This window comes from Roseomonas fluvialis (assembly GCF_022846615.1).
Lineage (GTDB): Bacteria > Pseudomonadota > Alphaproteobacteria > Acetobacterales > Acetobacteraceae > Neoroseomonas > Neoroseomonas fluvialis.
In genome coordinates this window covers 1,617,231-1,671,643 of record NZ_AP025637.1, presented here as the reverse complement: position 1 = coordinate 1,671,643, position 54,413 = coordinate 1,617,231, and the positions used below count along the sequence as shown (strand labels likewise).

The 54,413-nt window shown below is 68.0% G+C and carries 62 protein-coding genes, 1 tRNA gene and 2 pseudogenes (2 of these 65 cut by a window edge); 24 read left to right on the top strand and 41 right to left on the bottom strand.

Features of this window, described 5'->3' with window-relative positions; translation table 11 throughout:
- From MWM08_RS08225 to MWM08_RS08200, 6 genes are all read right to left on the bottom strand, one after another.
- On the bottom strand, positions 1–613 hold the 5' portion of the coding sequence (locus MWM08_RS08225; protein ID WP_244458962.1) for an ABC transporter ATP-binding protein. It extends 344 nt beyond the left edge of the window; the window shows 613 of its 957 coding nt (coding positions 1–613); it begins with the start codon at positions 611–613; the stop codon falls past the left edge of the window.
- A gap of 47 nt (positions 614–660) precedes the next feature.
- Positions 661–2,229, bottom strand: coding sequence for an ABC transporter substrate-binding protein (locus MWM08_RS08220; protein WP_244458961.1), 1,569 nt, complete (start codon positions 2,227–2,229; stop codon positions 661–663).
- A 43-nt stretch (positions 2,230–2,272) separates the two neighbouring features.
- Entirely contained in the window at positions 2,273–3,103 is an 831-nt protein-coding gene (locus tag MWM08_RS08215; RefSeq protein WP_244458960.1) for an ABC transporter permease, read from the bottom strand.
- Positions 3,104–3,108: 5 nt separating this feature from the next.
- Positions 3,109–4,026, bottom strand: a complete 918-nt coding sequence (locus tag MWM08_RS08210; protein ID WP_244458959.1) for an ABC transporter permease — start codon at positions 4,024–4,026, stop codon at positions 3,109–3,111.
- A gap of 9 nt (positions 4,027–4,035) precedes the next feature.
- Positions 4,036–6,165 (bottom strand): acetate--CoA ligase family protein, encoded by a 2,130-nt coding sequence (locus MWM08_RS08205; protein ID WP_244458958.1) that lies wholly within the window; start codon positions 6,163–6,165, stop codon positions 4,036–4,038.
- A 72-nt stretch (positions 6,166–6,237) separates the two neighbouring features.
- On the bottom strand, positions 6,238–7,038 hold the full coding sequence (locus MWM08_RS08200) for an enoyl-CoA hydratase/isomerase family protein (RefSeq protein ID WP_244458957.1): 801 nt from the start codon (positions 7,036–7,038) through the stop codon (positions 6,238–6,240).
- 307 nt (positions 7,039–7,345) lie between these two features.
- On the opposite strand from MWM08_RS08200, the gene MWM08_RS08195 reads away from it, so the two are divergent.
- Entirely contained in the window at positions 7,346–8,173 is an 828-nt protein-coding gene (locus tag MWM08_RS08195; RefSeq protein WP_244458956.1) for a hypothetical protein, read from the top strand.
- Between the two features lie 248 nt (positions 8,174–8,421).
- Entirely contained in the window at positions 8,422–9,420 is a 999-nt protein-coding gene (locus tag MWM08_RS08190; protein WP_244458955.1) for a LysR family transcriptional regulator, read from the top strand.
- A 205-nt stretch (positions 9,421–9,625) separates the two neighbouring features.
- On the opposite strand, the gene MWM08_RS08185 is transcribed toward MWM08_RS08190, so the two are convergent.
- A complete protein-coding gene (locus MWM08_RS08185) occupies positions 9,626–10,339 on the bottom strand; it encodes a LysR family transcriptional regulator substrate-binding protein (RefSeq protein WP_255751396.1) in 714 nt (237 codons plus the stop codon).
- A gap of 302 nt (positions 10,340–10,641) precedes the next feature.
- On the opposite strand from MWM08_RS08185, the gene MWM08_RS08175 reads away from it, so the two are divergent.
- From MWM08_RS08175 to MWM08_RS08155, 5 genes are read left to right on the top strand one after another with little or no spacing between them, the layout of a single operon-like run.
- Positions 10,642–11,790 carry an ABC transporter ATP-binding protein gene (locus tag MWM08_RS08175; RefSeq protein WP_244458954.1) on the top strand — a complete coding sequence of 383 codons (1,149 nt, stop codon included), beginning with the start codon at positions 10,642–10,644 and terminating at the stop codon, positions 11,788–11,790.
- Between the two features lie 31 nt (positions 11,791–11,821).
- Positions 11,822–12,865, top strand: coding sequence for an extracellular solute-binding protein (locus MWM08_RS08170; protein WP_244458953.1), 1,044 nt, complete (start codon positions 11,822–11,824; stop codon positions 12,863–12,865).
- On the top strand, positions 12,862–13,710 hold the full coding sequence (locus MWM08_RS08165) for an ABC transporter permease (protein WP_244458952.1): 849 nt from the start codon (positions 12,862–12,864) through the stop codon (positions 13,708–13,710). The genes MWM08_RS08170 and MWM08_RS08165 overlap by 4 nt, the downstream gene beginning before the upstream one ends.
- 43 nt (positions 13,711–13,753) lie before the next feature.
- Positions 13,754–14,560, top strand: coding sequence for an ABC transporter permease (locus tag MWM08_RS08160; RefSeq protein WP_244458951.1), 807 nt, complete (start codon positions 13,754–13,756; stop codon positions 14,558–14,560).
- Positions 14,561–15,031 carry a nucleoside deaminase gene (locus tag MWM08_RS08155; RefSeq protein ID WP_244458950.1) on the top strand — a complete coding sequence of 157 codons (471 nt, stop codon included), beginning with the start codon at positions 14,561–14,563 and terminating at the stop codon, positions 15,029–15,031.
- On the opposite strand, the gene MWM08_RS26505 is transcribed toward MWM08_RS08155, so the two are convergent.
- The 8 genes and pseudogenes from MWM08_RS26505 to MWM08_RS08125 all read right to left on the bottom strand — a co-directional run bounded on the left by MWM08_RS26505 (position 14,950) and on the right by MWM08_RS08125 (position 17,911).
- Complete coding sequence (locus tag MWM08_RS26505) at positions 14,950–15,510, bottom strand: thermonuclease family protein (RefSeq protein ID WP_423816042.1); 561 nt, start codon at positions 15,508–15,510, stop codon at positions 14,950–14,952. The two genes, MWM08_RS08155 and MWM08_RS26505, sit on opposite strands and share 82 nt — an antisense overlap.
- A gap of 51 nt (positions 15,511–15,561) precedes the next feature.
- A pseudogene (locus MWM08_RS08150) lies at positions 15,562–15,789 on the bottom strand (integrase core domain-containing protein); the annotation flags it as partial.
- A gap of 113 nt (positions 15,790–15,902) precedes the next feature.
- The gene (locus MWM08_RS26300) at positions 15,903–16,028 is read right to left on the bottom strand and encodes a hypothetical protein (RefSeq protein ID WP_255751395.1); all 126 of its coding nucleotides are present in this window, start codon (positions 16,026–16,028) and stop codon (positions 15,903–15,905) included.
- Positions 16,025–16,784: pseudogene (locus MWM08_RS08145) on the bottom strand (SOS response-associated peptidase family protein). Before MWM08_RS08145 ends, MWM08_RS26300 begins: the two are co-directional and overlap by 4 nt.
- A 24-nt stretch (positions 16,785–16,808) precedes the next feature.
- Entirely contained in the window at positions 16,809–16,958 is a 150-nt protein-coding gene (locus tag MWM08_RS08140; protein WP_244458949.1) for a hypothetical protein, read from the bottom strand.
- Positions 16,959–17,284: 326 nt separating this feature from the next.
- Positions 17,285–17,360 (bottom strand) — tRNA-Glu (locus MWM08_RS08135).
- Between the two features lie 41 nt (positions 17,361–17,401).
- On the bottom strand, positions 17,402–17,602 hold the full coding sequence (locus MWM08_RS08130) for a DUF2256 domain-containing protein (protein WP_244458948.1): 201 nt from the start codon (positions 17,600–17,602) through the stop codon (positions 17,402–17,404).
- A gap of 6 nt (positions 17,603–17,608) precedes the next feature.
- Complete coding sequence (locus MWM08_RS08125) at positions 17,609–17,911, bottom strand: DUF6476 family protein (protein WP_244458947.1); 303 nt, start codon at positions 17,909–17,911, stop codon at positions 17,609–17,611.
- Here MWM08_RS08125 and MWM08_RS08120 point away from each other — a divergent pair.
- The 3 genes from MWM08_RS08120 to MWM08_RS08110 all read left to right on the top strand — a co-directional run bounded on the left by MWM08_RS08120 (position 17,898) and on the right by MWM08_RS08110 (position 20,584).
- Entirely contained in the window at positions 17,898–18,905 is a 1,008-nt protein-coding gene (locus MWM08_RS08120) for an RluA family pseudouridine synthase (protein WP_423816021.1), read from the top strand. The two genes, MWM08_RS08125 and MWM08_RS08120, sit on opposite strands and share 14 nt — an antisense overlap.
- A gap of 231 nt (positions 18,906–19,136) precedes the next feature.
- On the top strand, positions 19,137–20,018 hold the full coding sequence (gene rpoH, locus MWM08_RS08115; protein ID WP_244458946.1) for an RNA polymerase sigma factor RpoH: 882 nt from the start codon (positions 19,137–19,139) through the stop codon (positions 20,016–20,018).
- 209 nt (positions 20,019–20,227) lie between these two features.
- Entirely contained in the window at positions 20,228–20,584 is a 357-nt protein-coding gene (locus MWM08_RS08110; protein ID WP_244458945.1) for a hypothetical protein, read from the top strand.
- 63 nt (positions 20,585–20,647) lie between these two features.
- Here MWM08_RS08110 and MWM08_RS08105 read toward each other — a convergent pair whose 3' ends face one another.
- Positions 20,648–21,688 (bottom strand): amino acid ABC transporter substrate-binding protein, encoded by a 1,041-nt coding sequence (locus MWM08_RS08105; RefSeq protein ID WP_423816020.1) that lies wholly within the window; start codon positions 21,686–21,688, stop codon positions 20,648–20,650.
- Positions 21,689–21,790: 102 nt separating this feature from the next.
- A complete protein-coding gene (locus tag MWM08_RS08100) occupies positions 21,791–23,494 on the bottom strand; it encodes a GMC family oxidoreductase (RefSeq protein WP_244458943.1) in 1,704 nt (567 codons plus the stop codon).
- 297 nt (positions 23,495–23,791) lie between these two features.
- Here MWM08_RS08100 and MWM08_RS08095 point away from each other — a divergent pair, with 297 nt between their 5' ends.
- Together MWM08_RS08095 and MWM08_RS08090 are read left to right on the top strand one after the other, a co-directional pair.
- Positions 23,792–24,763, top strand: a complete 972-nt coding sequence (locus MWM08_RS08095; protein ID WP_244458942.1) for a Bug family tripartite tricarboxylate transporter substrate binding protein — start codon at positions 23,792–23,794, stop codon at positions 24,761–24,763.
- A 2-nt stretch (positions 24,764–24,765) separates the two neighbouring features.
- Positions 24,766–26,181, top strand: a complete 1,416-nt coding sequence (locus MWM08_RS08090) for an ABC transporter substrate-binding protein (RefSeq protein ID WP_244458941.1) — start codon at positions 24,766–24,768, stop codon at positions 26,179–26,181.
- 89 nt (positions 26,182–26,270) lie between these two features.
- Here MWM08_RS08090 and MWM08_RS08085 read toward each other — a convergent pair whose 3' ends face one another.
- From MWM08_RS08085 to MWM08_RS08060, 6 genes are all read right to left on the bottom strand, one after another.
- Positions 26,271–27,518, bottom strand: a complete 1,248-nt coding sequence (locus MWM08_RS08085; protein ID WP_244458940.1) for a M28 family peptidase — start codon at positions 27,516–27,518, stop codon at positions 26,271–26,273.
- Entirely contained in the window at positions 27,515–28,474 is a 960-nt protein-coding gene (locus tag MWM08_RS08080; RefSeq protein WP_244458939.1) for a tripartite tricarboxylate transporter substrate-binding protein, read from the bottom strand. The genes MWM08_RS08085 and MWM08_RS08080 overlap by 4 nt, the downstream gene beginning before the upstream one ends.
- A gap of 125 nt (positions 28,475–28,599) precedes the next feature.
- On the bottom strand, positions 28,600–29,880 hold the full coding sequence (locus MWM08_RS08075) for an ArgE/DapE family deacylase (RefSeq protein WP_244458938.1): 1,281 nt from the start codon (positions 29,878–29,880) through the stop codon (positions 28,600–28,602).
- 19 nt (positions 29,881–29,899) lie between these two features.
- Positions 29,900–31,468 carry an ABC transporter substrate-binding protein gene (locus tag MWM08_RS08070; protein WP_244458937.1) on the bottom strand — a complete coding sequence of 523 codons (1,569 nt, stop codon included), beginning with the start codon at positions 31,466–31,468 and terminating at the stop codon, positions 29,900–29,902.
- A gap of 82 nt (positions 31,469–31,550) precedes the next feature.
- Positions 31,551–33,125 carry an ABC transporter substrate-binding protein gene (locus MWM08_RS08065; RefSeq protein WP_244458936.1) on the bottom strand — a complete coding sequence of 525 codons (1,575 nt, stop codon included), beginning with the start codon at positions 33,123–33,125 and terminating at the stop codon, positions 31,551–31,553.
- A gap of 65 nt (positions 33,126–33,190) precedes the next feature.
- Positions 33,191–33,397 carry a hypothetical protein gene (locus MWM08_RS08060; RefSeq protein WP_244458935.1) on the bottom strand — a complete coding sequence of 69 codons (207 nt, stop codon included), beginning with the start codon at positions 33,395–33,397 and terminating at the stop codon, positions 33,191–33,193.
- Between the two features lie 154 nt (positions 33,398–33,551).
- Here MWM08_RS08060 and MWM08_RS08055 point away from each other — a divergent pair, with 154 nt between their 5' ends.
- The 4 genes from MWM08_RS08055 to MWM08_RS08040 all read left to right on the top strand — a co-directional run bounded on the left by MWM08_RS08055 (position 33,552) and on the right by MWM08_RS08040 (position 35,414).
- Entirely contained in the window at positions 33,552–34,025 is a 474-nt protein-coding gene (locus tag MWM08_RS08055; RefSeq protein WP_244458934.1) for a VOC family protein, read from the top strand.
- Between the two features lie 26 nt (positions 34,026–34,051).
- Complete coding sequence (locus MWM08_RS08050) at positions 34,052–34,402, top strand: DUF1428 domain-containing protein (RefSeq protein WP_244458933.1); 351 nt, start codon at positions 34,052–34,054, stop codon at positions 34,400–34,402.
- A gap of 12 nt (positions 34,403–34,414) precedes the next feature.
- The gene (locus MWM08_RS08045) at positions 34,415–34,828 is read left to right on the top strand and encodes a VOC family protein (protein ID WP_244458932.1); all 414 of its coding nucleotides are present in this window, start codon (positions 34,415–34,417) and stop codon (positions 34,826–34,828) included.
- A gap of 115 nt (positions 34,829–34,943) precedes the next feature.
- Positions 34,944–35,414 carry an SRPBCC family protein gene (locus MWM08_RS08040; protein WP_244458931.1) on the top strand — a complete coding sequence of 157 codons (471 nt, stop codon included), beginning with the start codon at positions 34,944–34,946 and terminating at the stop codon, positions 35,412–35,414.
- A 190-nt stretch (positions 35,415–35,604) separates the two neighbouring features.
- Here MWM08_RS08040 and MWM08_RS08035 read toward each other — a convergent pair whose 3' ends face one another.
- Positions 35,605–35,967, bottom strand: a complete 363-nt coding sequence (locus tag MWM08_RS08035; RefSeq protein WP_255751394.1) for an ArsC family reductase — start codon at positions 35,965–35,967, stop codon at positions 35,605–35,607.
- An 80-nt stretch (positions 35,968–36,047) separates the two neighbouring features.
- Here MWM08_RS08035 and MWM08_RS08030 point away from each other — a divergent pair, with 80 nt between their 5' ends.
- Positions 36,048–36,626, top strand: a complete 579-nt coding sequence (locus tag MWM08_RS08030; RefSeq protein ID WP_244458930.1) for a dihydrofolate reductase family protein — start codon at positions 36,048–36,050, stop codon at positions 36,624–36,626.
- A 28-nt stretch (positions 36,627–36,654) separates the two neighbouring features.
- Here MWM08_RS08030 and ybaK read toward each other — a convergent pair whose 3' ends face one another.
- From ybaK to MWM08_RS07965, 13 genes are all read right to left on the bottom strand, one after another.
- Complete coding sequence (gene ybaK / locus MWM08_RS08025; RefSeq protein WP_244458929.1) at positions 36,655–37,128, bottom strand: Cys-tRNA(Pro) deacylase; 474 nt, start codon at positions 37,126–37,128, stop codon at positions 36,655–36,657.
- 2 nt (positions 37,129–37,130) lie between these two features.
- On the bottom strand, positions 37,131–37,718 hold the full coding sequence (locus tag MWM08_RS08020) for a DNA-3-methyladenine glycosylase I (RefSeq protein WP_423816019.1): 588 nt from the start codon (positions 37,716–37,718) through the stop codon (positions 37,131–37,133).
- 131 nt (positions 37,719–37,849) lie between these two features.
- Positions 37,850–38,470 (bottom strand): SCO family protein, encoded by a 621-nt coding sequence (locus MWM08_RS08015; RefSeq protein ID WP_244458927.1) that lies wholly within the window; start codon positions 38,468–38,470, stop codon positions 37,850–37,852.
- Positions 38,471–38,477: 7 nt separating this feature from the next.
- A complete protein-coding gene (locus MWM08_RS08010) occupies positions 38,478–38,975 on the bottom strand; it encodes a copper chaperone PCu(A)C (protein ID WP_244458926.1) in 498 nt (165 codons plus the stop codon).
- 54 nt (positions 38,976–39,029) lie between these two features.
- Complete coding sequence (locus MWM08_RS08005; RefSeq protein ID WP_244458925.1) at positions 39,030–39,422, bottom strand: DUF2946 family protein; 393 nt, start codon at positions 39,420–39,422, stop codon at positions 39,030–39,032.
- Positions 39,419–39,745 carry a YnfA family protein gene (locus tag MWM08_RS08000; protein ID WP_244458924.1) on the bottom strand — a complete coding sequence of 109 codons (327 nt, stop codon included), beginning with the start codon at positions 39,743–39,745 and terminating at the stop codon, positions 39,419–39,421. The genes MWM08_RS08005 and MWM08_RS08000 overlap by 4 nt, the downstream gene beginning before the upstream one ends.
- Positions 39,742–40,239 (bottom strand): M23 family metallopeptidase, encoded by a 498-nt coding sequence (locus MWM08_RS07995; RefSeq protein WP_244458923.1) that lies wholly within the window; start codon positions 40,237–40,239, stop codon positions 39,742–39,744. The genes MWM08_RS08000 and MWM08_RS07995 overlap by 4 nt, the downstream gene beginning before the upstream one ends.
- Before the next feature lie 46 nt (positions 40,240–40,285).
- Positions 40,286–40,954, bottom strand: coding sequence for a thioredoxin domain-containing protein (locus MWM08_RS07990; RefSeq protein ID WP_244458922.1), 669 nt, complete (start codon positions 40,952–40,954; stop codon positions 40,286–40,288).
- 29 nt (positions 40,955–40,983) lie between these two features.
- On the bottom strand, positions 40,984–41,487 hold the full coding sequence (lspA, locus tag MWM08_RS07985; RefSeq protein ID WP_244458921.1) for a signal peptidase II: 504 nt from the start codon (positions 41,485–41,487) through the stop codon (positions 40,984–40,986).
- Entirely contained in the window at positions 41,484–42,206 is a 723-nt protein-coding gene (locus tag MWM08_RS07980; RefSeq protein ID WP_230165284.1) for a cytochrome c biogenesis CcdA family protein, read from the bottom strand. The genes lspA and MWM08_RS07980 overlap by 4 nt, the downstream gene beginning before the upstream one ends.
- Entirely contained in the window at positions 42,203–43,717 is a 1,515-nt protein-coding gene (lnt, locus tag MWM08_RS07975; protein WP_244458920.1) for an apolipoprotein N-acyltransferase, read from the bottom strand. Before lnt ends, MWM08_RS07980 begins: the two co-directional genes overlap by 4 nt.
- Positions 43,718–43,848: 131 nt before the next feature.
- Complete coding sequence (locus MWM08_RS07970; protein ID WP_244458919.1) at positions 43,849–44,316, bottom strand: copper chaperone PCu(A)C; 468 nt, start codon at positions 44,314–44,316, stop codon at positions 43,849–43,851.
- A gap of 52 nt (positions 44,317–44,368) precedes the next feature.
- On the bottom strand, positions 44,369–46,669 hold the full coding sequence (locus MWM08_RS07965) for a heavy metal translocating P-type ATPase (RefSeq protein ID WP_244458918.1): 2,301 nt from the start codon (positions 46,667–46,669) through the stop codon (positions 44,369–44,371).
- On the opposite strand from MWM08_RS07965, the gene MWM08_RS07960 reads away from it, so the two are divergent.
- On the top strand, positions 46,629–47,885 hold the full coding sequence (locus tag MWM08_RS07960; RefSeq protein WP_244458917.1) for a YncE family protein: 1,257 nt from the start codon (positions 46,629–46,631) through the stop codon (positions 47,883–47,885). The genes MWM08_RS07965 and MWM08_RS07960 overlap by 41 nt on opposite strands.
- Before the next feature lie 52 nt (positions 47,886–47,937).
- Here MWM08_RS07960 and MWM08_RS07955 read toward each other — a convergent pair whose 3' ends face one another.
- The 3 genes from MWM08_RS07955 to MWM08_RS07945 form a co-directional block, all read right to left on the bottom strand.
- Entirely contained in the window at positions 47,938–48,402 is a 465-nt protein-coding gene (locus MWM08_RS07955) for a DUF411 domain-containing protein (RefSeq protein WP_244458916.1), read from the bottom strand.
- A 127-nt stretch (positions 48,403–48,529) separates the two neighbouring features.
- Entirely contained in the window at positions 48,530–49,177 is a 648-nt protein-coding gene (locus MWM08_RS07950) for a transmembrane anchor protein (RefSeq protein ID WP_244458915.1), read from the bottom strand.
- A gap of 12 nt (positions 49,178–49,189) precedes the next feature.
- Positions 49,190–49,912, bottom strand: a complete 723-nt coding sequence (locus MWM08_RS07945; RefSeq protein WP_244458914.1) for a HupE/UreJ family protein — start codon at positions 49,910–49,912, stop codon at positions 49,190–49,192.
- 215 nt (positions 49,913–50,127) lie between these two features.
- On the opposite strand from MWM08_RS07945, the gene MWM08_RS07940 reads away from it, so the two are divergent.
- Genes MWM08_RS07940 through MWM08_RS07925 form a run of 4 tightly spaced genes read left to right on the top strand, consistent with a single transcriptional unit; the run spans position 50,128 to position 52,450 of the window.
- Complete coding sequence (locus MWM08_RS07940; protein WP_244458913.1) at positions 50,128–50,322, top strand: hypothetical protein; 195 nt, start codon at positions 50,128–50,130, stop codon at positions 50,320–50,322.
- 44 nt (positions 50,323–50,366) lie between these two features.
- Positions 50,367–50,645: a metal-sensing transcriptional repressor gene (locus tag MWM08_RS07935; RefSeq protein ID WP_137127578.1), complete on the top strand. Its 279-nt coding sequence runs from the start codon at positions 50,367–50,369 to the stop codon at positions 50,643–50,645.
- A gap of 25 nt (positions 50,646–50,670) precedes the next feature.
- Positions 50,671–51,996, top strand: a complete 1,326-nt coding sequence (locus MWM08_RS07930) for an MFS transporter (RefSeq protein WP_244458912.1) — start codon at positions 50,671–50,673, stop codon at positions 51,994–51,996.
- A gap of 16 nt (positions 51,997–52,012) precedes the next feature.
- Positions 52,013–52,450: a YqaA family protein gene (locus tag MWM08_RS07925; RefSeq protein WP_244458911.1), complete on the top strand. Its 438-nt coding sequence runs from the start codon at positions 52,013–52,015 to the stop codon at positions 52,448–52,450.
- A gap of 8 nt (positions 52,451–52,458) precedes the next feature.
- Here the strand turns inward: MWM08_RS07925 and MWM08_RS07920 are convergent, their stop codons facing one another.
- Positions 52,459–53,799, bottom strand: coding sequence for an Nramp family divalent metal transporter (locus tag MWM08_RS07920; protein WP_244458910.1), 1,341 nt, complete (start codon positions 53,797–53,799; stop codon positions 52,459–52,461).
- An 83-nt stretch (positions 53,800–53,882) separates the two neighbouring features.
- On the opposite strand from MWM08_RS07920, the gene mntR reads away from it, so the two are divergent.
- Both mntR and MWM08_RS07910 read left to right on the top strand, forming a co-directional pair.
- The gene (gene mntR / locus MWM08_RS07915; RefSeq protein WP_255751393.1) at positions 53,883–54,338 is read left to right on the top strand and encodes a manganese-binding transcriptional regulator MntR; all 456 of its coding nucleotides are present in this window, start codon (positions 53,883–53,885) and stop codon (positions 54,336–54,338) included.
- A protein-coding gene (locus MWM08_RS07910; RefSeq protein ID WP_244458908.1) for a MerR family transcriptional regulator crosses the window boundary here: on the top strand, positions 54,335–54,413 show its 5' end (the start). It continues 365 nt past the right edge of the window; the window shows 79 of its 444 coding nt (coding positions 1–79); the start codon lies at positions 54,335–54,337; its stop codon lies beyond the right edge, outside the window. Before mntR ends, MWM08_RS07910 begins: the two co-directional genes overlap by 4 nt.

The window sequence follows — 54,413 nt, the reverse complement described above, 5'->3', positions numbered from 1 at the left end:
TGATGATGACAATGGACATGCCCAGTTCGCCCCGTAGCCGAAGCAAAAGGTCCAAGATCTGCGCCTTGATTGTCGCGTCGAGCGCTGTCGTAGGCTCGTCGGCTATGAGGAGGCTAGGTTGCAGCGCCAGCGCGATCGCAATGAGAGCACGTTGCCGCATACCGCCGGAGAATTGATGCGGATAGTCCTGGGCCCGCTCCGCCGGCGCCGGAACGCCGGTGAGCTTGAGCAGGCGGACAGCCTCCTCCATGGCCTCTCGGCGCCGCATTCCTCGATGTACCATTAGCGTTTCTGCGATCTGGAAGCCCACCGTGGTGCATGGGTTTAAGCTAGAAAGCGCGTCCTGACAGACTAGGCCGGCTTCCTCACCTGCCATTCGACGTCGTTCGCGAGGCGGCATACGCCGGACATCCAGGTCCTTGATGCGGATCTCCCCGGACACGCTCGCCGACGCCGGAAGCAGCCCAGCAACGGCGAGTGCTACGGTGGACTTTCCTGAGCCGGATTCGCCGACCACAGCAAAAATCTCCCCGTGGGAGACATCGAGGTCGAGCCCGTCGACCGCTGTGACGCGGCCGCGCGCACCCTGAAATACGACGCGCAGGCCGCTCACTGACAGAATCGGCCCTCGGCCCATCTGAGCTGGGCGGGGGGTGTCCATCACGCGGCCGAATTGATGCCGGCCAAGTTGATGAACTCGCCTAGATCGGCGTTAAAGACATACCGCCGCGAGGCGCCGAACACCGACGCGCCCATCCAAATCGGCCCAAGCAGATAGTTGTCGTAAAGGATGCGCTGAGCCCGCTTCCACATCTCCTTCCGCTTCTCGGGATCCATCTCGCGCTCCGCCTCGAGCACCAATAAGTCATATGCAGGATTGTTCGTTCCCGACGTGCGACCGGTACTGAGCGTGAAGGAGGCCGTCTTGCTTGCATCCCCCTCACTGAAATCCCAGCCGATCATGAAGAAGGGGCCGGCGCTGCGCGTGGTCATCATGGAAATGAGCCGCCCCCACTCCATGGTTTGGGGCTGGACCTTGAATCCAACCGCCTCTAACTGGGCGTTGATCGCTTGGTAAATCTCGCGGTCCGCAACATACCTTCCATCGGATGTGAAGGTCCGAAGCTCGATCGGGGGTCGACTGGACAAAATCGATCGCGCAAGTGCCGGATCGTAGCGATAAGGTTGCAGCGTGCTGTCGATCTGGACGACATTCGGCGCCATCGGGACACCGAGAACCGTTCCGTTGTCGCCGAGTAATCCAGCGATGATGCCACGGATGTCGATCGCATGGTTGAAGGCACGGCGAACGTCGAGATCGTCAAATGGAGGCTGTCTAGAGTTTAGCAGGATGGTATGAACCAATCCGTCGCGTGTGCGCGCCACGTTGAGGTTCGGCATTCGGCCAATGCGATCGACCTCGTGGAGAGGAAGGCGCTGGATCAGATCCACTTCGCCACGGATCAACGCGTTCACTCGCGTCGAAGCCTCCGGAATGAAGGTGATGACGATGTTCGCGACGTCCGGCTTCGGTCCCCAGTAATCGTCGAAGCGTGTCAGCGCTACCGAGCGGCCCTTCAGCCAGCGCGTCATCCGGTATGGACCCGTCCCCATGGGGTTGTCATTGACGTCTTGCGCAGAGCGCGATTCCGAATAGACCTTCGAAAGTATATGGACACGGCCCGCGCCACCGAGCGGCTGCATACGCAGGAGGAACGTCGGATCGGGAGCGCTGGTGTGAACGCGAACGAGAAAGGGATCGACCACCTCCACGCGCTCAACATTTCCTAGGGCGATCGCGTGGGAGCCACCCTCCTTGGCTCGCTCAATCGAGAACTTCACGTCGTCGGCGGTGAAAGGTGTTCCATCGTGGAAGCGAACACCCTGGCGTAGCGTGAATTCCCATAGTTTCGAGTTCACCAGCCGATAACCAGTCGCCAACCTTGGCTGCATCTCGCCGGTTGCCAACACGCGCCAGAACAGCGTCTCGTAGATGCCGCCGAGTACTACGTGATCGGTGCCGTTGCCAGTCTTGTGCGGGTCGAGGCGATCAAGGCCGGCACTCAGCGCGAGGCGTAGAGCAGCGCCTGTGGATCTCCCTGCTGTTTGAGCCGAAGTTTGGCCAGCTAGCAACGCGGATAGAGCAGCAACGGTCACGACCCCGCGACGGGTGACGGGTGGCAGAGAGTTGCGCCCGGCGGCGTCGCTGACAGTATTCGGATCGGTCATAGGAGTTCTCCCTTTATCGTTTTCGGTTGCGAATTGAGTCTGGTCAGCGGCGCCTCTGCCGAGGGTCGGCTACGTCACGAAGATGCTCGCCCACCAGATTCACGCACAGTGCCAGGAGCACGATGGCGATGCCGGGGATCACGGTCATCCACCACGCCCCGTGCATGTAGTCTCGGCCCTCGCTGAGCATGCGCCCCCAAGTGGGGGTACGGGTCGGAACGCCGAGTCCTACGAAACTCAGACCGGCTTCGATTACAATCGCTGCGGCAATCTCGAATGTGCAGAGCACGATGATGCTTGGCATGATACCTGGCAGGACGTGGCGCCAGAGGATGCGCGTATGGCTGCCGCGCATGACCCTCACCGCCTCGATGTATTCCTGCTCTCGAATCTGGAGGGTTTCGGAATAGGACACACGCGCGAAGGGCACCCAGGTGCCGAGCGCAATCACCAGCACGACCAGTGATGTCGATGGCGTGAGGATGCCGACGATTGTGATTGCCAGAAGGAAGAATGGGAATGAGAGCTGTATATTCGTGAGAGTCAGCAGCGCAGTGGCGACACGACCGCCGCGGTAGCCCGCCAACCCGCCCAGTAGAACACCTACCGTCGCCGCAACAGCCGTCGCGCTGAAGGATACGAGCAACGCTGGCCGCGTGGCGACGAGCACCATCGATAGGATGTCGCGGCCCAGAGCGTCTGTGCCAAACCAGTGGACGCCGCCGGGTCCTTCGGTGCCAGGCGGTTTGAGCCTCATCGGGATCTGTTGATTGGCGGGGTCAAATGGAACGAGCCAATCGGCTCCCACCGCGGCCAATACGTAGAGCGCGAGGACAACAATCGCGAAGCCGACCATGAGCTTCTGGGTTCGCATGCCCATCAACGCTTCCGAAGCCGCGGATCGGCAGCACGCATAGCCACCTCTCCCACTACGGTGACGATCGCGAACATCACGGCGACATAAGCGACAATGCCTTGGATGACAGGATAGTCGCGGCGCTGCAGGGATCGGATCGCGAGCTGCCCGATGCCGGGCCAGGAGAACACGGTCTCGGTTAGCACGGCGCCGCCGAACAGCCCACCGATCTCAAGAGCGACAAGCGCTAGCACCGGGATGCACCCGTTGCGAAGCAGCACGCGCCAGATCACACGCCGTTCGGGCATACCTTTCGCACGCGACGCCAGAATGAACCCAGCAGGCAATACTTCGAGCATCGCCGAACGAGTCAGGCGCGCAAGACGGGGGAAATTGGCGATGGCAAGCGTCGCCGCTGGCAGGACGAGGTGTTCCCACCCTCCCATGCCGTAGGTCGGAAACCAATTCAGGCTCACCGCGAATATCTGCATCAGCAGCAGCGCCATCCAGAAGGCTGGCGTCGAGGCACCAAGAACGCTGACGAACTGGATCGCCCGGTCCAGTGCTCCGCCCTGGCGCACCGCCGCCATCACTCCCAGGGGAACACCCAGCGTGACGGCAACGATTAACGCCACCGCTCCGAGCATCAGCGTATTCGGCAAGTACATCAAGATAATACTGCTAACGGTATCTCCGTCGAAGTAAGATTCCCCGAAATCTCCTACTACTGCGCGCCGCAAATAGGTCAGATACTGCTCGTGGATTGGGGCGAGCAGTCCAAGTTCCTGGAGTAGAGCCTGACGCTCTTCCAGTGTCGCTCCCTCAGGCAGAAGCTGCGCAGTCGGGTCGCCGCTCAGCCTTACCAGAAGAAAGGTGACTGTCATGGCGACCAGCACCACAACCAGCCCCAAGGCGATCTGCCTGACAACCGCCTGGATCACGACGCCGCTCTATTGCGCTGCTATCGGCAGAGACACCGCCGTCTCTGGCATCTTCGATACGGCTGCATCGACTGGCGCGAGCCCCTCCGAGGTGAGCATGGTCGGATTGCATTCAATGCTCTCAATTCGCGCATTGGAAAGCAATGCCGCATTCAACTGGTTGAGCAGCGTGGCGATGCCTTCAGGCGGGACCGGAAGCTGTCCACGGACGGCGCCAAAATAGTCTCGTCCCTTCAGGCGACCCAACGCGCGAGTGACGGCCTCAGGGGTCGCCGGAAGCATGCAGACGGCGACGTCATCCAGCGCCTCCACCAGCACTCCGCCCAATCCGAGGAGACCCACAGTTCCGAGCGTCGCGTCGCGTCGAACACCAAAAAAGAACTCGCGCTGTCGACCCAGGTCCCGCGTCACCAGGTAGCCCGTGAGTGCCTGCGAACCAAGCTTTGCCTCGACCGATGTCTCGATAGCCTTGACGGCAGCACGGACTGACGACGCGTCTCCAATGCCGAGCACGACACCGCCAACATCGCTCTTATGGAGAACGCCAGGTAGGACCGCCTTGATCACCACTGGAAAGCCAATCGCCTCGGCAGCGGCAATAGCGTCCTCGACAGTCGTAGCGACAACAGTCTTTGGCACGGCCACGCCGTAGCTGGCGAGGAGGCGATAAACGTCGTCTTCCGTTGTCAGGCCCGCGTGGTCAGCGCCTGCCTTCGGCTCTGCTGGCACAGGCGGCGCGCTATCGGGGGCTCGGTCCAGGTTCGCGCCGTGCAGCCGCAGCGCCGCTACAGCCGTCGCCGCGATCGAAAGGTCATCGAAGCAGGGAACTCCCGAGGCGCGCAACGCCGTGAATGACTCATGGGTCCTGATCGCAAACGGTGTGTAGTAGATGATGGGCTTGCCAAGCTTGCGTTGCAGCTCTCCGGCCAGTGGTGCAGCGGTGGCATAGTCGTAAGGAGCGCCTGGCTGCAGGGGCCAGTTGCCGTAAAGTCCGAAGTTGACGGCTCCGTCGAAGCCGGTGTCACTCGTCATGACGAGCTCGGTCAGCCTAGTGAAGACGCTGGGATCGGCGTCGAACCCGCCCGTCATGTCCAGCGGATTGCCGACCGGCGCATATGGCGGCAGCCGCTTGCGAAGTTCTGCCTGGAGCCCGCTGGAGAAGGACGGAACCTGGAGTCCGACAGCCTCGATCTCGTCGGTGAACATGATCGAATGTCCACCACCGGAACCGACGATGGCCACGTTATCGCCGCGCATCGGCGGACATAGTAGGAGCGTCTGCGCCACAGGTAGAAGGTGTTCCAGATGCTTGACCTCGATGACGCCGGCTTCTCTCAGAAGCGCGCTGAAGATCCGCTCTGATGACGAGAGGGAGGCGGTGTGGGACAGCGTCGCGCGGCGGCCGGCGCTGGCTCGGCCGCCCTTGAGGATGACGATGGGCTTGCGGCGACTGACCCGCGCGCAGGTTTCCAGGAAGGCCGGTCCGCTGCCGGGCTGGAGCCCTTCGATATAGGCCGCGATGACACCTGTCTCAGGATCATCGCCCATATGCGCGATGTATTCGTGAACGCCGATGTCGGCCTGGTTGCCGAAACTGATGAACGTGGAGAAGCCGGCATCGAGGAGCGGCGACTGATCCCAAAGCGTGATGCCGACATTCCCGCTCTGCGAGATCAATCCGATTCCGCCACGCGCCACCTTGGCACGGCTGATGTTCAGCTGCTTCGGCAGGTTGAACATGCCCATGCAGTTCGGCCCGACGATTCGTGTGCCGAGCGCGTTGCACTGGCGGACGAGTTCCCGCTGCGCCGCCACCCCTTCGCCACCCATCTCTGCAAACCCGGCCGTGAACACGATGGCGACGCCAAGCCCTTGCGCCGCGACCTCTGGAAGAGTTTTCATCGTCGCCTCGGCGCCAAGCATGCTGAAGGCGAGATCGATGCCGCGCGGCAGGTCGGCCGGGTCGGCGTAGATGCGGCATCCCTCCATCTCGCCCTCCTCGGTGCCGAGAAGTGAGATCGTCCCGGGGAAACCGCCATCCTGCAGGTACTTCAGGAAGCGGTAGCCGGCCTTGTCGCGCCTGCGTGAGACGCCCAGTAGCGCAACGTGGCGGGGTTCGAACAACTGCTTCAGAGACATGTCCATGATCCGTTCGTCGTCAGCGCGTCTGGTCGTCGGCCAAGTTGCCGTCCGGGCGGCACCCCGGGATTCTCATGCCGGCTTGGGTTTGCCGAAGAAGCCCGGCTCCGATCCCCATCCCTCATAGTTCGAGCGATGGTAGCGGTAGAGGTTGCGCGAGTGCTGCACGGCATCGAAGCGCGAGAGGTCCATGCCCATCATCATCGCCTCCATCTCGACACGAACGGCTGTCGGCGGGTGGCGGATGATGCGCTGAGCGATCGCCTCGGCTTCAGCGAGCGTCCTATCCGTCGGCACCACCTTGTTCACCAGGTGAACGCGGTATGCTTCCTGGGCGTCGATGAAGTCGCCCGTTAGCGCCATCCATGCTGCCGCCGTCGGCGGCAATAGCCGGGCCATCCGCGTCGTGCCGCTGATGCCTGCGGCCCCGAAGTTGAGTTCTGGGATGCCGAACTGCGCGTTCTCGCCGGCGACGCGAATGTCGGTGTGCAGCAGCAGGTAGATCATGCCATGGCCAATGCACCATCCATTCACCGCACCGATGATCGGCTTGAAGCGACGATGGAGCGCGATATCGTTCTCCCAGCCGGGTCGGCCCGGGACTTCGCCTTCGTCCTGATGGACAAAGAGGTTGGCTTCCATCGCTTCCTGGCGCGTGCGCTTCGGCGTGTAGACGTTGGCTATGTCATCCCCAGCGGAGAACGCACGGTCATGCGCGCCACTCAGGATGCCGACGCGAGCGTCCTTGCGGACCTCGAAATCCTTGAGCGCATGATAGAAGTCCTTGTGCATCTGCGGCGTGATTGCATTGACCTTGCCATTGTCGATTACGAAGTAGGCAATGTTGTCCTTAACCGTGTAGCTCAGCCCCATCTTCGCTTCCTCTCGTCATCCGAGCGCCGGTGTCACCGCGCTATCGGTTCCGTCACGCATCGTAGGCATCGGCGGAACGGGAGAAGAAAGAGTATTTTTATAACGACCCATAAGTTGCGGTTTAGTGTCGGGTGCGGAATTGCGGTGGTCAAACAAGGAAATCCATGGCCGCCGTTATGGATGCATAAGATACGTGGAAGAAGTTCCGCCAATTCGGCGAAGCCAGGCAACGGTTCCCCGCTTGGCGCGCTGCTCATGGTGGAAGAACCTGTGTCGCCGAACGCGCTTCAGCAGCGGAGTTGGACTAATGCAAGGTGTCTCGGAGGCCGCCTCGATCCAGATGCAACGGCGTGCGCGCCTCGATCAAACGCTGCGCTATGACGCCAGCATGCACGATGACGCCGCTGCGAAGCGGTTCGGCTTTTCGGGTGCGATCATCCCGGGCGTCTACGCGCACAGCTTTATGTCGCAACTCGTGCTGGCGAGCTGGGGACTGGAGTGGATGCGCCGGGGCACGATGCAGTCCCGTAGCCGGCGGCCGCTCTATGACAATGAGATCGTGACGGTCAAGGCGGATGCCATCACCCGCGACGAGGACAGTCTCGGGGTGTCAATGTGTGTCCTCAATGCTGCTGGAGAGCAGGCGGCGCTCGGCCATGCCATGCTGCCGTATGCTGCACCGCCACGGATTGACCTCGCGGATTTTCCCATTCTGCCGCTACCGGACACTCCTCCGGAGATCCGGGCGGGCGAGATGAAATCGGGGATGCGCTATGGCACCCTGAACGCCGTCGTCGACGCTGCCTACTTCCAGCAGTCGATCATTGACTTCGACGAGGATGCAGCGACGTTCGGTCGAGAGGGCATTGTCCATCCCGGGCTGCTTCTTCGGTTGAGCTTCCGCGATACGATGGCCTCTTATCGCTCGAACACCCCCGGTCTCTATGTTTCATCGGTCACTCAGTTCCATAGCCTGCTGCATGTGGGTGAGCATCTGGCGAGCTCGGCCGTCGTCGTCGATGCGTACGAGCGCAAGGGCAACCACTACGTGGAAATCGACCAGCTTCTCATCGCCAATATGGAACGGCCAGTCGCCCGCATTCGGCGGCATTCCATCTATTCCGCACGCGGTTGACCACGCGGATCAGTTTGCAATTCCCACCAACGGCGCGACGCTTTGCCTCGTGGAGACCGTGACCGCAACTCGCCGGCGGTCCGGCGAAGCCAGCAAGCTGGGGGTTCGCGCGCCCTCTGAAGGGTCAGTAATGGCCATGCCAAGGGTCGAGGCATTCGACTGTTGGTATGAGAGCGGTATTGCGCTTTCATTCCCCTCCTGATGGCCAAGATGTGGTCGCTCTGTAGACGGCAAGCGGGATTGGCGGGGTGATTAACTTTCGCGAGGTGCAACTTCTGCGGACGATGCTGCAGCTTGGTTCTGTCAGTGAAACCGCGCGTACACTCAACATCTCGCAGCCGGCCGTCAGTCAGGCGCTCACCGCAATTCAGCTCGAGCTTGGCATCGCGCTGTTCGATCGCGTCCGTGGCCGACTGCGTCCGACCTCGCATGCTTTGAGGCTGCTTCCCGACCTTGAGCGATTGGTGGGTAACATTTCCGGCTTCCACGACCTCGTGCTGACGATGCGCGAAGGACGTGCCGGCTACCTTAGTGTCGCGACCGCGCCGACGATCGCGAGTGGCCTCCTACCCGCGGCAGTAACCCGGTTCCGGCAGCAGCATCCGAATGTTCATATCAGCATCCTGTCCGCCGACATCCGAGAGACAATAGACCGCGTCGCCCGGGGCCAGGCCGACCTGGGTATCACGCAGCTGATGGAGGGAGAGGTCGTGGTGCATTCCGCCTCCATCGCCGAAGGCGCCGTCATCTGCGTCATGCCGTCCGGCCACAGGCTTCGGGCACGGACCTCAGTGACGCCCACTGACCTGGCGCAGGAAGATATCGTCAGCTTTCGTCCGAGTTCGCTAACCGGCATGCGCATCCTAGAGGCATTTCGATTGGCTGGAGTGCGCCTAAAACTAGCCGTGGAGACGAACCAAGCGATGACCGCGATGGCCATGGTTGCCTCGGGCGGTGGCGTCGCCTTGATCGATTCCTTCTTTCCACCGCCACCCTTCTTCCCTGGTCTCGTGCAGCGTCCTTTCGAACCGAGGATACGACTGCCAGTTCAGGTAATCCTTCCAGAAAGTCGACCCCTGTCGAAACTCGCCGACAGTTTTCTTGCCGACCTTAAGGACACAATCGGGGGCAACGAGGCATTCTCCGGCGGCCCGACCCCGACAGGCGTGCCTGGAAAGAAGATTGGTCGATTGAGTTCCAGTGATCCGCTTCACGCCGTTGGCGATCCTCGGAACAGGCAACGGTGACCTGCCCTCCCCAGAAGCGGACCGCCGGTGATGTCGCCAGGCTGTCGCGAGGGGAGGTGCAGGGATGGGGCGGAAGAATGGGCACACGTCTAAGGAGAGCGTCGCGAAGCTGCGGCAGGAGGAGGTGCGACTCGGTACAAGCGGTCACTGCCGGTCGCGCGAGAAATGATGTGACCAGGCAGACCGGGTATCAACTGGTGGGGCCTCAGCTCCCGCCCCTTCCCGCCCTGATGAACGCCCCCATGGCGGGCAGATCCAGCGACTCCGGAAGTTTGACCGCGTAGGCGCCACGGTCAATCGGCGGCGCGTGCATCGGGACGGCGACGATGCGGCCGTCCTCGCCCTGTTCCCCATCGTGCACGACACCGACCCCGATCCCGGCGGCGATAGCCTCTCGCGCCGCATCTCGGCTGCCGACCTCAAGCTGCACCCGCGCTACAAGACCCTTTGTGGCAAGGGCGCGCTCCAGCATCAGGCACGTCATCGAGCCGGGCTCCCGAAGAACCAGCGGACCCTCGGCCAACCGCTCGAGTGAGATCCGACGCGTCGCGACGCCGCGCGGCATGCAGGCCACCAGGCGCTGATCCGCCAGCTTCGTGCAGGCCATGCCTTCGACCGGATCGATCAGCGCCATCACGGCGACCTCGATCTCGCAGGCGGTGAGCGCCTCCAGCAGGCCTGCGGTGTTGCCAAGGCGGGTGCTGATGCCGATCGCCGGATGTTCGCGCAGGAAGGCCGCGAAGGGGACAAGCGGCGACGGCGTCGGCTGGCGCCGCCTGTAGGCGGGCGGCTCGAGGCCGCGCTCGATGTAGGTGCGGATGGTCATGCGGTCGCGGCCGGTGCGCCGCGCGATGGCCGAGACGGTGAGGCCCTGCCGGGCCAGATCCAGGAGCATGACGAGCTCCTCTAGGGTGACCACCGGCTGCTGCCATGGTGCCGGTCAACGAAAGCTGGTCCACCGCAACTCCATACTTCGAATCCGCCTATGAATAAGACCTGGGCATGGCGTGCTCATTCCATTAGCGCCCACAAGATTTCTCACGCGCAGCCACGCGGGCCTCTGGCCTCGTGATGCACCGGCTATTCCTTGGTCGTATTGGCGGGGCAGCTTCAACAGCGCCCCCGTCATCTAACTTATAAAATGAGCGAGGGGTTGCGTCGTCGAGCAGGGTCTAACATCGCCATTCGCTTTAGTGGCACAAATATTGCGAAATTGCCGGGATGGGAATGACCGTTCAATCGCGCAGCTCGGCGGCGGTTAATGAGCCGGATGTTTCGGACGCGCGTAGAACCGCAGCCGAACTCGTCCTGGATGGTGTATCGCATCGGTTCGGTTCGACCCTTGCTGTCGACAATCTCAGCCTTCGAGTGGCGCCCGGCGAGATGGTCGCGGTGCTCGGCCCAAGCGGATGTGGCAAGTCAACACTTCTCCGGATCGTGGCCGGGCTCCTCCGGCCGCGGCCGGGCCGGGTCCTGGTAGATGGAATTGATGTCACCGCACTGCCGCCAAATCTGCGTCGTGTAGGGACTGTCTTCCAAAGCTACGCGCTCTTTCCGCACCTCACTGTCGCGGACAACGTTGCCTACGGGTTGCGGGCGGGTGGGGCGCGTCGTCATGCCACCACGAAAATCGTGGGTGAGATGCTCGCCCTAGTGCGAATGGCTGGATTTGAAGCGAGGTACCCAGCCCAACTTTCAGGCGGGCAGCAGCAGCGCGTGGCACTTGCTCGAACGCTGGCGGTCCGTCCATCGATCCTGCTGCTGGACGAGCCGTTTGCGGCCCTCGACCGTGGACTGAGGCTCGACATGCAAATCGAGTTGAAGCGCCTGCAGCGTCGCCTGGGGATCAGCACGCTCGTGGTTACCCACGACCAAGAGGAGGCGATGAGCCTCGCCGATCGGATCGTTGTGCTGAACAAGGGGCGGATTGAACAGGTGGCCGCCGCGAGCGAGGTTTATGACGCGCCAGCGAGCATCTTTGTGGCGGGTTTCGTCGGCACCACAAACCTGCTGCGCGGGCGCCTCGAGCAGGATGGGGCCGGCTTGTTTCGATTTGAAATCGCCGATGGTGCGCTGCCTCTCCGTCGCGCCCACCCGTGCTCGGTTCCGGGGCCAGCGATTCTCTCCGCAAGGCCCGAACAGCTGCATCTCGCGCCTATTGGTTCTCCCGGCCTCGTCGCCACAGTCGAGGTGGTTCTGCCGCTTGGGGCGACGACGATGGTCGAGGTCGCCCTGCCCGACGGCAGCCGCCTCAAGATCTCACTGCCGCCCGCGGCTCATCAGGCAATCCCCTTAGCGGGCGAGCATGTCTCGATCGGTCTGGTTCCGGGTGCAGCGCCTGCCGTGTTCGTCGACACTACCAACCCATAGAGCCGCAACAGGAGCACGTGTCATGATGCGAATGACCACTTCTCGCCGTAGGGTCCTTGGCGCTCTCTCGGGGGTCACTGGTTCGACAGCATGGTCGCTGCCGGCCGCCGCCCAGGAGAGACGGCTCGTCGCCAACACCTATCCTGGCCTCTGGGAAGAGGCACACAGGCTCCACCTGCTGCCGGCTTTCAAAAGGGTCAGCGGGATCGACGCGACATTGACCCCAATGCTGGCCGTTGATGTCATCGCTAGGCTTGCGGCGTCGCGCGGAACGCCCCCGTTCGATGTCATTCTCAACGACGAAGGACCATTTTTAGCTAACATCGATCAGGATTTCTTTGAAACCCTCGATGCGTCGAAGTTACCGAACCTTGCCGATATCCCGCAGAAGTTCATCGATCCGACCATGAAGGGTGTATACGTTTCAGCGCAGATCATCGGCCTTGCGTACAATCCTGCGCGGGTACAGACCCCACCCACATCCTGGGACGACCTCGCACGCCCCGAATACAGAGGCCGCGTCGGCATCACAGGGCCCGGATCGAGCCTCGCAGTTGCTTGGCTCGTCGAGACGGCCAAGCTGCACGGCGGCAGCGAAGCTAACTTGGAACCCGCTTTCGCGCAGTTGCGAAAAATCATGCCCAATGTGGGGGCCGTCACCGCTCACCCCGGTCAGCTCATCACGCTGTTTCAACAGGGTGAAATTGATGTTTCGTTCAGCTACCTAAATCTGATCGCGCCATTAAAGGCGCGTGGCGTGCCCGTCGAGCTCGTGAAGCCCGAGACTGGCTGGGTGCTACTGCGCAACGGTGTACAGATCGTCAAGAATACACGCTCGCCGCAACTCGCCCATGCATATGTGAACGCGTATCTTGGGCGGGAGGTTCAGGCGGGCTTGGCGGCAGCCCCATACTACCTTGCCCCGACTAACACGGCTGTTCCGTTCGGTGGCGAACTGCAGACCATCGGCCAGTCGATGGCCGACCTCGAGCGGAGCGTCATCATCGATTGGGCAAAGATAAATCCGCAGCGTTCGGCACTGATCGAGCGGTTCAACCGCGAGACCAGGGCTTGAGGACCGCCCGATCACTCGACTGGCAGCTGGCAGCACCGCTCGCGTTGTTCTATGTAGCCTTCGTATTTGCCCCGATTGGGCTCCTCGTCGCTGTTAGCTTTGCCGAGTCGCCAGAATTCGACACTTTCAGTTTGCATCAGTATGCCCGCGTATTCGGCGATGCGTACCAGCGCGGTATTCTCGCGGATACACTCCAGATTGGTGCGCAGACGACCGCGGTCACGGTCCTGCTCGCCTATCCGCTGGCACTGCTGCACCTGCGTTCGGGCCCAACGGTACGTAGGTTGATCCTGCTCGCGATTTTGCTGCCGCTGCTGACCAGCACAGTCGTTCGCACATTCGGTTGGGTCGTCATTCTGGGTCGGCAGGGGCTCATCAACACTGCGCTTCTGGGCGCTGGCCTTGTGGAGAAACCCGTTCAGCTGCTGTACACGCACAATGCCCTGGTGGTAGCGCTTGCGCAGATCGAGCTGCCACTAATGGCTTTGCCGATCATCAACGCCCTCGCGCGCATCGACCCCACGCTGATCGACGCCAGCGCCACGCTCGGCGCGCGGCGTTGGCGAACCTTCTTCAAGGTAGTGCTGCCGCTGAGCCTGCCTGGGTTGATAGCCGGTATGGCCCTCGTCTTCGCCGGCTCGATTAGTGCGATCATCACGCAGACATTGGTGGGCGGTGGAAGGATGTTGTTCATGCCCTATCATCTCTACCAGCAGGCGATTCTGGCCAATGATTGGCCGTTCGCTGCGGCGCTCGCCGTGATCCTACTAGCCTTCGTCCTCATGGTGGTTGGATCTCTCCTGGCATTTGAGCGGTCGATGGCACGATGGCGTCATGCGGGCTGAGACCGCTAAACAGCGCGAGAGCGCGGCGCATACGGCGAGGCTGATGACTGCCGTCGACCGCTGGTCATTCGAACTCGTGGTCGTCGGCGTCTCGGCGCTCGCGTTGGTGATCCTCACCGCGCCGACCGTTGTTGTTCTCATCGCCTCCTTCACGGGCGGCCAGTCGCTCCGATTTCCGCCGCAAGGTTTCTCGCTGCAATGGTACGACGCGCTCCTGACACGCTCTCAGGAGATCGGAGTGGCGTTTCGCAACAGCATTGCAGTCGCGGCTATGGCGGCCGCTGCAGGAACGATGATGGCAGTAGCTGCCGCCATGGCGCTTTCGCGACGCACGACAAGAGCGTCTCGTGCGCTGGACGCGGCGTTTATGGCGCCGCTTACCCTGCCTACCCTCGCGCTCGGGCTCGGCCTTCTCATGCTGATCAGCATCGCTGGTGCTGAGCCATCACTCGTCACACTGGTCGTCGGGCACACGATCATTGTTGCCCCCTACGTGTTGAGGACAACCTCCGCTAGCTTGAGCCAGCTCGATCCGGCCCTCGTCGACAGCGCCCGCACGCTTGGTGCTGGCCCCGCGTATGCGTTTCGAACTGTTGTCCTGCCGCTGATCGCGGCTGGAATCGCGGCGGGTATGTTCATCGGCTTCATGGCATCGTTCGACAACGTCTCGATCTCGCTATTCCTAGCCGACGCTGGCACTGACATGCTGCCGCTCAGGCTCTGGAACATCATTGAGAACCTACTCGACGTGCGCGCGGCAGCCGCTAGTGGGCTGCTAATCGCGGTGACCGGTGTGTTGCTGATGGTCATGGAGCGCTTGACGCGCTTCAGCCGACAAATGAGGAATTGAATGATGACCAAAGATCACGAGCACTGGATGGACATGGCGCTTGCTCTCGCGCGCGCCGTGGAGGCGAGTGGAAATACGCCGGTCGCCTCGCTGGTCGTTCGCGACGGAGAGGAAATTGGTCGCGGCACGAACGAGGTGACAACGAAACGGGATCCGATCCTACATGCCGAGATCGTCGCTATCCAAGACGCATGCAAGCGCAGCGGCTCGGCGACACTAGAAGGCGCGGTGCTTTACAGCACGATGGAACCATGCCCGATGTGTGCATGGGGGATACGTTGTGCCGGTTTGAAGCAGGTGGTTCTTGGCGCACGCCATGCGGACCTGAAGCGAACCGATATGGGCACCTACGCATTTGACACGTTCATGATCGCGACAGGGCAGAACGTTCAACTTGTGAGCGGGATACGCACGGCGGAGTGCGTCGAGTTGCGGCGAGAATGGTCCGCGCGTACCGGGCGAGTGGTGTAGCGGCGCGCACCAGCGGCGTCGTTTACCGCGTCTATTGGCACGCCATTCCCGCGGCGCCATGCGCTGCGCTTCGAGCTATGCCCATAGACTGTGACGCGCCTCGCGCGCCTTCGCCTCGAGGCGCAGCAAGGCGGGACCGTCCGGGTAACGCGGAATACCCACGCGTCGCCCCGACGTGCCATCTCGACGTTGACGTCGAGGCTCCCCAGAAAGACGCGCCCGATCACGCGGCGATTTCGATCGATGCCGGTGACGGCAATCAGCACGCGACGTTCGAACGCCCGCCCAGTGGGCATCTGCCGGGCACGGTGCCCGAAGGCGTGTCGGCGCTCTGGCGCGTGGATCTCGGCCAGGCGCACGCGGACCTGCAGCCGCTGTTCCGTGAGCACGGTGATGGTATCGCCGTCGGTGACGCCTTCCGCTCGCGCTCTGAATTCGGTTGCTTCCGCCGTCACGTCCGCGGAGCAAGGACTCAACATCAGCATCACGCGAGCGCCGATGCGCGGCCTCCGGAGGTGGAGTTGCCCCCATCAAACCGGACAAGCGGCGTGGGTTGCTGACTGCGCAGCGATGAACTCACGTGGCGAGCGCATGCGCAAGCCGTTGTGAGGATGGATGGTGTTGTAGTCCTCGAACCATTCGGCCAGGCGCTGCAGGACGGAAATGGTGTCTGGCCTTGGGTTCACGCGGACATAGTCGCGCTTGAAGGTCTTCACGAAGGCCTCGCAGACGCCGTTGCTCTCGGGGCTGCGATCTGGAGCCGTTCGACAACGATCGTCGGCTGGCTGCCGTCCGCGATTGGCGGGCGCGACATCCCGACCATAAGGTTCCGCCCTGGCGTGCGCTGGAACGCCTGTAGCAGCAGCGAGGGCTAGAGGCAGATCGCGCAATTGAACGCGCGATCCGCCGCCATTGCGTCCATCATGCGCGCAAGCGCCAGCGCCGTGGTGAGTTCCACTGCGGCCTGCTGCTGTAGATCGACGGGGAACTCCGTCACGCGGGTGGATGATAATCATCGGTCGGCTGCGGCGGACAATCGGTGGAAGGTTTGTCTCGTTTCGCTCCCCTCGACACCACCACAAGCGACCCATCCGGCAACGGCCGCTGAAGCGCTATCGCCTCTGACCAATTCGCGGTCATCCAGGTTTCGATTTCCGCCGGCTTGGTGAGGATCACCGGCATCGCCCTTGGGTGGGCCAACCTCCGCGTTCGGCTCCGTCGTCAGGAGGCCGAACAGGTCGATCGTCTCGAAGCCCGTCCGCACCTTCCGCACGCTGGTCCACCGCTGCGCCCATATCCCGGCGAAGAAGGTGAGCGGGCAGGACTCATCGCGCGCGAACCAGATGTCTCCGCCTGCCTCCCGATTGAACTCGCTGAAGAACGTGAAGGGCACCAGGCACCGGTTCTCGACGCCGATCCATCGCTTCCAATGCAGCGAGGCGGTGTTGCGGATGTTCGTCGTGCCGCTGTCCGGTTCCCTACGAAGCAACTCGTCGAAGTCGACGGGCTTAACCTTCGCACGGATTTTGTCCGCCCGCTTCCTGGCAGCGTCCAGGAGCGCCTTCTTCGACGACGGCATCCCCCACCGCACCAATGCCAGTTCCCGGCCCTCTGGCGTGTTCCGCACGATCGGCGCTGCGTAGTCCGGGAACGCGCCGGACATCGGCTGCAGGTTGCCGGTACTGTCCTTGAACGCCATCGCGAGTTGGCGGATCGCCTGTTGGTTCGGGACGATGCTGTAGAGGTTGCACATCGCTGTCGATCCAATCGCCCGTGATCAGTTGGCGAGGAAGAAGCGCAGCGCAGCGGCTGCTTGCTGGCACGCCACCGGATGGGATCGTGCGATATAGCGTTGCTGCTGCGATGTCATGATTTGCGCCCGGCCGAACACCTCCTCCAGGTCCGGACGGCCGTGGATGCGGCTCATTGCCGCGGCAAGCATGCGCGCCAGTTCCGCCGCGGCTGGCGCGCTGTAGCAGCCGCCGGGAGAGCGAGGACCGCAAGCAAGGCAAACGATCGCATGCGAGGTTTCCAGGGACAACGGACTTCAGCTTAGCACCAGCCCCCGCAGCGTGCGGCCGGTAGCGCGTGGAGCAGCGCCCCGTTCTATGGGATCGCAAGAACTTCCGAGGTGGTGTCCGACAATCAGTGCGGCGGCGCAGAGGGTGTTTGACGCCCAAACTTTCGGCGGTTCAATATCAGGTGCCGTATCAGGTGCGGCACCCGGCAGAATGACTAAATTGTTGAAAATAATGGCGTCCCCTAGGGGATTCGAACCCCTGTTACCGCCGTGAGAGGGCGGTGTCCTAGGCCTCTAGACGAAGGGGACCCTGGCCGGAGGCGCGCTTCTAGCCCCCTCCCCCGCCGGGATCAAGCGCCCTTCTTCGTGCCGCTCGTCTTCGGGCCGCCGCCGCCACCACGCACGCGCGCCATATCCCGCCGCCCCTCGCGACACGCATCCGAGCAGAAGCGAACCTCCTCCCATATCCGCGCCCACTTCTTGCGCCAGGCGAAGGGCCGCCCACAGGCCGCGCAGGTCTTCTGCGGCAGGTTCGGCTTGTGATGCGCCATGGCGCGCTAGTCCCGCAGCCGGATCTCGCCGCTGCGCCGTCCGCTTGCCGGGTCCACCAGCACCACGCGCTCCCCATCCGGCCGCACGACCCAGATCGCGAGCGCCCCGCCGGCGGCCGCGATCCCGCCGATGCGGCTGCCCGCGGGCTCTCCCAGCACGATGTCCTGCGCAACCACCATCGGCGTGGCGCCCGCCACGCGCGGCGCCGACGGCGCGTTCGCGCGCTGGACGAGCAGCACCACCAGCGTCACGGTGCCCGCGACAATGAGCACCCCCATCCCAATCACCAATGCCTTGAGCGCCGCCACGCCATCCCCCTCGCCCGAAACCGCCGCCGGGCGCGTCGAACGCATCGCCCCGCCCGAGGCCGCCGGCATGCGCGCCGACCGCTTCCTCGCGGACGCGATAGGTTCGCTCTCGCGCTCTCGCGTCAAGGCATTGATCGAGGACGGCCGCGCGACGCGCGACGCCACCCCGCTCACCGACCCGTCCGAGACGGTGCGCGCCGGCGCCCGCTACGCCATAGACATTCCCGCCCCGGTCGCCGCTACGCCGCTGGCGCAAGCCATCCCGCTGACCATCCTGTTCGAGGACCGCGACCTTATCGTGCTCGACAAGCCCGCGGGCCTCGTCGTGCACCCCGCGCCGGGCAACCTCGATGGCACGCTGGTGAACGCCCTGCTTGCCCATGCGGGGGATGACCTGCCCGGCATCGGAGGCGAAAAGCGCCCGGGCATCGTGCATCGGCTCGACAAGGACACATCGGGCGTCATGGTCGCGGCGAAGACCGAACGCGCCCATCGCACGCTGTCGGAAGCCTTCGCCAACCGCGACCTGGACCGCGCCTATGTCGCGCTCGCCTGGGGCCTGCCTGCGCCCACCAGCGGCGAGGTCGTGGCCCCGATCGGCCGCCACCCCGGCGACCGCAAGCGGATGGCGGTGGTCGACCGCGGCGGCAAGCCCGCCACCACGCGCTATGCGGTGCAGCGCGCCTGGGGCGCGGCGGTGGCGCGGGTGGAATGCCGGCTGCTGACCGGTCGCACCCACCAGATCCGCGTCCACTTGGCGCATATCGGCCACCCGATCGTCGGCGACCCGGTCTACCTGCGGCGTACACCCGCGGCCGCACGGTCGCTCACGGCGCCGGTGCGCGACGCGCTGCTCGCCTTCCCACGCCAGGCGCTGCATGCGGCGACGCTCGGCTTCAACCACCCGGTCACCGGCCAACCGCTATCCTTCGCGAGCCCCGTGCCGGCCGACATGGCGGCATTGGTTGCGTTGCTGGATGGTAACGCGCCGTAACCCGACTATTGCACTCGGTTTTTCTTGCGCGGTGGAACCCGGAGGGGTAAAACCGCGTTGTCGGATTCCGAAGGGTGCCAGCAAGGCGCCCCATCCGGCCGGTCCCGGGCGTGATCGGGACGGGCGGCCCAAGGCGCGGGCCCTGAGGAAGGCTGACGTAACCGAGTTTTTTGGCCCGCGCGGGCCCCGCCATCACGGGCGGTCCGCGCAGCCCAGGAGGCAGATGAGACCATGGCTTCCATGTCGATCCCGATGGCGACCGAGGGCAACCTCTCCCGCTATCTGCAGGACATCCGCAAGTTCCCCATGCTTGCGCCGGAGGAGGAACTCTCCCTCGCGCGCCGCTGGAAGGACCAGGGCGACGAGAAGGCCGCCCACAAGCTGGTGACCTCGCACCTGCGCCTCGTGGCGAAGATCGCGATGGGCTACCGCGGCTATGGCCTGCCGGTCGGGGAACTGATCTCCGAAGGCAATGTCGGCATGATGCAGGCGGTGAAGCGCTTCGACCCGGAGCGCGGCTTCCGTCTGGCCACATACGCCATGTGGTGGATCCGCGCGGCCATTCAAGAATATATCCTGCACTCCTGGTCGCTCGTGAAGATGGGCACCACGGCAGCGCAGAAGAAGCTGTTCTTCAACCTGCGCCGGCTCAAGGCGCAGATGTCCGCGCTCGAGGAAGGCGACCTGAAGGACGAGCAGGTGGCGAAGATCGCCCATGCCCTGGCGGTGCCGGAGCAGGACGTGATCAGCATGAACCGCCGCCTGGCCAGTTCCGACCAGAGCCTGAACGCGCCGGTGCGCGCCGACAGCGAAGGCGAATGGCAGGACTGGCTGGTCGATGACGGCGAAAGCCAGGAGGAGGAACTCGCCGAGCGGGAGGACATGTCCAACCGCCGCGACCTGCTCAATGGCGCGCTCAAGACGCTGAACGAGCGCGAGCGCCACATCCTGATCGAGCGCCGCCTCAAGGAGGAGCCGACGACGCTGGAGGAACTCTCCCAGCAATACGGCATCTCCCGCGAGCGGGTCCGGCAGATCGAGGTGCGCGCCTTCGAGAAGCTGCAGAAGTCGATGAAGCAGCAGGTGATGGAGCGCCGCCTGACGGTCGGCTGACCGGCGGCGCAGGACGGCATTGTGAAGGGGCGGCGGGGCAACCTGCCGCCCCTTCGTCGTTCCGCCCCGTCCGGCGCGGCACGGCCGGATCGGGCCACGGGACCAACGGCGCGGCGGCATGCCAGCGCTCGGCTGGGGCTCGCCTTAGCCGCCATCGGGCGTAGCATTCCCGCGCGCGCCACGCCGCGCACCGACAGGAGGATGCCCGCATGATCCAACCGTCCCGCCGAATTGCGCTGATGGCGCCGCTGCTGGCGCTGGCCAGCACAGCCGCGGCGCAGGCGCCGGCCGTGATGCTCTTCCGCGTTGTCTCCCAGCGCGACGACATCATCATCGGCCTGACGCCGGCTGAACTGGCGGCCCTCGGCAGCGGGCCGGAGGCCGAACGCATCGGCCGCGCCCTGGCGGCGCAGGGGCAGATCGGCGCCTGGCGCTACGTGGTGGGGCGCGCGTCGGATGGTTCGACCCGCTACGGCGCGACGGGGCGCGTGTCGATCCTGCGGCAGGAGACCTACCGCATCGAGCCCTACCGGCCCGCCCTGCCGGTCGCCCCGCCGCCGGGCTGACCCGCACCCCACGAAAAAGGGGGCCTCGCGGCCCCCTTACCCGTCACGCGATGTCCGCGCCGTTCAGCGGATCGGCGGCGCGTAGTGCAGCCCGCCATTGTTCCACAGGTTGTTCACGCCGCGCGGTATGCCAATCGGCGTGATGTTGCGCTCGTACATCTCGCCGTAGTTGCCCACCTGGCGGATGATCTGCAGCGCCCAGTCGTTGCTGAGGCCCATGGAGCGACCGAGGTCGCCCGAACGGCCCAGCAGACGCTGCACGTCGGGGTTCTGGCTGGTACGGGCCATTTCCTCGACATTGGCGCTGGTGATGCCGAGCTCCTCGGCGGCGATCTGCGCGTAGAGCGCCCAGCGCACGATGTCGAAGAAGCGCCAGTCGCCCTTGCGGACCGCCGGGCCAAGCGGCTCCTTGGAGATGATCTCGGGCAGCAGCACGAAGTCGTTCGGGTTCTGCTGCGTCGCGCGGAAGGACGCCAGCGAGGAGGCGTCGTTGGTATAGGCGTCGCAGCGGCCCGAGGTGAAGGCGGCGCGGATTTCCTCGACGTTCTCGATCACCACCGGCGTGAAGCGCATACGGTTGGTACGGAAGTAGTCCGCCAGGTTCAGCTCGGTCGTGGTGCCCGGTTGCACGCAGACCGTCGCGCCATCGAGCTGCCGCGCCGAGGTCACGTTGGCGTTGCGCCGGACCATGAAGCCCTGGCCGTCATAGAAATTGATGCCGGCGAAGGCGAGGCCGAGCGACGTCTCGCGCCCCAGCGTCCAGGTCGTGTTGCGCGCGAGCATATCGAGTTCGCCCGACTGCAGCATCGGGAAGCGCTGCACCGAGGTGTTCGGCACGAAGCGGACCTTGGTCGCATCGCCCAGGATGGCAACGGCCACCGCCCTGCAGGTGTCCACGTCCAGGCCGCGGAATTCGCCGCGGCTGTCGGGCAGCGCGAAGCCGGCGGAATTGATCGCGACACCGCAGATCAGCGACCCGCGGGCGCGGATGGCGGCCACGGTGTCGGGGCCGGCGGCCCCCTGGGCAAGCGCCTGGCCGGCGAAGGCGAAGACCGCAGCGGCGGCCACACCCGCGATGCGGGTGCGAAGTCCTGTCATGTTCATTGTCTCCCGTTGATGACCCTGTAGCCGCCCGAACTTGACCGGCGTGGCCACAGCATGCCCGGCCGGGGGATGGGGCGCCAAGGGGGTCTCTGCACGGGCCGGTCAGGCCGCCCCCGCCAGGATGGCATCGGCCATCTTCTCCGCCACCATCAGGGTCGGGAAGTTGGTGTTGGCCGAGGGCACCACCGGGAACACCGAGGCATCGACCACCCGAAGCCCCTCCAGCCCGCGCACCCGCCCGGCGGCATCGACCACCGCCATCGGGTCCCCGTCCGCACCCATGCGGCAGGAACAGGAGGCATGCCACACACCGATGCAGGCCTTGCGGATGAAGGCTTCCAGCGCGTCGTCGTCGGTCATCACCTCCTGGAACCGGAAGCCCTCGATGACGAAGCGGTCGATGAAGGCGGATCGCAGGAAGCCCGGCCCGTCCAGGAACTTCGAGATGATCGAGGTCAGGATGCGGTTCTTCGTGTTCACCACGCCGATACGCCGCACCCGGTCGGAATAGGCCGCCGGGAACGGGTCGGTGGTGACGGCCGCCAGCGGCGGGCTCAGCACCAGCGACGCCGCCAGGCGGAAGCCGATCATCAGCCGTTCGAGGTCGCGCCGGTCGGACAGCAGGTTGAACTCGACCTCCGGGTGTTCCCGCCAGTCGGTCGATGTCAGCAGCACCTGGCCGCGCTGCGAATAGGTCTTGTTCACCCAGGTCAGCATCGAGGCGATCTGTTCGCCCACCGCATGCCAGGCGGATTTCGACGCCACCGACATGAACATGTCGCCCTCGGGCGCCCCCTCGATGCCCGAGGAGAAGCGCAGCCCCACCATCATGTGCCGGCGCAGGTCGGTACGGTTCAGCCGCGCCTCCGGACGGATGAAGGAGGACAGCGAGATGGCCGGGTGGTCCATCAGCCCCTGCCCCACGCCGGGCAGGTCGGCCACCACCTCGATGCCACGCTCGCGCAGATGCGCCGCCGGCCCGATGCCCGCGCGCATGAGGTGCGCCGGCGAATGGATGGCGCCGGTGGACAGGATGATCTCGCGCCCGCGGAATTCCTGTTCCTGGCCGCGCACCAGCGCGCGCACGCCGACGCAGCGCGTGCCTTCCATGATCAGCCCCATCACTTGCGTCTCGGTGCTGATCGTCAGGTTCGCCCGCTGGCGCGTCTGCTCATCCAGGTAGCCGATGGCGGCCGAGACGCGCGTCTCGGTGACGTTCACCGTTAGCGGGAAGAACCCGTCCTCGAAGGCGCCGTTCTGGTCGGGCAGTTCCTTGAAGCCGGCCTGGCGGAAGGCCTCGGCGGTGGCCTTCGAATGCAGCGGCCATTTGTCGCGCGGGATGCGGCGCACGGGGATGCGCCCCTGCTGCCCATGCCATTCATTGTCGAAGTCGAGGTCGCGTTCGACCTTTTTGAAATAGGGCAGCACGCTGTCCCAGTTCCACCCGGCAGCACCGCGCTGTTCCCATTCGTCGTAGTCGTGCGGCGCGCCGCGGTTGGCCATCTGTCCGTTGATCGACGACCCGCCGCCCAGCACGCGCGCCTGTTCGTATTTGCGCAGCGGCGGCTTCTCGGCCGGATTGTTGTGCGAGACGACCTGCGTGCGGACCTTCAGCTCGGTCCAGTGGAAGCGCGGATCGAAATAGGCCTGGCCCGGATAGGTATCGAGGATGGTGGCCGGAACCTGCCCCGGCGGCGTGTCGACCCCGGCCTCGCACAGCAGCACCTTGTTGGCGGACGGCGTGGACAGCCGATGCGCCAGGACCGAACCTGCGGACCCGCCGCCGATGATGATGAAGTCGTACACGCGCGGTTTCCCCCTTTAGCCTTCGCGAACCTAGAGCAGATCCCGATCGGACGGAATCGCCGGATCGGGCGAAGATGCTCGCGAAAACAAGCCGCTAGAGACGTCGACGCGAGGCCACGCGACCGGAGCCGGCCCCGGCAGGCCGAGCGCGGCGGCGCGGCAGACCGGCGCCCATGATCGCGGCAGCGCCTGTCCACCGCGCGGGCAACGCCGTAGCGGCGCCCCATCGCGGGTCATCGACGGCCCTGGTCACGGGCCGCCCCGGGGTGAACACTTGGTTGCCCGGAGAACCCCACCATGATCGATCGCCGCCGCACGCTGCTTCTTGCGCCGTCCCTGCTGGCCGCGCCGGCCCTGGCGCAGTCCCCCGCCTGGCCGAACCGCCCGATCCGCTTCGTGGTGCCCCTGCCGCCCGGCGGGTCGTCGGACCTGATGGGGCGGATGATTGCGACGCGCATCTCCGACGCCGTCGGCCAGCCGGTGGTGGTCGACAACCGCCCCGGCGCCGGCGGAACGGTCGGCACGGCCTTCGTCGCGCAGTCGCCGCCCGATGGCTACACGCTGATGCTGGGCAACACCGCCAGCCACATCAATGCGCCGCTGCTGTTCCGCAGCGCGGGCTACGACGGCATCACGGATTTCGCGCCGGTCGCCCCCTTCGCCACCATCACCAACATCGTCGTGGTGCATCCCTCCCTGCCGGTCACGAGCATCGCGGAACTCATCGCCTATGCGCGCGCCAATCCGGGGCGTGTGAATTTCGGGTCGGCCGGCGCCGGCGGCACGCTTCATCTGTCGGGCGAGCTGTTCAAGATCCGCACCGGGGTGGACATCGTCCACGTGCCCTATCGCGGCGGTGCGGCGATGATCACCGACCTGGTGGCGGGCCAGGTGCAGCTCGCCTTCGACAATTTCCCGCAGATCATCCCGCATGTGCGCTCCGGCGCGGTGCGCGCGATCGCGGTCACCAGTGCGCAGCGCTGGCCGCTCTCGCCCGAATTGCCGACGGTGCAGGAAGCGGGCGTGCCGGATTTCGACATCACCGCCTGGTTCGGCGTGATGGCGCCGGCGCGCACGCCCCAGCCGATCATCGACCGCATCAACGCCCTGCTGCGCGAAACGGCCCGCGAGCCTTCGCATGCTACGCGCCTCGCCGACCTCGGCGCCTTCCCGATGGACATGGACCCGGTCGCCTTCGGCGCCTTCATGCGCGCCGAGCGCGCGCGCTGCGCCGAGATCATCCGCGTCAGCGGCGCGCGGGTGGACTGAGGATGAACCGCGCATTGCGCCTGCTGCTGAACCACGAGCACACCTCGCTGCATCCCAACACCTACGAGGCCGATTCCTCCGCCGCGACAGTGATCCTGAAGCTCGCTTGCCCGTCCCTGCTGCGCTTCGACCACGACATGCGCCTGCAGCCCGACCTGGCGGAAGCGTGGGAGGCATCGCCGGACCAGCGCCGCTTCACCTTCCGCCTGCGCCCGGGCCTGACTTTTCATAATGGCCGCGTGCTCGATGCCGCCGCGGCCGCCGCCTGCCTGCGGCGCATGCTCGACCCGCGCAACATCACGCCGCAGCACGCCGACTACGAAGGCCTGTCGGCGATCGACGTGCTGGACGCGCGCACACTGGCCATCGGCTTCGACGAACCGGCGACGGATTTCCTCGCGAGCCTCGCCTGGCGCACCTACATCGTCGACGACTGCGCCGTGCAGCCGGTCGGCGCCGGGCCCTACGAGGTCACCGCCTGGCAGCACGGCCACGCGGTGCACCTGCGCAAATTCCGCGGCCACTACGCGGCCGACCGCTACGCGGTGCCGGCCATCGAGATCCGCTGGGCGCCGCATCCCGAACAACGCATCGCGGCGATCGAGGCCGGCACCGCCGACATCGTCGAGACGGTGCCGCAAAAGGCCGCGCCGAACCTGGTCGCGCGCGGGCTGATCGAGACGCGCGGCGTGCATTCCCCGCGCAAGACCGTGATTGCGTTCCGCGCCTCCGCCCCACCCTTCGACGATGTGCGCGTGCGCTGCGCTGTCGCGCTCGCGGTGGACCGCGACGCGATCCGCGAACGCTTCCTGGGCGGGCATGGCCGCGCCCTGAACGGGCTGCTGCCCGCCGACGACCCTTTCGGCATCGACCTGCCCGCCTGGCCGCTGGACCGCGAGGGCGCGCGGGCGTTGCTGCGCGATGCCGGCCATGGCGGCGGGCTGCGGCTGCGCGTGGCACACACGGCCATGCCGCCGGTCCCGGGCGTGGCCGCACAGGTCGCGGCGGACCTGGCCGAGGTTGGCATCACGCTCGACCTGCGCGGCTACGAGGACCCGCCCTGGTGGCCGGCGGTCTATCTGCGCGGCGACTGGCAGATGGCCTTCCAGGGCGCGTCGGCGCGCCCGCATCCGCACATCATGTTCCGCCGCGACCTGCACACCGGCGGCGCCTTCAACCCGGGCGGCTATGCGAACCCGGCGCTGGATGCGCTGGTGGCGCAGGCGCGGCGCTGCCTGGATCCCGAGGCGCAGCGCGATCTCTACGCGCGCGCCCAGCGGCTGGTGCACGAGGACGTCGCCGTCCTGCCGCTCTATGCCGCGGATGTGCTGTCGGGTGTGCGCCCTGGACTGCGCGGCTTCGCGGCACATCCGCTCGGGTATATCGAATTGGCCGGCGTGACGCTCGATGCCGGATGACGGAGCGCCACCGCCGGTCCCTTTCGCGATGGCTGACGGCAGCACCTCCCGCTGCTGGCGCCTTCGCGACCGTCTTCAACCGATCGGGCCTACGCCGCGCCGCGCAGCCGGGCCATCGCCTCATCCGGCGCCGTCAGCGCAGCCCATAGCAGCGCAGCGGCGGTGATGGTCGCCGCCTTCAGCTCCTGCATCGGCACCAGCACGCGCGTATCGGCGCCGGTCAGAAGGTAGCGCAACGCGCTGCCCGGTTCGTCGAAGCCGGCGACCAGGCGCGCGGCCGGGATGCCATGATCGGCGAAGTTCGCGTGGTCGGAATTGCGCATCAGCGGCAGGTGCACGCCCAGCGGCAGCCCCGCGGCCGCCGCCGCGCCGCGCAGGAACGGCCCCAGCGCGGCGAAGCCGCTGGTCAGCGCCGTCAGCCGCGCGCCACCCGCGATGGAATCGAGGTTGATGTTCACCGCCATGCGCGCGCGTGCGTCGTCGGATAATCCCGCCAGCCAGGCGCGCGACCCGGACAGCGCCCATTCCTCGGCGCCGAAGATGCACAGGGTCAGCCCGCGCGGGCAGGCTGCCACGACCGGCGCCGCCGCACGCGCCAGGCACAGCGCGGCGGCGAGGCCCGTTGCATTGTCGATCGCGCTTTCGCCCAAGGGATGCCCATCGAGATGCGCGCTCAGCACCACCCGATCCGGCCCGCCGCCCGGCAGGTCCAGCACCAGCGTGGGCGTGGTCGCGGCGTGGTCCTCGCCGGCCAGCGTGATGCGTACGCGCCGGCCTTCCGCCAGCAGCGCCCCCGCCTCGGCGCTGATGCCAAGCGCGGGAATGCCTGCACCCCCGTTGCGCCCCGAGGATCCCGACACTGCCCCCACGCCCGGTTCGGGCTGCACGATCAGGAACGCCGCCGCGCCCGCCGCCTGCGCCGCCGCCAGCTTGACGCGCCGATGCACCGTCCAGGACGCGAAGGGGTATTCGTGCCGCGCCAGCACCGCCTGCCCGGCGGCGGCGTCGAAGTCGCCAGCGACGCCGCGCCCGCAATCGCGCGTGTCCAGCACCAGGCCCTCGGCGGGGGTCGAAGCCGCGCCCAGCAGCGGCGCACAGGCCATGTCCCGGCCAGTCGCGATGTCGGTCACGCGCGCTTCGTGGCAGCGCCAGCCGGCATAGGGCACGGGGGCGTCGCGCACCGCGCCGATCGCGGCCATGCGGTCCTGCAGCAGCACGAAGCCGCGCGCGGCGCTGTCGGTGCCCTGCAGGCGCCCGCCGGTGTCGCAGATCGCGGCGAAGTCGGCGGCGAGCGCGGCATCGACCGCGACCGCGCCGAGGAACGCCGCCAGCGTCATTGCGCGGTGATGCCGCGGCTCCGCGCGATCTGCCCGTAGCGCGCGATATCCTGGCGGATGCGCTCACCGAAGGGGCCAGGCCCGTCGGGCTTCGGGATCACCGCCAGCGCCTCGAGCCGCTCGGCCATGCCGGCGGCGCCGAGCACGCCCGGCATGGCGGCGGCGATCTTCGCGATCACCGGCTCCGGCGTGCCGCGCGGTGCCAGCAGCCCCCACCAGTGCTCCGCCACCAGTTCGATGCCCTGTTCGCGGAAGGTCGGGATGTCGGGGTGGCTGCGCATGCGTTCAGTCGCCATCACGCCGAGCCCACGGATCTGCCCGGACATCAGCTGCGGCGCGGCCGAGGCGACGGTGACGAACACCGTGTTCAGGTTACCCGCCGCGAGGTCCTGGATGGCCGGCCCGCCGCCGCGATAGGGCACATGCGTGATTTGCGTGTTCGTCGCGATCTGGAACAGCTCGCCCATCATGTGCGAGGCCGCGCCCACCCCGCCCGACCCGTAGGTGTAGTGCGCCGGCCGGGCGCGCGCCAAGGCCGCGAATTCCGCCGCGTTGCGCGCCGGCAGCGACGGATGCCCGAAGATCAGCAGCGGCGCCGCGCCCACCATCACCACCGGCACCAGGTCGCGTTCCACGTCATAGGGCATGCGCGCCTGCAGCGCCGGCACGATGGCGAAGGGCAGGTCGGCCAATAGCAGCGTGTAGCCATCGGCGGGCGACCGCGCGACCGCTTCCGTGCCCAGCATCGACCCCGCGCCGGAGCGGTTCTCCACGATCACCGACTGCCCCAGCGCCGCCCCCAGCCCCGGCTGGATCAGCCGCGCCAGCACATCGGACGACCCGCCCGGCGCGAAGGGCACGATCAGGCGGATCGGGCGCGTCGGCCAGTCGGCCTGGGCGAAGGCCGGCGCTGCCAGGGCGGCGCCGGCCGCGCCCAGCAGCGACCGGCGCCTCATGCCGGCTGCCCCTGGCATGGCCTTGGCTTCGCGCGCAGCCGCCACAGCGGGGCCCGTCGACGCGGGGTTCGATGGGTGCCCGTCAACCCCGCCCGCAGATGCGTCGGGCGAAGGCGCCGTGCCCATCAGCCGCGCGGGCGCAGCCCGCACCAGGCGGCGATATAGGTCGCGATGGTTCGCGTGCATGTCCTGAGGTCCTCGATGGAGGTGCGTTCGTCGAAGCCGTGCGCCACTTCCCCCTTCGGCCCGTAGCAAAGGCCCGGGGTGTTGAAATACAGCCCGTAGTAGCGTGCGTCGTTCACCGCGGTGGTGCGCCGCTCCGGCATCGCACCGCCATGCACGCTGGCATGGGCTTCGGCGAGAACCTTCTCGGCGTCGCTGCCCGGCTCCAGCACGTAGGGGTCGGTCTGGAAGCCGGTCCAGACGATCTCGGGCGGGTTGTTCGCCATGAAGGAATCGCCGCGCGCCGCCGCCTTCACGCAGGCCTCGATGCCTGCCATGGCCTGTTCGGGCGTGGTGCCGGGCACCAGGCCGATGCGGCAATCCACCTCGCACCACGCAGGCGTGGAACTGGCCCAGTCACCGCCGCGGATGATGCCCGGGTTGAACTTGATCGGGTCCTTGACGTCCGCATACCAGGGGCTGGAGCGCGCAGCCTCGTTCAGCGTGCGCGTGTGCGCGTACAGCGCGTTGATCAGCGCATAGGCCGACATGATCGCGTTGGTGCCGTCCTGCGCCACCGCGACGTGAACAGGCACACCGCGCACGCGCAGCCGGAACCAGATGGTGCCGGTCTGGGTGCGGGTGATGGCGTGGCCGGTGGGCTCCGGCACCAGCGCGGCCTCGGCGCGATAGCCGCGCAGCAGGGCCGCCAGCGCGCCATTGCCGGTGCTTTCCTCCTCCGTGACCGTCTGCACGTACACGTCCGCGGCCGGTTCGAAGCCGGCGGCCCGGATCGCGTCCATCGCGTAAACCATGCAGGCGACGCCGGACTTCATGTCATGCGCGCCGCGGCCATACATCCAGCCGTCGCGGATGGTCGCGCTGTAGGGCGCGTGGGTCCACATCTCGTGCGGGCCTTCCGGCACCACGTCGATATGCCCCTGCAGGATCAGCGATCGCCCCGTGGGGTTCTGCGCGCGATGCGACGCCACCACCTGGATCGACCCCGCCGGATCGACGCCCACCATCGGCGCCATCTTCGGATGGTCCGGCACGTCGGCGATGGAGAACCGGTCCACCGCATAGCCGCGGCTCGCCATCTGCCGTGCGAACCAGTCCTGCAGCGGCGCCTCCCGCCCGCGCAGGGAGGGGAAGCGCACCAGGTCCTGCAGGAAGGCCACCTGTGCGTCGAAGCCCGCATCGATGGCGGAGAAGATTCGCGTGCGGGCCTCGGCGTCGATCATGCGGGGATACGTCCTTGCGTCAGTTCGGCGGGCGCGCATGCACCGCCGACGTATGGTTGACCGGAGACGGATCGTAGACAACCCGGTCCCTGCGCCCGGCCCAGGTATTCCGTAGGAAGATCACCGGGATCACGCCCTTGTCGTGCTGCAGCGCCTGCGCCGCCTGGTGCGTCAGCACCTGCCGCCGCTCGGGATCCATGGTGGTGAGCGCGAGGCGCAGCGGCTCGTCGATCGCGGGGTTGGAATAGCGCTGCCGGTTGAACGGCCCGAAGCCGATGTCGGGGTTGCGCGTGGCGACGACCTGGCGCAGCGGATTGATGGTCAGGTAGCTGCTGAAATACGTCATGAACATCGAGAAGTCGCGATTGGTCGCCCGCGTGAACAGGTTGGCCGGCGGCAGTGCCTGCACCGTGGTCTCGATCCCCACGCGTGTGAACTGCTGGGCCAGCGCCTGCAGCAGGTTCTGGTCCGACGGGAAGAATCCATTCGGGCCATGCACGGTCAGTCGGAAGCCGTCCGGGTAGCCGGCCTCGGCCAGCAAGGCGCGGGCGCGCGCGATGTCGTGCGGCAGCGGCCCCGGCGTGGGCAGTCGGTGTTCGGCGATGGGGGCCGCGAACTGGTCGGCGGGCGTGGCGAGGCCATTGTACAGCCGGGTGGCGATGGCCTCGCGGTTGATCGCGAGCGACAGCGCCTCCCGCACCCGGCGGTCCGCCAGCGGGTTGCGCGGCAGCGGGTTGCCCGCGCGGTCGGCCACGAAGGGCGAGGGGTCGCGCATCGAATCCGGGAACAGGTAGACGAAGGTCACGCTGTCCACCTCGAACAGCGCGAAGCGCGGGTCGCGGCGGATGTTCTCGACATCCTGCACCGGCACGTAGTCGATCAGGTCCACCTCGCCCGCCAGCAATGCGGCGGAGCGAGAGGCGGCCTGCGGGATGAAGCGCACCGTCACGCGGTCCCAGGGTTCGGGCGGGCCCCAGTAGGTGTCGTTGCGCCGCAATTCCAGCCGTTCGTTCTGCGCGAAGGAGACGAGGCGATACGGCCCGGTGCCGATCGCGAGCCGCCCGCTCGTGAAGTCGCTGGTCGCCGGGTTCTGCCCATGGATGCGCCGCGACAGGATGAAGGGTGCCGCCATGTCGAAGCGCATCAGCGGGTTGGGTTCGTGGGTGCGGATGCGGATCGTGGTGGGGTTGACGATCTCGATGGTGCTGATGGTGCGCACCGCCGGCGTGTAGAGCGCCGGGCTGTTCGGCACGGTCGGGATGCGCGCGAAGGTATTGGCGATGTCGTCGGCCTCGAAGGGCGTGCCGTCGTGGAAGCGGACGCCCTGGCGCAGCGTGACCTCCCAGGTCAGGTCGTCGATCGCGCGCATGGCGGTGGCAAGCCGCGGCTCCGGCACCGCCTTGTTGTCGAGTTCGAACAGACGCTCATAGATCTGCATGAGCATCATCGTGTTGTTGGTGGTGTTGTGAAAATGCGGGTCCAGCGCCGAAGGCGGCGTCTGCACGCCCATGGTCAGGCTGCGCTGCGCCATGGCCGGACAGGCCAGCGCGCACGCGGCGAAAAACGCCGCGGCAATCCGCTTCGACATGCTGCATCCTCCCGTGCGGACCGGTCGTGGCGCCGGCCGTCGCGGGAAGCCTCCGCCGTGCGCGCGGCGGAGGTCAAGCGAATCAGTTCACCGGGTGGGACAGCATCGCGTTGGTGTACCAGCGCGGATCGGGTTCGTAGCGCACGCGCGCGCGCTGCGTGGCCCAGACCAGGCGCAGGAAATGGATGGGGATGACGCCCAGTTCCTCGGTCGCGATGCGCAGCGCGTCGGCGGTGATCGCGTCGCGCTGCGCGGTGTCCATCGTCACCATCGCCCGCGCCACGAGTTCGTCCATCCGCGGCGACGACCAGTGCTGCCGGTTGAACGGCCCGGTGCCGGTGGCCTGGTTCCGCGTCATCACCACCTGGCGCAGCATGTTCGCCCCGTAATTGGCGGTGAAGGTGGTCATGAACATGGTGAATTCGCGTGCGGTTGCGCGGGAGAACAGGTTGGCGGGCGGCAGCACCTCGACCCGCGTCTCGATGCCGATGCGCGTCCAGCCCTGCGCGATCGCCTGCATCACGTCGGCATCGCCGGGGAACCAGCCATTCGGGCCATGGATGGTGATGCGGAAGCCGTCCGGATAGCCCGCTTCGGCCAGCAGCGCGCGGGCACGAGCGGGGTCGTAGGGCAGCGGCGGCAGGCCGGGCGCACGGCCCTGCAGCGCGGGCGCGGCGAACTGGTCGGCCGGCACGCCCTGCCCGTTCAGCAGACGCTCCACCACGCCCTGGCGATTGATGCCCATCGACAGCGCCTGGCGCACGCGCACGTCACGCAGCGGGTTGCGATCGAGCGGCCGGCCCTGCTTGTCGGTGACGAAGGGCGTCGTCTCCCGCACCGCGTCGGGCATGATGTACGATGTGGTGTTCGCCGCCACCCCGAACACCGCGACGCGCGCTTCGCGCTCGAGCCGCGGCACATCCTGGCTGGGGACGGAATCGATCACGTCCACATCGCCCGACAGCAGCGCGGCCGACCGGGCCCCGGCATTGGGAATGACGCGCGTGATCACGCGATCCCACGGCTGCGCCGGGCCCCAGTAGTCTGGGTTGCGCGTGATCTCGAGCCGGTCGCCGATGGCGTAGGAGACGAAGCGGTAGGGTCCGGTGCCGACCATCGCGCGCCCGCCGTTGAAGTCGCCCAGCGTGGCGTTGGCATGGATGCTGCGCGACAGGATGAACACCGCCGCGATGTCGTGCTCCAGGAAGGGGTGTGGTTCGCGGGTGTGGAAGCGGATGGTGCGCGGGTCCACCACCTCGACGCGCGAGATCAGGCGCACCGCGGGGGTGAAGGGACCTGGGCTGTTCGGCACGGTCGGCACGCGGGCGTAGGAGAACGCCACGTCCTCGGCCCTGAACGGCGTGCCGTCGTGGAAGCGCACGCCCTCGCGCAGGCGGAATTCCCAGGTGCGGTCATCGATGGCGCGCCAGGATTCCGCCAGCCGCGGCACGAAGCCCCCCGAACTGTCGAGGTCGATCAGCAGGTCGAACACCTGGCGCAGCTGCGCGTTGTTCATGTTCGACGAATGGTAGTGCGGGTCCATGCCCGTCGGCGCCGAGGACGCCCCCACGGTCAGCGTGCGCTGCGCGGCCGCCGGCACGGCGGCCAAGGCAAGCAGCGCAGCCGCGCCCAGCACGGTGTTGCGGAATCCCGGCATGGAAGCCCCCTTGATTGTCGTTGGCGGCAGCCTCCGACGCGCCGCCTCAGCGCGTCAAGCGCGCGCTACTGCACGGGGCGGCGGAAGAAAAGCATCGGCACCAGCACCGCCAGCGCCACCCCGCCCGCGAGGATGTACAGCGCATAGGGCAGCCAGGCCGTCACGCGCAGGTTCTCGAGGAAGATGATGAACACCACGGTGCTGCCGAGGATGCTCATGCTGACCAGGCGGCCTGTCACGCTGACCTCGGTCTGGGGCTTCGTCTCGGCCATCGGCGTGTCTCCTTGTCGGCGAAGGTTCCTCCGCGCTCCCTCCCGGGTCAAGAAATCCCGACAGCCTGTTACGTCACGCGGGAGTGACGCGGGCGCTGCTTGTAATCAGTAAACCTTTTGGTTATGTTTACACGACAGCCGCGGGAGACCCCCAATGCCAACCCTCTCCACCTGCCTGTGGTTCGCGACCGAGGCCGAAGACGCCGCCCGCTTCTACGCCGCCGCCATCCCGGGCGGCCGCATGGGGGAGGTGGTGCGCACCCCACCCGGCGGGCCGGGGGCCGAAGGCAGCGTGCTACTCGCGCGGTTCGAGATCGGCGGGCAGGCCGTCATGGCGCTGAACGGCAATCCGGAGCACCCCTTCACCAATGCCGTCTCCCTGGTCGCGACCTGCGCCGACCAGGACGAACTGGACCGCGTGTGGGATGCGCTGGTGGCGGACGGTTCGCCGATCGCCTGCGGCTGGCTCAAGGACCGCTACGGCGTGGCCTGGCAGGTGGTCCCCGGCGGGCTGATGGAGTTGCTGGAAGGCACCGACGAGGCCGGTCGCAGCCGCTTCATGGCCGCGATGCACACCATGGTGAAGCTCGATATCGCCGCCTTGCGCGCGGCGGTCGCCACCGCCTGACCGCCCACCAGAAAGGGAAACGCCAGATGACCTATATCGACGGCTTCGTGCTCGCCGTGCCTGACGCGAAGCGCGAGGAATACCGCCGCCATGCCGAGGAGATCGCCCCGGTGCTCAAGGCGCACGGCGCGCTCTCCCTCGTGGAATGCTGGGGCGACGACGTGCCCGAGGGCAAGCTCACCTCCTTCCGCATGGCGGTGCAGCAGGCCGAGGACGAGACGGTGGTCTTCTCCTGGGTAACCTGGCCCAGCAAGGCGGCCCGTGACGCCGGCTGGCAGGCCATCATGGCCGACCCGCGGAGGATGGACCCCGCCACCGCCCCCTTCGACGCCAAGCGCATGATCTACGGCGGCTTCACCGTGCTGATGCAGGCCTGAAAGGATCCCGGCATGTCCATCGCCCCCTACCTGTTCTTCGAAGGCCGCGCCGAGGAGGCAATCGACTTCTACACGCGCGCGCTCGGCGCCGAGGTCACGATGCGCATGCGCTTCAGCGAATCGCCTGACCCGCCGCCGCCCGGCATGCTGCCGCCGGGCAGCGAGGACCGCATCATGCACGCTGAACTCAGCATCGGCGGCGCGGCCCTGATGGTCTCGGATGGCGGCTGCAAGGGCACGGCGGCCTTCGGCGGCTTCGCTGTCTCGCTGGCCGCGACCGATGCCGCGCAGGCGCAGCGCTGGTTCGTGGCACTCGCCGAGGGCGGTACGGTTCAGATGCCGCTCGGCCCGACCTTCTGGAGCCCCGCCTTCGGCGTCGTGCAGGACGGCTTCGGGGTCAGCTGGATGATCGGCGTCACGCCGTAAGGCGTGCGATGAATAGGCGCGCCGTAAGGCGTGCGACGACAAGGCGCGCCGCAGCGCGCGCGGCGAAACAGCGCGCCATGCGGAACGCCATGATGACGGCACAGGAGAACCCCCGATGGACCCGCAATTCGACCCCGCACTCGACCTGTTGATCGAACGCAGGATCGACGCGCCGCCCGGTGCTCTCTGGGCCTGCTGGACCCGGCCGGAGCTGATGGAGCAATGGTTCTGCCCGGTGCCCTGGAAGATGACCGACATTGCGCTCGACCTGCGCCCCGGCGGGCATTTCCGCGGCGTGATACGCGGCCCGGCGGGGGAGGCAATGCCGAACGTCGGCTGCTACCTCGAGGTCGTGACCGAACGCCGGCTGGTCTGGACCGACGCGCTGGCCGGTGGTTTCCGCCCGAAGGCCGAACCCTTCATGACCGGAATCATCACCTTCGAACCCGTCCCGGGCGGCACGCTGTATCGCGGCGTCGCGCTGCACGCCAATGCCGAAGCCCGCGCGAAGCACGAGGCAATGGGCTTCCACGAGGGCTGGGGCAAGGCGACGGACCAGCTCGCCGCGCTGGCGCGAACGCTGTAGCCCGGGCTGGCGTTGACGCGCATCGTGACCCGGTCAGATGCGTGCATCCGATCGGGATCCGCCCTCGAGCAGCGCCCGATCGAAAGGACTCGCTGCGCGGGTCCGCCGATCGGGCGTGAGCTGCTCTCGAAGCCATGCCTTCTAGAACAAGACATCCGATCAGATGACTCCATCTGATGTGGATATTGCTCTAGTCGCGCGGCAGCGACGCGATCGCGCTTTCGTAGTCCCCCGCGTCGAAGCCCACCACCAGCCGGTCGCCGAGCCCCAACACCGGCCTGCGGATCATCGAGGGCTGCGCCAGCATCAGCTCGATCGCGCGGGTCTCCGTCAGGTCCTGCTTCTGGTTGTCGGGCAGCTTGCGGAAGGTGGTGCCGGCGCGGTTCAGCAGCCGTTCCCAGCCGACCTTGCGCGCCCAGCCCTCCAGCGTGGCGCGGTCGATCCCGGCCACCTTGTAGTCGTGGAACGCATGCGCCACGCCATGGGCGTCGAGCCAGGCGCGCGCCTTCTTCATCGTGTCGCAGTTCCTGATGCCGTGGATGGTGATGGTCACGCCCGCCTCCGCTGCCCGAATCCGCTCCAGCCTAGGCGGCAGCGCCGCCTCCGATCCAGACGACGCGAAGGGACGCATCCATGGCCGACCTGGTCCTGACCATCTGCTCCAGCCTCGATGGCTATGCCGCGAAGACCGGCGGCGTCTTCTCCCCGCCGCCCTGGTCGGACGACGTGGAGGCGGCCTGGTCGGCCGCCGCCCTCGCGCGCGCCGGGCACCTGCTGTACGGGCGGGTCAACTTCGAATTCAACCGCGCGTTCTGGAGCGCGGCCGAAACCGACCCAGCCAGCGTCGCCGCGGCCATCTCCTATGCCGCGCAGATGAACGCGCTGCCCAAGACCGTGGTGAGCCGCACCCTGACCGGCGATCCGGGCTGGAACGGGCGCATTGCCGGGCCGGACCTGGCGGCCGAAGTGGCGCGGCTGAAGCGCGAGACCACCGGCGACGTCTTCGCCTTCGGCAGCGCGACCCTCGCGCAGACCCTGTGGTCGCTCGACCTGGTGGACGAGTTCTGGCTGATGGTGACGCCCGAGATCTTCGGCGACGGCGCGCCGGTCTTCCACCCGGGCCGCCCCGCAGGGCAACTGCGGCTGGTCGACTGCCGGGCCCTCGATGTCGGCTCCGTCATCCTGCGCTACCGCCGCGCCCGGAACCGCTGACGCCGGGCGCCCCGCGCGTCGCGGCCGATCACGCCACCACCGGTGCCGCGAGCGCACCCAGCACCGCCATCGCATCCCGCGGCGAAAGCCGCACCTGCAGCCCGCGCTGCCCGCCATTGATGAACACCAGCGCCTGCGCCAGCGCCGTTTCCTCGATGACGGTGCGCACCTGGCGCGCCTGGCCGAAGGGGCTGATGCCGCCGACCTTGTAGCCGGTGGCGCGTTCCGCCTCCGCCGGCTTCATCATCTGCGCGCCCTTGGCCCCGAATGCGGCCGCCAGCCGCTTCATCGAGACCTCGCGGTCCGAGGGCAGGATCACGCAGGCGGGCTTGCCATCGACCAGCGCCATCAGCGTCTTGAGCACGCGCGCCGGGTCCTCGACCAGCGCTGCCGCCGCCTGCAGCCCGATGCTTTCGGCATCGGGGTCGTAGTCGTAGGCGTGGATGGTGAAGGCGATGCCCGCCTTCGCGAGTGCGGCCGTGGCGCGCGTCGCCTTCGCCATGGTCAGCCCGCGCGGTGCCGGACGCAGCCCGGCACATGGTCGTCCACGATGCCGACCGCCTGCATCCAGGCATGCACGATGGTGGGGCCGACGAACTTGAAGCCGCGGCGCTTGAGGTCCTTCGAGGCACGTTCGGACAGCGGCGTGCTGGCCGCCACGCCGTCGCCGCGCACCGGCTGGCCGCCGGTGAAGGACCAGCAGTAGTCGGCGAAATCCTCGCCGGCATCGCGCATGCGCAGGTAGATCCGCGCGCCGGCGATGGTGGCCGCGATCTTGGCGCGGGATCGCACGATGCCCGGGTCGGCCAGCAGGCGGACGATGTCGGCTTCGGTGAAGGCGGCGACGCGGAGGGGGTCGAAGCCGGCGAAGGCGGCGCGGAAGGCCTCGCGCTTGCGCAGGATGACCAGCCAGGACAGGCCGGCCTGGAAGCCTTCCAGCATCAGGGTTTCCCAGAGCATGCGCGGGTCGCGCACGGGGACGCCCCATTCGGTGTCGTGGTAGTGCGCGAGCAGCGGGTCGCTTGCGGCCCAGGGGCAGCGGGTGGGGCTGCCGGTCACTCCCACTCGATGGTCAATCAGAGTCCTAGGCATAGGTTTTCATTCAGAAATTCTCCCCATAACGCCGTCATATACCGTCATACATACCGTCAGATGATAGCCTCAGAGAGCCCGCTCGGATGGCAGCCCGAGCATAGCCGCTCACAGCCAATCAGCGCGCACTTCTAGGCGCGCCGCGTCAGAAGGCGGAGCTTCTCCAACGCTACACGCTCGCTTTCCTTATGGTCGACCGTCCCGGCGAACCGCCCCTCTTCGTCGAGCAGGAACACGCTCGCCGAATGGTCCATCGTGTACCCGCCGCCCTCCAGCGGGACGCGGCGATAGAACACGCGGAAGCCGTTCGCCGCCGCCGCGATCTGCGCCTCGGTGCCGGTCAGCCCGATGATCCTCCGGTCGAAGGCCTCCAGATAGGCGGCCATGGCCTGCGGCGTGTCGCGTTCCGAATCCACGCTTACGAACACCCACTGGATGCGATCCGCGTCCGGCCCCAGCGCCTCGATGAAGCCCGTCATCTCGGTGAGCGTGGTCGGGCAGACATCGGGGCAATAGGTGAAGCCGAAGAACACGGCCATCGGCCGACCGCGGAAGTCACGTTCGGTCACCGCGCGGCCGCGGTGGTCGGTCAGGCTGAAGGGCCCGCCGATCGCCAGCGTCTGCGGCCCGGTCGCGACGCGCGGCGGCGCCAGCGGGCCATCGGAGACCAGCCACCCGCCGGTGGTGGCCAGAAGCAGGAAGCCCACGACGCCAACGGCGCCCCAGGCCACCCAACGGATGATGCGCAGCATCGTCGCCTCAATGCCCCTGGTGCGGCCCGGTGCCGCGCGCACCCGGCGCATCGACGGCCAGTTCGACCGCAACACGCCCCGCGCGCTCGAACACCAGGGTGAGCGGCACGCTGGCGCCCTGTTGGAAGCCGCCTTGTGGCCCGATCAGCATCAGATGCTGGCCGCCAGGTGCCAACCGCACCTCCCCGCCTGGCGGCAACGCAATGCCGCCGTCGATTGGGCGCATGCGCATGATTCCGTCGGTGACGGACATCTCGTGCAACTCGACGCGCGCCGCGCGCGGCGTCTCGGCGGCGACCAGGCGATCCGGCGCGGACCCGGTATTGCGGATGACCATGTAGCCGGCGGCGGTGGGTGCCGAAGCGCCGACCGCGCGTGTCCAGGGATGATCGATGGCCAGGTCTCCGTCACGGAAATCGTGCGCGGCGACCGGGGCGCCCAGCAAAGGCAGGGAGACGAAGGCGGCGCCGGTCATCAGGACCGCGCGCAGAAGGGTGCGACGCATGGAAGGATTGCTCCGACAAGGGATGGAACAGCCCCGCGCCAGGCGGGGCCGGCTTCAGCCGAGGGTCGGAGCGGCAGGCGGCGCGCGGGCCGGCGGCGGCGCCCGCGCCGGCGGCAGGAGCGATGCGCCGGCGAAGGCGGCGCGGGGTGAGGCCGTCGTCGTCCAGGCCGACATCGGCAGCACGAGTGGGGCCGGCGGCGGCGCATCCGCCGCATCGGGCAGGCGGCACAACGGACAATGCGACGCGGCCTCGGCGTCCGGCGCCTGCTCGGGCGCATCCGGCGCGGGCAGGCCGGACGGCAGGCACAGGCTCGCCCGCAGCATGGCGTCGAAGGCGGCCCTGTCCATTGCCGCGAAGGCCGGCAGTGGCGCCAGCAGCCGCGCCACCATGGCCAGCAGCACCAGGGCGGAGATCGGCACGCGCAGTTCGGCCCAGGCCCGCCTCATGCGGCGCGCGGCCCCCACAGGATGATCGCCGCGCCACCCAGGGCAACGGCACCGCCGATCAGGTCCCAGCGATCGGGCTCGAAACCCTCGACCACCCGCAGCCACACAAGTGTCGCCGCGATGTAGACGCCGCCATAGACCGCATAGGCGCGGCCGGCATGCTCCACCTCGACCAGGGTCAGCAACCACGCGAAGGTGATCAGCGCAACGACGCCCGCGGCCGCCCACACCGCCGAATGGCCCAGCCGCAGCCACGCCCAGAAGGCGAAACAGCCGGCGATCTCCGCCAGCGCGGCCGCGGCGTAGATCGCGACCGTCCTCATCGCCGGGCGGGCGCCTCGGCGACCTCGATGCCGGGGATGCAGGACTGTCGGGTCAGCCAGGGCCAGGGATTCTCCGCGCGCCCGTCGCGGCGCAGCTCGACATGCAGGTTCGCTCCGGTGGTACGGCCGGTGCGCCCCACCACGCCGAGGTCCTGGCCCGCCGCGACCGGACGCCCGGCCGACACGCCGGGCGCGAAGCGTGCCAGGTGGGCGTAGCGCGCGCGGGAGCCGTCGGCGTGCTCGATTTCGATCATCAGGCCGTAGTCGTAATAGCGGCCGGCGAAGACCACCACGCCGTCGCTCGGCGCCACCACGGGCGTGCCGACCGGCGCGCGGATGTCCACGCCGGGATGCGGCCTGCCGTGGCGCAAGCCGAAGCCGGAGGAAAAGTCGCCCGCGACCGGCATGGTCGCTGGACAGGGGGCTGCGAGCGCGGCGGACCCGGTGCTGACAACGAAGGTGAGACCGAGGATCAGGGAGGGGCGATGGATCATGGCGCGGTCCGTGCCTTGCTCGGCTCCGGAAGGCAACCCCGGAGCCTCAGCCACGGGGCGCCGTGCCGGGCGGCAGCAGCGGACGGATCAGCGCGGAGAAGCGCTCGAAGCTCTGCACGCCGCGATGCAGCTGCCCGTTGATCACAAAGGACGGGGTCGCGTTGACGCCCGACTCGCGCTCGCCCTGCAGCCGCATCAGGATGATCGGGTCGGTGAAGCCGCGGTCGGTCATGCAGGCGTCGATCCGCGCTGCCGGGATCCCGGCGAGCGTGCCGGCGCGGCGCAGCCAGGTGCGCGCATCCGGGCTATGCGCCCAGGCCTCCTTGTTCGCGTAGAGGGTCGAGATCAGCGCCTCGTAGCGCTCCGGCCCGCCGCAATGGACCATCGCCGCCGCCTCGAGCGCCACGCGGTCGAGCGGGAAGTCGCGCATCACGAAGCGCACCAGCCCCGGCTCGATGAAGGTCGTGCGGATGCGCGGGAAGATCGTGGTGTGGAAGTTCGCGCAATTGCCGCAGGTCAGCGAGTGGTACTCGATGACCGCCACCGGCGCGTCGGCGCGGCCGATGATGCGCTCGCCCGGCAAGGGGCGCGGCGTGTCGGGGCCGGGTGCCGTCGGCTCGAAGGCCTGGGGCCCGGGCGCCTGGGCGAGTGCGGTCGCCGCCGGAACGGCGAATGCGACGGCAAGCGCCGCCCGGCGGGTTGTGGCGTGGGACATCGGTGGTTCCTCCGGTTCAGGGATAGTGGTCATTGCGGCTGCACCTGGGGCGACGGTGCGCGAAAGCTAGTCAGCACCAGCAGCGTGACGCCGCAGACGATGGCGACATCGGCCATGTTGAAGGTCGGCCAGTGCCAGCCGCCGTAATGCGCGTCGATGAAGTCGGTGACCGCGCCGATGCGCAGGCGGTCGGCGATGTTCCCGATCGCCCCGCCGATGATGAGGCCGATCGCCGTCGCCTCGGTCCGGTTGGCCGCGCGCCGCAGCCAATGTAGCAGCCAGGCCACCACGGCGAGCTTGATGCCGACCAGCAGCCACACCGCGCCGGCCGCGCTGTCGGCGAACATCCCGAAGGTGACGCCGGTGTTGAAGCCAAGCCGCAGGTTCAGCACCGGCAGCAGCGTGATCCCTTCGCTGTAGGGCGGCCAGAGCGCTTCCAGCGCCCAGGCCTTGGTCGCCTGGTCGATGACCGCTGCGATTGGTGCCGCGATCAGGCCGAAGCGGCGCAGCGCGCGGGGGGCGGGCGTCGTCATCCCAGCCGAGCCAGCCATGGAAATGCCTCCAGGATCCAGATGGCGAGACGGGTCATCTCGCCGGTTGCGATGGCCAGGCCGGCCGCGAGCATGACGACGCCGCTCGCGACCTGCAGGATCCGCCCGAGCCGCCCGAGCCGCCGCGCACGGGCCATCGCTGCCGGCAGGTAGAAGGCCGCCAGCAGGAACGGCACGCCGAGGCCCAGCGCATAGGCGGCCAGCAGCCCGACCCCGGCGCCGGGTGTCAGCGCCGCGGCCGTCAACACGCCGGCCAGCACCGGCCCGATGCAGGGCGTCCAGCCGAAGCCGAAGGCGACGCCGATCAGCGTGGCGGAGACCGGGCCGCCGCCCTCGCCCGGCGGCCTGAAGCGCAGGTCGCGCATCAGCGGCGCCACGCGCAGCAGGCCCATCTGCACGAGCCCCATCGCCGCGATGAGCAGGCCGGAGACGACGGTGAGCTCGTAGGACCAGCGCCGCAGCAGCCCGCCGATCGCGGTCGCGCCGAGGCCCAGCAGCACGAACACCAGCCCGAAGCCCAGCACGAAGAAGACGGACAGGCGCAGCGCCCGCCAACGCTCGGCGCGCGCCGTGGCGAGGTCGGTCCCCGCCACCCAGGCGACGTAGCCCGGCACCAGCGGCAGCACGCAGGGCGACAGGAACGACACCAGCCCCCCGCCGAAGGCGAGAACCATGCCGAACAGGGTGAGGTCGATCGTCACGCGCGTCGCCTCCCGGCCAGCGCGATTCCCGCGAGCGCCGCGACGCCGATCGCGACAGGCAGGTCGCCAAAGCGCGCATAGGGCGTGCCGCCGGGCAGCGCCGCCGGCAGCGGCAGGTCCAGCACGCCTTCGGTCGCCAGCGGCAGCCGCGCGCGCTCGCGCCCCACCGCGTCGGTCACCAGCGAGATGCCGCTGTTCGCCACGCGAATCAGCGGCAGGCCGAGTTCGATGGCGCGCAGCCGGGCGGCCAGGGCGTGCTGGTAGGGGCCCCAGGAGGTGCCGAACCAGGCATCGTTGGTTACCGTCAGGATCCAGCCCGGCGCCGGACCTTGCGCCGGCAACGTGGTGGGGAAGATTGCCTCGTAGCAGATCAGCGGCCAGAGCGGCGGCAGCCCGGCCACGCGCATCGCCTCGCGAGGCGGGCCGGGGATGAAGTCCACCGTCCCGACGGTGATCTTCGGCAGATCCGCGAGCAGCCGGCGGAGCGGCTGGTATTCGCCGAACGGCACCAGCTGGATCTTGTCGTAGGCGGCGGTGATCGCCCCGGTGTCGTCGAGCGCGACCAGGCTGTTGAGCAGCGCCGGGCCGCCATCGTCCGCGATGGTCCGTCGCACCGCGCCGGTCAGCAGCGCGCCGCCCGGCGGGATGATGCGCGCGACCTCCGCGCGGATCGCCGGCGATTCGGCGAGGAGGTAGGGCACGGCACTTTCCGGCCAGATGATGTGGGTCGGTGCCACGCCATCCGCCGCAGGCGCGGCACTGAGCGCCAGCAGGCGGCCGAGGATGCGCTCGCGCTCGCCCTCGGCCCATTTCAGGTCCTGCGCGATGTTCGGCTGCACCAGGCGCAGCCGGATGCCTGGCGCGTCAGCGGGCATCGCATCGGCAAGCCGCGTTGTGCCCCAGGCCCAGGGCAGGGCAATGATGACCGTCGCGGCAAGCGCGGGCCCGACGCGCCGCTGCCGCACCGCCACGCCGGCCAGCACCGCGGCAAGCACGGCGAGCAGCCCGAGGCCATGGATGCCGACCAGCGCCGCCGCCTGCAGCCCGGCATCGCTGGCGCCCCAGGCATGGCCCGCGATATTCCACGGAAAGCCGGTCAGCACCGCGCCGCGCAGCCATTCGCCCGCGCCCCAGAACGCGGCCAACGCCAGGGCGAGCGGCACGCCGCCCGCGCGGCCCGCCAGCAGCCGCGCCGCAGCGACCGAGCATGCGGGGAACAGCGCGAGGCCGGCGCTGAGCGCGGCCAGGGCCGGCAGCGCCAGCGCGCCAAAGCGCGCCGCATCCGCGCTGAACGCCTCGGTGATCCAGGACAGGCCGACCAGGAACGATCCCAGGCCGAACAACCAGCCAAGCACGAAGGCGCCGCGCAGGGACGCCGTCCGCTCAAGCTGGAACCACAGGCCGCCGAAGGCCACCACGCCGGCGGGCGCGATGTGCAGTGGCGCCAGCGCGATGGCACTGAGCGCTCCGAGCCCGAGCGCGGTGGCGCCATAGGCCATGCGGTGCGTCACGCGGCGGATTGGTCCGCGTGCCGCTTGCGACCGCGTCACGCACGCGCCGTCGTGGCGGGTCCGCGGCAGCACGAAGCCCTTCATGGCGCGGTGCAGATCAGCGCTGTCGTTCGGGGCCGGCCTTCCCATCGTCAGTGCCAATGCGCCCGGAGCGGCAGGACCACCGCGCCCGCGCGTTCGAACCGCAGCGTGACGCGAATTTCGTCGCCGAGCGCGAGCGGCACCTGGAGGTCGCGCAGCAGAAGGTGTCGTCCGCCGGGCTCCAGGGCGACGACGTCACCGGCTGGGATGACGAAGCCCTCGGTGATGGTGCGGGCACCGCCCGGTACGGACGGGTCTAGCTCCCGCAGTTCCACGACAGCCGCGCCGGACGAAGTGGCAGAGAGCAGCCTCTCCGCCTCCCCGCCCCGATTGCGGATCGTCACGAACCCGAAGGACAGCCGCTGGTCGTTGTCGGCGGCCTTCGCCCAGGCTCCGGTGAGGAGCAGGCCGCCCGCCTGAACATCCTGGGCCGCAGCCGGACCCGACAGGATCAGGCGCCACGCGAGGAGCACAGCGGGCATCAGCCAGCGCCGCCCGGTCATGCTGCCGGGCGTCATGCGGTCGCCCTGGCGCTGTTCCGCGCCACCCAGGGATCCACCGCGAAGCACATCAGGCAGCATCGTTGGACCCGGCCGGCGTCCAGCGCAGCAGCCTCAGCGCATTCAGCGTCACCAGAACCGTGGCACCCGTATCCGCCATGATCGCCGGCCACAGGCCTGTAATGCCAAGCATCGTCGTGACCAGGAACACCGCCTTCAGCCCGATGGCGACGGCGACGTTCTGCTTCACATTCGCCATGGTCGCGCGCGACAGCGAGACGAGCTCCGCCACCCCCGTCACGCGGTCCTTCAGCACGGCGGCGTCGGCGGTCTCCAGCGCGACATCCGTGCCGCCGCCCATCGCCACGCCGACATTGGCCGCCGCCAGCGCCGGCGCGTCGTTGATGCCGTCGCCCACCATCACCACCGCCCCGCGCTCGCGCAGCTTGCCGATCTCGCGCAGCTTGTCGTCGGGGAGCAGTTCCGCCTTGGCGTCGAGGCCGAGCGAGATGGCGATTGCCTCGCCGGTGCGGCGGTTGTCGCCGGTCAGCATCACCGGCCGCACGCCGAGCGCGGTGATCGCCGCGATCCCGGCCGCGGCATCCGCGCGCGGCTCGTCGCGCAGCGCGACCAGCGCGGCGACCGCGCCGCCGGCCAGCACCACCGACACCGTCTTGCCCTCGCCCTGGAGCCGGTCGAGTTCGGCCTCCAGCGGGCCGAGCGAGGCATTGGACTCCCTCGCATGGCGCGGGCTGCCGATGCTGACCTGCACGCCGCCGACCATGCCGGCCACGGCGCGGCCGGGGATGGCCGACTGCGCGTCGGCCGCCGGTACCGCGACACCGCGCGCCGCCGCTTCCGCCAGGATCGCCTTGGCGAGCGGGTGCGAGGATCCCTGCTCGACTGCCGCGGCGAGGGCGAGCACCTCCTCAGTCGTGCGACCCTCGGCCGGCAGCACATCGGTGACGCGCGGGCGGCCTTCGGTGAGCGTGCCGGTCTTGTCGAAGGCGACGGTGGTCGCGCTGCCGATCGCCTCGAGCGCCGCGCCGCCCTTGATAAGCAGGCCGCGCCGCGCGCCGGCCGACAGGCCCGAGGCCATCGCCGCAGGCACCGAGATGACCAGCGCGCAGGGGCAGGCGATCAGCAGCACCGCGAGGCCGCGATAGATGCTCGTGCTCCAGTCCCAGCCGAACAGGAAGGGCGGCAGCAGGATCACCAGCAGCGAGACGATCATCGCCCCCGGCGTCCACCAGGTCGAGAAGCGCTCGATGAAGCGCTGCGTCGGCGCGCGGGAGGCGGTGGCGTCCTCCACCATGCGGATGATGCGCGCGATGGTGTTGTCGGAAGCGGCACGCGTGACGCGCACGCGGATGGCGCCCTCGGCGTTGATGCTGCCGGCGACCACGGCCTCGCCGGGGCCGCGCGAGACGGGAATGCTCTCCCCGGTGACCGGGCTTTCGTCGAGTGCGGAGGTGCCTTCCTCGATCAGGCCGTCGCAGGGCACGCGATCGCCGGGGCGGATCAGCACCAGGTCGCTGACCGCGAGCCGGTCCGCCGCCACCTGCTCGGTCGAACCGTCCGGTCGAAGGCGCAGCGCGGTGCGCGGCATGAGGTCGGCGAGCGCCCGGATGCCGGCGCGGGCGCGGCCGGCGGCGACATTCTCCAGCAATTCGCCGACGGCGAAGAGCAGGACGACGACGGCGGCTTCCTCGGCCGCGCCGATGATGGCCGCGCCGACCGCGGCGGTGACCATCAGCGTCTCGATGCTGAAGGGGCTGCCGGCGCGGGCCAGTGCGATGGCGCGGCGGCCGAAGGGTACAACGGCGACGGCGGTCGCGGCCAGGAACAGTGGATAGGTCAGCCGTTCCGGCACGACCAGGGACAGCGCATAGGCGCCGACCACCAGCCCGCCCAGCAGCCAGACGAGCATCGCCTTGCCCGTGCGCCACCAGGGCTTGCCGGCATCGGCCGGGTCGTCGTGGTCGTGGCCATGCGCCGCGGCGGTGGCGGCAGGTCCCGGTTCGGCGCCGTGCGCGTGGCCCGCATGGTCGCCCGTTTGGCCATGGCTATGGCCATCGGCGCCATGGTCGTGACCACAATCGGGTCCATGGGCATGCGCCGGCTCGGTCCGCGCACCCGCAGCGGCGGTCACCATGGGCGCCACCGTGTATCCCAGCGCCTCGACCTGCTGGGCGATGGCGTCGCCCTGTGTGGTGTTTGGCGCGAGCGCGACGGTCAGCCGCTCGGCCATCAGGTTCACCTGGACGTCCGAGACGCCGGGCAGGCGCTCGACGGCCCTGGTTACCTTGGCGACGCAGGCCGCGCAGTCCATGCCCTCCACCCGCCAGGTCAGTCTGGTCGTATCACTCATGGCACCTGTTCCAACGTCGCAGGCACCGGTATGGGACTTCCAGTGGCTAGAGGTTCAAGGGGCTTTTTTTCGGCCTCGTGTCATCACTGGCCACCCTCAGCGGGTGCGCGGTCGGGGCGTAGCGTGCTCGGTCCACGCCGCTTGCGCATTGACCGCGATGTTTGGGATAGATCGCTCCCCCCGGGCCAGGAGCCTTGCCGTGCGGTCGTTCATGTCACCCGATCTGCGGCTTGGTCGCCGTCTCGTCGTGCGCGCCGCGCTAGCGGCACCGTTCATCGCTGCCGGACGCGGCGCTGGTGCCCAGCCGATGGCGGAGGCGTCCGCGCCGCCCGCCGGTTCGCTCTTCGTGCTCAATTCCCTGGATGCCAATGTGCAGGTCCTGGACCCCGCCAGCAGCAGCGACCTGCGCCGCGTGCCCGTGCTGCGCGAACCGCACCACCTGGTGCTGACGCCGGCGCGGGACCTGATCCTGGTCGGCGATTCCGGCGCCAACGAGATGTTCCTGCTGGACCCGCGCAGCGGCGAGGTGCGGCGGCGGGAATCGATCAGCAATCCCTATAACCTCGGCTTCACGCCAGATGGCAGGCGGCTGGTCGTCACCAGCCTGCGGCGCAACCAGGTGGACATCTACCGCTGGGACGGCGCTTCCCTGGCCTTCGAGGGCCGCCTGCAGGCCGGGCGCAAGCCGAGCCACGTCGCGTTCTCGCCGGATTCCCGCTACGCGTTCGTGACGTTGCAGGGCGAGGCCGCCGCCATCGCGATCGACCTCGACACCCGCACCGAGGTCTGGCGCGCCGAGGTCGGGCGCGACCCGGCCGGCATCCTGTGGCATCGCGGCCGCATCCTGGTTGGCGTGATGGGCGGGGACTACGTGTCCGTCATCGATCCGGCGACACGCCGCGCGGACCGGCAGATCACCGTCGGTCGCGGCGCGCACGCGCTGTTCGAAGGCCCGCAGGACGGGCTGGTTTATGTGACTTCGCGCGTCGACAGCCGGATCACCGCGCTCGACCCGCAGACGCTGGAGATCAGGCGCGTCCATGAGATCGGTGGGGGGCCGGACTGCCTGACCTTCGACGCGGACGGCACGATCTGGGCGACGCTGCGCTGGACGGGGCGCGTCGCCGCCATTGATCCGCGCAGCGGCGCGGCGCGTGTGGCGCGCGTCGGGCGGTCGCCGCACGGCATCCTGTTCACGCCGGCGACCGAGGCCTGACGGCCGCGCCGGGACACTGCCGAGGGGCGAACCGGACCGTGTTCCAGTCGCCTCAGGCGGGATTCGACCCGTCGAAGCGCATGAAGGACCGGTGCGGCCCGGCGCCGAAGGCGATGACGTCGTAGCTGTCCGGCGCGGTCCCTGGCACCTCCATGCCCGGGGAACCGATCGGCATCTCCGGGACCGCCAGGCCCCGGACGCCGGCGGGCCGCTCGGTAAGCAGGCGGCGGATCGCGGCGGCCGGGACGTGGCCTTCCAGCACGAAGCCCTCGACCTCCCCAGCATGGCAGGACAGCAGGTCGGCTGGCGTGCCGAGCCGGCGCCGGACGGGCGCGACCGATCGCACGACCTGGTCGTCCACGGCGAAGCCCTCGGCGCGCAGATGCGTGACCCAGCCAGTGCAGCAGCCGCAGGAAGGGTCCCGCCAGACGGTGACGCGCGTGGATGCGGCGGCGTGCGTGGCCCTGGCGGTGGCAAGAAGCGCCACGGTCCCCAGCAGCAGGCGACGTTTGTTCATGTTGCGGTTTCTCCCTCTGTTGCCGTGGCAATTAGATTGCACTCGGCCGTCGAAGCAAATGGGCGTGGTGCCGCAGATCACCAGACGCGCCGCCGCGCCCATCGTGCGCAACGGCGCCGTTCGGGCGTCAGGGTCGGATGATGCGCGCGTAGTCGCCGCTGGTCCGCAGCGTCACGGTCAGATCGCGGTCGGAGCGGTTGCGCCAGAACCAGCCATGGGTGCCGTCGAAGCGGGCGATGAGTTCGCCCTGCTCGCCGGAGGAGCCGCGGCCGTTCCGATAGCTGTATGTCGAGTTTCGCCCGGCGGTGGGCGGCTCGCCATGCATGTCGTAATTGACCGGGCCGGTGGCGGTCCAATTGAAGTTGACCCGCGCACCACTGCGCATGTCGAGCTTTACCTCGATGCCCTGGTTCGGCCGGAGCGTGATGATGGTCTCGTCGGTTCGCGCGGCGACGGCCGGCAGCGCCGTCTGAGCGGCGGCCGGGCGGATGAACAGCCCTGCGAAGATCGCGCCAGGCAGGCTCGAACGCGGGCCTGGCGTTGCGGCCGGTGGCGCCCGATCGGCTGCAGCCTCGGCCGCCAACTGCATCTTCAACTCGCCCATCTCGGTCAGGCCGAGGGGACGGCCAACGCCGGTCGGGTCGATGCCGTACTCAGCGGGCAGGACCACGGTGATGAGGATGGCCACGGCGGCCGCGGCTGCGATAGCGGTGGAGCGAAGCAGCTGCTTTGAGGAAGGCAGTTCCGCGCGGGTCGGCAGGTCGGTGTTGTACATGTCAGGGATCCCTCAAGAGACGAACCAGCCGGTGAGCTGATAGCCGATCAGCACAAACCCGGCGGTCATCATGACGACGTTGGCGGTGTAGGCATGGCGCAGGAAACTCGGGCTGCGGCGCCAGAAGCCCATGGCGATGAGGATGACGGCGAGCGCCAGCAACTGCCCGACCTCGACGCCGACGTTGAATGCCAGCAGGTTCGGCAGCAGGCCATCGGGCGAGATGTTGTAGTCGAGGATCTTCGAGGACAGGCCGAAGCCGTGGCAGAAGCCGAAGACCAGCGTCGCCACCTTGGTGTTCGGCTGGTAGCCGAGCCAGCGCTGGAAGGCGCCGAGATTGTCGAGCGCCTTGTAGACGATCGAGAAGCCGATGATGGCATCGATGATGTAGCTGTTGATACCGATGCCAAAATACACGCCGGCCAGCATGGTCGTGGAGTGGCCTAGCGCGAAAAGGCTCACATAGATCGCGATGTGCTGCAGCCGGTACAGGAAGAAAATCACGCCGAACAGGAACAGGATGTGGTCGTAGCCGGTGACCATGTGCTTGGCGCCGAGATAGACGAAGGGCAGCAGCTGGATGCCCGATATTTCCTGGATGTAGCCCTTGTCGCCCTCGGCGACGGCATGGGCGAGCGCCTCGGTGGTGGCGCCCAGCAGGGTCAGGCCGAGGACGCACAGGCATAGCCATGGAATTCGCGACAGGCGCACGTCGCCCGCGATGATGGGATTCATGAGTGAGACCGCTCAGGTGAGAAAGGAAGGAACTGTCCGAAGACGGCGGCATGGGCAGCTCAGCCGAGCCCGCGGGGCGGCCGTTCCATCCTGCTGTTTGGCCCCGGCGCGAGGCCCTCCTGCCCCAGGATTGCGAGCCGGGCACGCGGCATCCATCGCGGCGCCAAGGAGGCCGGACGCACGGTTACCGCCTCATGCACATGGTCTGTGATCGCATGATCGACGGCATCGTGGGGTCCGGGCAGGTCCTGATCGTCCGTGGCGTGGATATGGTCGGCAGCACCGTGCATCGACACCGCGGCGAGGGGCGGCGCGAAGGTAACCACCAGCAGTGCCACGAGCAGCAGCCTGACGATGTGTCGAAACCCCCTCATGCCGCGCTGCTGCTCCAATCCGCCATCCCATGGTGACTAGCAGATTGACGGTATCCATACCAGGGGGATAGGACAGGCCCATGAGCGAACAGCATGTCCACGGATCCCACCCCGAGATCGCCAAACGGCTGAAGCGGGCCGAGGGTCATCTGCGCAGCGTGGTTGAGATGATCAACGCGGGGCGACCTTGCCTCGACATCGCTCAGCAACTGCATGCGGTTGAACGCGCGGTCAGCGAGGCCAAGCGCAGCTTGATCCGCGACCACCTTGACCACTGCCTGGATCACGCCGCGGAGGAGACCGGCGCCGAGCGGCGCGCCGCAATGGAGGCGTTCAAGCAGATCACGAAATACCTGTGATGCTCTTCCTATCAGGAGCGGCGAAATGCTGAGTCCGCTGGCCGACCGCACCTATCGCCACCTGTTCGGCGCGCAGATCCTGTCGCTGATCGGCACCGGCCTCATGACCGTGGCACTCGGCCTGCTCGCCTTCGACCTCGCCGGCGCCAATGCCGGCGCGGTCCTGGGCACGGCACTGGCGATCAAGATGGTGGCCTATGTCGGCATCGCGCCAGTCGCCGGCGCCTTCGTGCACCTGGTGCCGCGGCGCGCGCTGCTGGTGGCGCTCGACCTGCTGCGCGCCGCCGTCGCGCTGGCGCTGCCCTTCGTCACCGAGATCTGGCATGTCTATCTGCTGATCGGCCTGCTGCAGGCCTGCTCGGCCGCCTTCACGCCGACCTTCCAGGCCACCATCCCTGACGTGCTGCCGGATGAGGCGCAATACACCCGCGCTCTGTCGCTCTCTCGCCTCGCCTACGACATGGAGGCACTGACCAGCCCGATGCTGGCCGCGGCCCTGCTCTCCGTCATCGGCTTCCACTGGCTGTTCGCGGGCACGACGCTCGGCTTCATCGCCTCGGCGGCGCTGGTGGTCTCGGTGCTGCTCCCCTCGCCCAAGCCGCCTTCGACGCAGGAGAGCGCCTGGGGGCGCACGACGCGCGGCGCACGGCTCTATCTCGCCGCGCCGCGGCTGCGCGGGCTGCTGGCGCTGAACCTGGCGGTCGCCGCGGCCGGGGCGATGGTCATCGTCAACACGGTGGTGCTGATACAGGCGGGGCTCGGGCTGGGTGCAGGGCAATTGGCATGGACGCTGGCGGCCTATGGCTTCGGCTCGATGGTCGCCGCACTCGCGTTGCCGCGTGTGCTGGATCGGGTCGGCGACCGCCCGGTGATGCTGGCGGGCGCCGTGATCCTGGTGGCAGGCCTGCTCGCGGGGCCGCTGACGCTGCAACACTGGGGGCTCGTGCTGGCGCTCTGGGCGCTGCTTGGCCTCGGCAATGGGCTGGTGCTGACGCCCTCGGGGCGACTGCTACGGCGGTCTTCTGACGCGGGCGACCGTCCCGCGCTGTTCGCGGCGCAATTCGCGCTCAGCCACGCCTGCTGGCTGCTCGCCTATCCGCTGGCGGGGTGGCTGGGGGCAGCGGCGGGGCTGGCGCCGACCTTCCTGCTATTGGCGGCGCTGGCGGCTACCGGCACATGGCTCGCCATCCGGCTGTGGCCGGCGGAGGCCGAGCGCGCCGCGCCGCACGACCACCACGGCCTGCCGGCGGACCACCCGCATTTGAACGGCGCGCAGCCCCTGCCGGACGGCGGCTTTCGCCACGTCCATGCCCCGGTCGCCGATACACTGCACGCGATGCGCGGCGGCTGAAGCGCCCATCATCGCCGTGCCCGACCTTGCCGCCTATGCGGGCCTGTTCGCCATCGCCTTCGCCGCCGCGACACTGATCCCGGCGCAGTCCGAGATCGCGCTGGCCAGCCTGCTTGTCGCCGGGCAGCAGCCCGTGGTCCTGCTGCTGGCGGTGGCGAGCCTCGGCAACATCGCCGGCTCGGCGCTGAACTGGGGCCTCGGGCGCGGCGTGGCCCGCTTCCGGGACCGGCGCTGGTTTCCCGTATCGGTGCAGGCGCTGGCCCGTGCCGAGGGATGGTACCGACGCTGGGGACGGTGGTCGCTGCTGCTCAGCTGGGCGCCGGTCATCGGCGATCCGCTGACGGTCGCCGCCGGCGTGCTGAAGGAACCCTTCCTGCCGTTCCTGGCGCTCGTCGCGCTGGCCAAGGTCGGGCGCTACGTTGTTGTCGCGGCGGTCGCGCTCGGCCTGGCGTAGCTCCTTCGTCAGTCCCCAAAGGCGGCGTCGAACAGCAGCTTCATGTTCAGCCCGACGATCACCGCCGCGGTCGCCCAGCCCAGGGCCAACTGCCAGGCGGGTGCGGTGAAGACCCCCATCCGCTTGCGGTCCTGCGCGAACAGCATCAGCGGGATCACCGCGAAGGGCAGTTGGATCGACAGGATCACCTGGCTCAGGATCAGCAATTGCGCGGTACCCGACGCGCCATACATCCAGGTCACGATCACCGCCGGGATGATGGCGATCAGCCGCGTGACCAGCCGCCGCAGCACCGGCGGCAGCCGGAACCGCAGGAAGCCCTCCATCACCACCTGGCCCGCCAATGTCGCGGTGACTGTGGCGTTCAGCCCGCACAGCAGCAGCGCCACGCCGAACGCCGTCGCGGCGATGCCCGCGCCCAGCAGCGGCGTCAGCAGCTGGTAGGCTTCGCCGATCTCGGCCACCTCGGTATTGCCGCTGGCGTGGAAGGTGGCGGCCGCGGTGATCAGGATGGCGGAATTGATCAGCAGCGCGAGCGTCAGCGCCAGCGAGCTGTCGATGGTGGCGAACTTGATCGCCTCGCGCTTGCCCGCTTCGTCGAGGTTCCAGGACCGCGACTGCACCACGGCGGTATGCAGGTACAGGTTGTGCGGCATCACGGTGGCGCCGAGGATGCCCATGGCAATGTAGAGCTGTGTCTGGTTGGTTACGATCGATACGGCCGGAATGTAGCCGTTCAGCACGGCGGCCCAATCCGGGTCCGACAGCACGATCTGGATACCGAAGCAGCCCACGATCAGCACGATGAAGCCGAAGATCAGCGCCTCCAGCCAGCGCACGCCCTTGTTCTGCAGCCACAGGATCAGGAAGGCGTCGAGCGCGGTCAGGAACACGCCATACAGCAGCGGAATGCCGAATAGCAGCTCGAGCGCGATGGCGGTGCCGATCAGCTCGGCCAGGTCGGTGGCGCAGATGGCGATCTCGGCGAACAGCCACAGTGGATAGGCAACGACCTTAGGGAAACGCTCCCGGCACAACTGGGCCAGGTCGCGTCCGGTCGAGACGCCGATGCGCACGCACAGCGCCTGCAGCAGGATCGCCATCAACGAGGAGGTGAGTGCGACCGCCAGCAGCGTGTATCCGAAGGCCGAGCCGCCGGCGAGCGAAGTCGCCCAGTTGCCGGGGTCCATGTAGCCGACCGCGACGAGGTAGCCAGGCCCCATGAAGGCGAACAGCTTGCGTAGGAAGCCGCCGGCGTTCGGCACGGCGACGCTGCGATGAACCTCCGGCAGGCTGGGCGGGCCGGATACGGTCGTCGCGGCGGCGGCGTCATCGGGAGGCGGTGTCATGTCGCGGCTCCGAAGTTCAGCCTAGGCTAAGTTATGCCAACGCGACTATCAAGTGTGTCCGCTTCCATCGCCATATCCGAGTCATGACACGCAGCCCTGCCAGGCGATCCCTTCCACCGGCCGATGACCACGCCGTGCGGTTCGCGCGCCAGCGTGAGGCCGACCGCACGGCGACCGCCGAGGACTACGTCGAGCTCATCGCCGACCTGCTGCGCGAGGAAGGCGAAGCGCGGGCGGTCGAGCTCGCCCGGCGGATGGGTGTATCGCAGGCGACGGTAACGGCCACGGTCGGACGCCTGCAGCGCGACGGGCTGGTCGAGACGAAGCCCTATCGGGGCCTGTTCCTCACCGACGCCGGCCGGGCGATGGCCGAGGCTGCCAAGGCGCGGCACGACCTCGTGGTACGCTTCCTGATCGCGGTCGGGCTTGACGCGGAAACCGCCGAGCAAGACGCAGAGGGGTTGGAGCACCACGCGAGCGAAAAGGCGCTCGTGGCCTTTGCAAGGTTTGTCGCGAAGGCGGAGACGGATCGCGCATGACCGACTCCTACTCGATCGGCGACCTCGCTCGCGCGACAGGCGTCAAGCCGACGACAATCCGATGGTATGAGCAGG

Bases quoted from the DNA above. Each gene is read 5' to 3' on its own strand.
- ybaK (WP_244458929.1), bottom strand. From the start codon at position 37,128: ATGGCGAAGGCGACGCGCGCCACGGCCGCACTCGCGAAGGCGGGCATC.
- MWM08_RS08060 (WP_244458935.1), bottom strand. From the start codon at position 33,397: ATGGCCGAGACGAAGCCCCAGACCGAGGTCAGCGTGACAGGCCGCCTG.
- MWM08_RS08010 (WP_244458926.1), bottom strand. From the start codon at position 38,975: ATGCGTCGCACCCTTCTGCGCGCGGTCCTGATGACCGGCGCCGCCTTC.
- MWM08_RS08205 (WP_244458958.1), bottom strand. From the start codon at position 6,165: ATGTCTCTGAAGCAGTTGTTCGAACCCCGCCACGTTGCGCTACTGGGC.
- MWM08_RS07955 (WP_244458916.1), bottom strand. From the start codon at position 48,402: ATGAACAAACGTCGCCTGCTGCTGGGGACCGTGGCGCTTCTTGCCACC.
- MWM08_RS08155 (WP_244458950.1), top strand. From the start codon at position 14,561: ATGATGACCAAAGATCACGAGCACTGGATGGACATGGCGCTTGCTCTC.
- MWM08_RS08085 (WP_244458940.1), bottom strand. From the start codon at position 27,518: ATGACGCTGGCGGCGTTCCTCGGCGCGGTCGCGGTCGATGCCGCGCTC.
- MWM08_RS08090 (WP_244458941.1), top strand. From the start codon at position 24,766: ATGAACCGCGCATTGCGCCTGCTGCTGAACCACGAGCACACCTCGCTG.
- MWM08_RS08045 (WP_244458932.1), top strand. From the start codon at position 34,415: ATGTCCATCGCCCCCTACCTGTTCTTCGAAGGCCGCGCCGAGGAGGCA.
- MWM08_RS08030 (WP_244458930.1), top strand. From the start codon at position 36,048: ATGGCCGACCTGGTCCTGACCATCTGCTCCAGCCTCGATGGCTATGCC.
- MWM08_RS08015 (WP_244458927.1), bottom strand. From the start codon at position 38,470: ATGCTGCGCATCATCCGTTGGGTGGCCTGGGGCGCCGTTGGCGTCGTG.
- MWM08_RS08070 (WP_244458937.1), bottom strand. From the start codon at position 31,468: ATGTCGAAGCGGATTGCCGCGGCGTTTTTCGCCGCGTGCGCGCTGGCC.
- MWM08_RS08170 (WP_244458953.1), top strand. From the start codon at position 11,822: ATGACCACTTCTCGCCGTAGGGTCCTTGGCGCTCTCTCGGGGGTCACT.
- MWM08_RS08000 (WP_244458924.1), bottom strand. From the start codon at position 39,745: ATGAGGACGGTCGCGATCTACGCCGCGGCCGCGCTGGCGGAGATCGCC.
- MWM08_RS07935 (WP_137127578.1), top strand. From the start codon at position 50,367: ATGAGCGAACAGCATGTCCACGGATCCCACCCCGAGATCGCCAAACGG.
- MWM08_RS08065 (WP_244458936.1), bottom strand. From the start codon at position 33,125: ATGCCGGGATTCCGCAACACCGTGCTGGGCGCGGCTGCGCTGCTTGCC.
- mntR (WP_255751393.1), top strand. From the start codon at position 53,883: ATGACACGCAGCCCTGCCAGGCGATCCCTTCCACCGGCCGATGACCAC.
- MWM08_RS08175 (WP_244458954.1), top strand. From the start codon at position 10,642: ATGGGAATGACCGTTCAATCGCGCAGCTCGGCGGCGGTTAATGAGCCG.
- MWM08_RS08075 (WP_244458938.1), bottom strand. From the start codon at position 29,880: ATGATCGACGCCGAGGCCCGCACGCGAATCTTCTCCGCCATCGATGCG.
- MWM08_RS07930 (WP_244458912.1), top strand. From the start codon at position 50,671: ATGCTGAGTCCGCTGGCCGACCGCACCTATCGCCACCTGTTCGGCGCG.
- MWM08_RS08220 (WP_244458961.1), bottom strand. From the start codon at position 2,229: ATGACCGATCCGAATACTGTCAGCGACGCCGCCGGGCGCAACTCTCTG.
- MWM08_RS07940 (WP_244458913.1), top strand. From the start codon at position 50,128: ATGATCGACGGCATCGTGGGGTCCGGGCAGGTCCTGATCGTCCGTGGC.
- MWM08_RS08080 (WP_244458939.1), bottom strand. From the start codon at position 28,474: ATGAGGCGCCGGTCGCTGCTGGGCGCGGCCGGCGCCGCCCTGGCAGCG.
- MWM08_RS08110 (WP_244458945.1), top strand. From the start codon at position 20,228: ATGATCCAACCGTCCCGCCGAATTGCGCTGATGGCGCCGCTGCTGGCG.
- MWM08_RS07995 (WP_244458923.1), bottom strand. From the start codon at position 40,239: ATGATCCATCGCCCCTCCCTGATCCTCGGTCTCACCTTCGTTGTCAGC.
- MWM08_RS08095 (WP_244458942.1), top strand. From the start codon at position 23,792: ATGATCGATCGCCGCCGCACGCTGCTTCTTGCGCCGTCCCTGCTGGCC.
- MWM08_RS07950 (WP_244458915.1), bottom strand. From the start codon at position 49,177: ATGTACAACACCGACCTGCCGACCCGCGCGGAACTGCCTTCCTCAAAG.
- MWM08_RS07970 (WP_244458919.1), bottom strand. From the start codon at position 44,316: ATGACGCCCGGCAGCATGACCGGGCGGCGCTGGCTGATGCCCGCTGTG.
- MWM08_RS08105 (WP_423816020.1), bottom strand. From the start codon at position 21,688: ATGAACATGACAGGACTTCGCACCCGCATCGCGGGTGTGGCCGCCGCT.
- MWM08_RS08195 (WP_244458956.1), top strand. From the start codon at position 7,346: ATGCAAGGTGTCTCGGAGGCCGCCTCGATCCAGATGCAACGGCGTGCG.
- rpoH (WP_244458946.1), top strand. From the start codon at position 19,137: ATGGCTTCCATGTCGATCCCGATGGCGACCGAGGGCAACCTCTCCCGC.
- MWM08_RS07960 (WP_244458917.1), top strand. From the start codon at position 46,629: ATGCCCTCCACCCGCCAGGTCAGTCTGGTCGTATCACTCATGGCACCT.
- MWM08_RS08215 (WP_244458960.1), bottom strand. From the start codon at position 3,103: ATGCGAACCCAGAAGCTCATGGTCGGCTTCGCGATTGTTGTCCTCGCG.
- MWM08_RS07965 (WP_244458918.1), bottom strand. From the start codon at position 46,669: ATGAGTGATACGACCAGACTGACCTGGCGGGTGGAGGGCATGGACTGC.
- MWM08_RS08005 (WP_244458925.1), bottom strand. From the start codon at position 39,422: ATGAGGCGGGCCTGGGCCGAACTGCGCGTGCCGATCTCCGCCCTGGTG.
- MWM08_RS07920 (WP_244458910.1), bottom strand. From the start codon at position 53,799: ATGACACCGCCTCCCGATGACGCCGCCGCCGCGACGACCGTATCCGGC.
- MWM08_RS08160 (WP_244458951.1), top strand. From the start codon at position 13,754: ATGACTGCCGTCGACCGCTGGTCATTCGAACTCGTGGTCGTCGGCGTC.
- MWM08_RS08040 (WP_244458931.1), top strand. From the start codon at position 34,944: ATGGACCCGCAATTCGACCCCGCACTCGACCTGTTGATCGAACGCAGG.
- MWM08_RS08140 (WP_244458949.1), bottom strand. From the start codon at position 16,958: ATGAGCCGCATCCACGGCCGTCCGGACCTGGAGGAGGTGTTCGGCCGG.
- MWM08_RS07990 (WP_244458922.1), bottom strand. From the start codon at position 40,954: ATGTCCCACGCCACAACCCGCCGGGCGGCGCTTGCCGTCGCATTCGCC.
- MWM08_RS08020 (WP_423816019.1), bottom strand. From the start codon at position 37,718: ATGCCTAGGACTCTGATTGACCATCGAGTGGGAGTGACCGGCAGCCCC.
- MWM08_RS07945 (WP_244458914.1), bottom strand. From the start codon at position 49,912: ATGAATCCCATCATCGCGGGCGACGTGCGCCTGTCGCGAATTCCATGG.
- MWM08_RS08050 (WP_244458933.1), top strand. From the start codon at position 34,052: ATGACCTATATCGACGGCTTCGTGCTCGCCGTGCCTGACGCGAAGCGC.
- MWM08_RS08200 (WP_244458957.1), bottom strand. From the start codon at position 7,038: ATGGGGCTGAGCTACACGGTTAAGGACAACATTGCCTACTTCGTAATC.
- lspA (WP_244458921.1), bottom strand. From the start codon at position 41,487: ATGACGACGCCCGCCCCCCGCGCGCTGCGCCGCTTCGGCCTGATCGCG.
- MWM08_RS08055 (WP_244458934.1), top strand. From the start codon at position 33,552: ATGCCAACCCTCTCCACCTGCCTGTGGTTCGCGACCGAGGCCGAAGAC.
- MWM08_RS08130 (WP_244458948.1), bottom strand. From the start codon at position 17,602: ATGGCGCATCACAAGCCGAACCTGCCGCAGAAGACCTGCGCGGCCTGT.
- MWM08_RS26505 (WP_423816042.1), bottom strand. From the start codon at position 15,510: ATGTTGAGTCCTTGCTCCGCGGACGTGACGGCGGAAGCAACCGAATTC.